Source organism: Prosthecobacter algae (genome assembly GCF_039542385.1).
Lineage (GTDB): Bacteria > Verrucomicrobiota > Verrucomicrobiia > Verrucomicrobiales > Verrucomicrobiaceae > Prosthecobacter > Prosthecobacter algae.
The window spans coordinates 1-57,671 of the sequence record NZ_BAABIA010000007.1 but is presented as its reverse complement, the minus strand read 5'-3'; the positions used below and the strand labels follow the sequence as shown (position 1 = coordinate 57,671).

At 60.0% G+C, this 57,671-nt stretch carries 48 protein-coding genes (1 of these 48 running past the window's edge); 33 read left to right on the top strand and 15 right to left on the bottom strand.

Features of this window, described 5'->3' with window-relative positions:
* Positions 1-314, top strand: the final stretch of a protein-coding gene (locus ABEB25_RS16700) for an AMP-binding protein (RefSeq protein ID WP_345737567.1). It extends 823 nt beyond the left edge of the window; only the last 314 of its 1,137 coding nucleotides appear in the window; the start codon falls outside the window, past its left edge; its stop codon occupies positions 312-314.
* A gap of 823 nt (positions 315-1,137) precedes the next feature.
* Here the strand turns inward: ABEB25_RS16700 and ABEB25_RS16695 are convergent.
* The gene (locus ABEB25_RS16695; RefSeq protein ID WP_345737566.1) at positions 1,138-1,641 is read right to left on the bottom strand and encodes a transposase; all 504 of its coding nucleotides are present in this window, start codon (positions 1,639-1,641) and stop codon (positions 1,138-1,140) included.
* Between the two features lie 574 nt (positions 1,642-2,215).
* Here ABEB25_RS16695 and ABEB25_RS16690 point away from each other — a divergent pair.
* Positions 2,216-2,554, top strand: a complete 339-nt coding sequence (locus ABEB25_RS16690; protein WP_345737805.1) for a transposase — start codon at positions 2,216-2,218, stop codon at positions 2,552-2,554.
* Positions 2,555-3,504: 950 nt separating this feature from the next.
* Here ABEB25_RS16690 and ABEB25_RS16685 read toward each other — a convergent pair.
* From ABEB25_RS16685 to ABEB25_RS16665, 5 genes are all read right to left on the bottom strand, one after another.
* Positions 3,505-4,155, bottom strand: a complete 651-nt coding sequence (locus tag ABEB25_RS16685; RefSeq protein WP_345737565.1) for a hypothetical protein — start codon at positions 4,153-4,155, stop codon at positions 3,505-3,507.
* A 903-nt stretch (positions 4,156-5,058) separates the two neighbouring features.
* Complete coding sequence (gene lpxD, locus ABEB25_RS16680; protein ID WP_345737564.1) at positions 5,059-6,108, bottom strand: UDP-3-O-(3-hydroxymyristoyl)glucosamine N-acyltransferase; 1,050 nt, start codon at positions 6,106-6,108, stop codon at positions 5,059-5,061.
* Positions 6,109-6,177: 69 nt separating this feature from the next.
* Positions 6,178-6,792, bottom strand: a complete 615-nt coding sequence (locus ABEB25_RS16675) for an OmpH/Skp family outer membrane protein (RefSeq protein ID WP_345737563.1) — start codon at positions 6,790-6,792, stop codon at positions 6,178-6,180.
* A gap of 56 nt (positions 6,793-6,848) precedes the next feature.
* Entirely contained in the window at positions 6,849-9,263 is a 2,415-nt protein-coding gene (gene bamA / locus ABEB25_RS16670; protein WP_345737562.1) for an outer membrane protein assembly factor BamA, read from the bottom strand.
* 206 nt (positions 9,264-9,469) lie between these two features.
* Positions 9,470-10,144: a hypothetical protein gene (locus tag ABEB25_RS16665; RefSeq protein WP_345737561.1), complete on the bottom strand. Its 675-nt coding sequence runs from the start codon at positions 10,142-10,144 to the stop codon at positions 9,470-9,472.
* Positions 10,145-10,273: 129 nt separating this feature from the next.
* On the opposite strand from ABEB25_RS16665, the gene xseB reads away from it, so the two are divergent.
* Both xseB and dxs read left to right on the top strand, forming a co-directional pair.
* Positions 10,274-10,615, top strand: a complete 342-nt coding sequence (gene xseB, locus ABEB25_RS16660; protein WP_345737560.1) for an exodeoxyribonuclease VII small subunit — start codon at positions 10,274-10,276, stop codon at positions 10,613-10,615.
* 6 nt (positions 10,616-10,621) lie between these two features.
* A complete protein-coding gene (gene dxs / locus ABEB25_RS16655) occupies positions 10,622-12,508 on the top strand; it encodes a 1-deoxy-D-xylulose-5-phosphate synthase (RefSeq protein ID WP_345737559.1) in 1,887 nt (628 codons plus the stop codon).
* A 666-nt stretch (positions 12,509-13,174) separates the two neighbouring features.
* Here the strand turns inward: dxs and ABEB25_RS16650 are convergent.
* Positions 13,175-13,822, bottom strand: a complete 648-nt coding sequence (locus ABEB25_RS16650; RefSeq protein WP_345737558.1) for a TVP38/TMEM64 family protein — start codon at positions 13,820-13,822, stop codon at positions 13,175-13,177.
* A 118-nt stretch (positions 13,823-13,940) separates the two neighbouring features.
* On the opposite strand from ABEB25_RS16650, the gene lipA reads away from it, so the two are divergent.
* The 8 genes from lipA to ABEB25_RS16610 all read left to right on the top strand — a co-directional run bounded on the left by lipA (position 13,941) and on the right by ABEB25_RS16610 (position 19,907).
* Positions 13,941-14,843, top strand: coding sequence for a lipoyl synthase (gene lipA, locus ABEB25_RS16645; protein ID WP_345737557.1), 903 nt, complete (start codon positions 13,941-13,943; stop codon positions 14,841-14,843).
* A gap of 264 nt (positions 14,844-15,107) precedes the next feature.
* The gene (locus ABEB25_RS16640) at positions 15,108-16,007 is read left to right on the top strand and encodes an ATP-grasp domain-containing protein (protein WP_345737556.1); all 900 of its coding nucleotides are present in this window, start codon (positions 15,108-15,110) and stop codon (positions 16,005-16,007) included.
* A gap of 163 nt (positions 16,008-16,170) precedes the next feature.
* Positions 16,171-16,356 (top strand): hypothetical protein, encoded by a 186-nt coding sequence (locus tag ABEB25_RS16635; RefSeq protein ID WP_345737555.1) that lies wholly within the window; start codon positions 16,171-16,173, stop codon positions 16,354-16,356.
* 118 nt (positions 16,357-16,474) lie between these two features.
* Positions 16,475-16,897 (top strand): SRPBCC domain-containing protein, encoded by a 423-nt coding sequence (locus ABEB25_RS16630; RefSeq protein ID WP_345737554.1) that lies wholly within the window; start codon positions 16,475-16,477, stop codon positions 16,895-16,897.
* 77 nt (positions 16,898-16,974) lie between these two features.
* Positions 16,975-17,547: a DUF4256 domain-containing protein gene (locus ABEB25_RS16625; RefSeq protein ID WP_345737553.1), complete on the top strand. Its 573-nt coding sequence runs from the start codon at positions 16,975-16,977 to the stop codon at positions 17,545-17,547.
* A 27-nt stretch (positions 17,548-17,574) separates the two neighbouring features.
* Positions 17,575-17,832 (top strand): DUF7683 domain-containing protein, encoded by a 258-nt coding sequence (locus ABEB25_RS16620; RefSeq protein WP_345737552.1) that lies wholly within the window; start codon positions 17,575-17,577, stop codon positions 17,830-17,832.
* A gap of 30 nt (positions 17,833-17,862) precedes the next feature.
* Positions 17,863-18,288 carry a hypothetical protein gene (locus tag ABEB25_RS16615; protein ID WP_345737551.1) on the top strand — a complete coding sequence of 142 codons (426 nt, stop codon included), beginning with the start codon at positions 17,863-17,865 and terminating at the stop codon, positions 18,286-18,288.
* A gap of 1,178 nt (positions 18,289-19,466) precedes the next feature.
* Entirely contained in the window at positions 19,467-19,907 is a 441-nt protein-coding gene (locus ABEB25_RS16610) for a hypothetical protein (protein WP_345737550.1), read from the top strand.
* A gap of 75 nt (positions 19,908-19,982) precedes the next feature.
* Here the strand turns inward: ABEB25_RS16610 and ABEB25_RS16605 are convergent, their stop codons facing one another.
* The gene (locus ABEB25_RS16605; RefSeq protein WP_345737549.1) at positions 19,983-20,861 is read right to left on the bottom strand and encodes a LysR family transcriptional regulator; all 879 of its coding nucleotides are present in this window, start codon (positions 20,859-20,861) and stop codon (positions 19,983-19,985) included.
* A gap of 180 nt (positions 20,862-21,041) precedes the next feature.
* Between ABEB25_RS16605 and ABEB25_RS16600 the strand changes: the two genes are divergently transcribed.
* The 10 genes from ABEB25_RS16600 to ABEB25_RS16555 all read left to right on the top strand — a co-directional run bounded on the left by ABEB25_RS16600 (position 21,042) and on the right by ABEB25_RS16555 (position 36,712).
* Entirely contained in the window at positions 21,042-22,529 is a 1,488-nt protein-coding gene (locus ABEB25_RS16600) for a proton-conducting transporter transmembrane domain-containing protein (protein WP_345737548.1), read from the top strand.
* 9 nt (positions 22,530-22,538) lie between these two features.
* Positions 22,539-25,040 (top strand): YbcC family protein, encoded by a 2,502-nt coding sequence (locus tag ABEB25_RS16595; RefSeq protein ID WP_345737547.1) that lies wholly within the window; start codon positions 22,539-22,541, stop codon positions 25,038-25,040.
* Between the two features lie 95 nt (positions 25,041-25,135).
* The gene (locus tag ABEB25_RS16590) at positions 25,136-25,420 is read left to right on the top strand and encodes a DUF2164 domain-containing protein (RefSeq protein ID WP_345737546.1); all 285 of its coding nucleotides are present in this window, start codon (positions 25,136-25,138) and stop codon (positions 25,418-25,420) included.
* Positions 25,421-25,531: 111 nt separating this feature from the next.
* Complete coding sequence (locus ABEB25_RS16585) at positions 25,532-27,517, top strand: prolyl oligopeptidase family serine peptidase (RefSeq protein WP_345737545.1); 1,986 nt, start codon at positions 25,532-25,534, stop codon at positions 27,515-27,517.
* A gap of 846 nt (positions 27,518-28,363) precedes the next feature.
* Positions 28,364-30,919: a DNA gyrase subunit B gene (locus tag ABEB25_RS16580; protein WP_345737544.1), complete on the top strand. Its 2,556-nt coding sequence runs from the start codon at positions 28,364-28,366 to the stop codon at positions 30,917-30,919.
* 69 nt (positions 30,920-30,988) lie between these two features.
* Positions 30,989-31,453 carry a four helix bundle protein gene (locus ABEB25_RS16575; RefSeq protein ID WP_345737543.1) on the top strand — a complete coding sequence of 155 codons (465 nt, stop codon included), beginning with the start codon at positions 30,989-30,991 and terminating at the stop codon, positions 31,451-31,453.
* Between the two features lie 60 nt (positions 31,454-31,513).
* Entirely contained in the window at positions 31,514-34,198 is a 2,685-nt protein-coding gene (gene gyrA, locus ABEB25_RS16570; protein ID WP_345737542.1) for a DNA gyrase subunit A, read from the top strand.
* A 37-nt stretch (positions 34,199-34,235) separates the two neighbouring features.
* Positions 34,236-34,880 carry a thiamine phosphate synthase gene (gene thiE / locus ABEB25_RS16565; RefSeq protein ID WP_345737541.1) on the top strand — a complete coding sequence of 215 codons (645 nt, stop codon included), beginning with the start codon at positions 34,236-34,238 and terminating at the stop codon, positions 34,878-34,880.
* A 4-nt stretch (positions 34,881-34,884) separates the two neighbouring features.
* On the top strand, positions 34,885-35,520 hold the full coding sequence (locus tag ABEB25_RS16560; protein WP_345737540.1) for a LolA family protein: 636 nt from the start codon (positions 34,885-34,887) through the stop codon (positions 35,518-35,520).
* Positions 35,521-35,638: 118 nt separating this feature from the next.
* Positions 35,639-36,712: a nucleoid-associated protein gene (locus ABEB25_RS16555; RefSeq protein ID WP_345737539.1), complete on the top strand. Its 1,074-nt coding sequence runs from the start codon at positions 35,639-35,641 to the stop codon at positions 36,710-36,712.
* Between the two features lie 825 nt (positions 36,713-37,537).
* On the opposite strand, the gene ABEB25_RS16550 is transcribed toward ABEB25_RS16555, so the two are convergent.
* The gene (locus ABEB25_RS16550) at positions 37,538-38,455 is read right to left on the bottom strand and encodes a sugar phosphate isomerase/epimerase family protein (RefSeq protein ID WP_345737538.1); all 918 of its coding nucleotides are present in this window, start codon (positions 38,453-38,455) and stop codon (positions 37,538-37,540) included.
* 150 nt (positions 38,456-38,605) lie between these two features.
* Between ABEB25_RS16550 and ABEB25_RS16545 the strand changes: the two genes are divergently transcribed.
* A complete protein-coding gene (locus ABEB25_RS16545) occupies positions 38,606-39,226 on the top strand; it encodes a hypothetical protein (protein ID WP_345737537.1) in 621 nt (206 codons plus the stop codon).
* 17 nt (positions 39,227-39,243) lie between these two features.
* On the opposite strand, the gene ABEB25_RS16540 is transcribed toward ABEB25_RS16545, so the two are convergent.
* Positions 39,244-39,864 (bottom strand): RNA polymerase sigma factor, encoded by a 621-nt coding sequence (locus ABEB25_RS16540; protein ID WP_345737536.1) that lies wholly within the window; start codon positions 39,862-39,864, stop codon positions 39,244-39,246.
* 147 nt (positions 39,865-40,011) lie between these two features.
* On the opposite strand from ABEB25_RS16540, the gene ABEB25_RS16535 reads away from it, so the two are divergent.
* From ABEB25_RS16535 to ABEB25_RS16505, 7 genes are all read left to right on the top strand, one after another.
* Complete coding sequence (locus ABEB25_RS16535) at positions 40,012-40,749, top strand: winged helix-turn-helix domain-containing protein (RefSeq protein ID WP_345737535.1); 738 nt, start codon at positions 40,012-40,014, stop codon at positions 40,747-40,749.
* A gap of 105 nt (positions 40,750-40,854) precedes the next feature.
* The gene (locus tag ABEB25_RS16530) at positions 40,855-42,429 is read left to right on the top strand and encodes a sensor histidine kinase (protein ID WP_345737534.1); all 1,575 of its coding nucleotides are present in this window, start codon (positions 40,855-40,857) and stop codon (positions 42,427-42,429) included.
* Between the two features lie 40 nt (positions 42,430-42,469).
* Positions 42,470-42,889 carry a c-type cytochrome domain-containing protein gene (locus ABEB25_RS16525; protein ID WP_345737533.1) on the top strand — a complete coding sequence of 140 codons (420 nt, stop codon included), beginning with the start codon at positions 42,470-42,472 and terminating at the stop codon, positions 42,887-42,889.
* 141 nt (positions 42,890-43,030) lie between these two features.
* A complete protein-coding gene (gene thiD / locus ABEB25_RS16520) occupies positions 43,031-43,837 on the top strand; it encodes a bifunctional hydroxymethylpyrimidine kinase/phosphomethylpyrimidine kinase (protein WP_345737532.1) in 807 nt (268 codons plus the stop codon).
* Positions 43,834-44,973 (top strand): S41 family peptidase, encoded by a 1,140-nt coding sequence (locus ABEB25_RS16515; RefSeq protein ID WP_345737531.1) that lies wholly within the window; start codon positions 43,834-43,836, stop codon positions 44,971-44,973. Before thiD ends, ABEB25_RS16515 begins: the two co-directional genes overlap by 4 nt.
* A gap of 2 nt (positions 44,974-44,975) precedes the next feature.
* Positions 44,976-45,176 (top strand): hypothetical protein, encoded by a 201-nt coding sequence (locus ABEB25_RS16510; protein ID WP_345737530.1) that lies wholly within the window; start codon positions 44,976-44,978, stop codon positions 45,174-45,176.
* A 122-nt stretch (positions 45,177-45,298) separates the two neighbouring features.
* Positions 45,299-46,303 (top strand): phosphoglycerate dehydrogenase, encoded by a 1,005-nt coding sequence (locus ABEB25_RS16505; RefSeq protein ID WP_345737529.1) that lies wholly within the window; start codon positions 45,299-45,301, stop codon positions 46,301-46,303.
* Between the two features lie 714 nt (positions 46,304-47,017).
* Here the strand turns inward: ABEB25_RS16505 and ABEB25_RS16500 are convergent.
* On the bottom strand, positions 47,018-48,070 hold the full coding sequence (locus tag ABEB25_RS16500) for a L,D-transpeptidase family protein (protein ID WP_345737528.1): 1,053 nt from the start codon (positions 48,068-48,070) through the stop codon (positions 47,018-47,020).
* Positions 48,071-48,256: 186 nt separating this feature from the next.
* Here ABEB25_RS16500 and polX point away from each other — a divergent pair, with 186 nt between their 5' ends.
* Entirely contained in the window at positions 48,257-49,996 is a 1,740-nt protein-coding gene (polX, locus tag ABEB25_RS16495) for a DNA polymerase/3'-5' exonuclease PolX (RefSeq protein ID WP_345737527.1), read from the top strand.
* Positions 49,997-50,113: 117 nt separating this feature from the next.
* Here polX and ABEB25_RS16490 read toward each other — a convergent pair whose 3' ends face one another.
* Together ABEB25_RS16490 and ABEB25_RS16485 are read right to left on the bottom strand one after the other, a co-directional pair.
* Positions 50,114-51,556, bottom strand: a complete 1,443-nt coding sequence (locus tag ABEB25_RS16490) for a DUF1501 domain-containing protein (RefSeq protein WP_345737526.1) — start codon at positions 51,554-51,556, stop codon at positions 50,114-50,116.
* Entirely contained in the window at positions 51,549-54,575 is a 3,027-nt protein-coding gene (locus ABEB25_RS16485) for a PSD1 and planctomycete cytochrome C domain-containing protein (RefSeq protein ID WP_345737525.1), read from the bottom strand. Before ABEB25_RS16485 ends, ABEB25_RS16490 begins: the two co-directional genes overlap by 8 nt.
* 606 nt (positions 54,576-55,181) lie before the next feature.
* On the opposite strand from ABEB25_RS16485, the gene ABEB25_RS16480 reads away from it, so the two are divergent.
* Together ABEB25_RS16480 and ABEB25_RS16475 are read left to right on the top strand one after the other, a co-directional pair.
* Complete coding sequence (locus ABEB25_RS16480; protein ID WP_345737524.1) at positions 55,182-55,637, top strand: RHS repeat-associated core domain-containing protein; 456 nt, start codon at positions 55,182-55,184, stop codon at positions 55,635-55,637.
* Positions 55,634-56,119, top strand: a complete 486-nt coding sequence (locus tag ABEB25_RS16475) for a hypothetical protein (protein WP_345737523.1) — start codon at positions 55,634-55,636, stop codon at positions 56,117-56,119. Before ABEB25_RS16480 ends, ABEB25_RS16475 begins: the two co-directional genes overlap by 4 nt.
* Positions 56,120-56,836: 717 nt before the next feature.
* Here ABEB25_RS16475 and ABEB25_RS16470 read toward each other — a convergent pair.
* Positions 56,837-57,472: a response regulator transcription factor gene (locus ABEB25_RS16470; RefSeq protein WP_345737521.1), complete on the bottom strand. Its 636-nt coding sequence runs from the start codon at positions 57,470-57,472 to the stop codon at positions 56,837-56,839.
* A partial coding sequence (locus ABEB25_RS16465; RefSeq protein WP_486360839.1) for an ATP-binding protein occupies positions 57,456-57,671 on the bottom strand: 216 nt, incomplete at its 5' end. The genes ABEB25_RS16465 and ABEB25_RS16470, both read right to left, overlap by 17 nt.

Sequence of the window (57,671 nt, the reverse complement as noted above, 5' to 3'; positions counted from 1 at the left end):
TGAAGATTTTGGGCGAGCTGGTACATCTCGCCCCCCTGCAGGAGCAGATCGAGACACTCGCCCGCCAACACGGCTGGCCCGCCCCCCCGGTCCTCCTCCCTCTCCCAGACCCCCGTGCCGAAACCCAACTCATCCTCGTGACCGAGTCCGGCCAACCCGACCCCGCCCCCCTCATCGCCGCCTTCCACACCGCCTCCCCTCCCTGGCTACGCATCAGCCGCACTCATCAAGTGGACGCCATTCCGCGAAGTGACCTGGGGAAGATGCGAATGGATGAACTCCGCCATCTTGTCGAAGCCTCTCCCAGCAAGTGAAGCGGGCACTCCTGCCTGCTCTGGGTTCCAAACAAGGCCGCATAGCGAAGCCCCCACGTGCGGTAGCTGCCCGCGCCAGCGGGTGGCCTGGGTCCCGAAGCCGCAGAGCGGCGACCGTCTATTAGACCGGCCTTTCAAGGCCAGTAACCGCGTCCCACCCCAAACACCCCTCGGTCAGTCGCAGAGCGACGACCGAACCCTCCTTGCCCCGACTCTTCTCGACCCTCTAAGTCCAAGCGTACCGAGAGGAGCGTGGGCATTCGCTTCGCGGCTTCGCAACTGCCCACATCCATTCTATGCGACGGAGCCGCCTAGATATCCCTTCAATGACCAAGACAGAGAACATCACATCCCCGCTCTTCTGCGTCCTTGTTCAGGCCCCTCCTCTCCAGCCTCCTAGATGAAGCCCAAAGGGCTTGCGTCATTGAGCCCAGGGTTCGCAGAACCCTGGGGGGGCATCGTCACGCCTCAACACCACATCACGATCAACCCTAACGGGGTTGTGTCTTCCGTCGAAGATTCCTCACGCCCCTATCCTGGACGGAACCTCGTTGAGGTTCACCCTTCATCATTTTGCATCGTCCGCCTATCCCAGGGTTGTTCCAACCCTGGGCTGAGATCCCCAAGCCCCTTGGGCTTGATGAACACGGCGGCCCAAAAACCTCCGCCATCACCCACGTCTCGTCTCTTCCCCCAAAGCCCAAAGGGCTTACGTCATTGAGCCCAGGGTTCGCAGAACCCTGGGGCAAACCACACGAGATCACCATCACACGATCAACCCCAACGGGGGTGCGTCCACAGTCGAAGGCCCCACAGGGCTCATTCAATCCCACACATACCGTTCATCCCACGCCTGCCCGTGCGCCGACAAAATGCGACGCAACTCTTCCTGGAAGGTGTGCTGTCGATGATGTTCTTCCTGCCCTTCGATGTACTGGATCACTGCAGGCACCTTGGATTCGGACACAGAAAAACATCCGTAACCTGCTTGCCAATGAAACTGTCGAAACAAACCGCCTCGAGTTTGAATCCAGGCCGTTGAAACCCGTTTCACCTCTTTGACAAAATCAGCGATGGTGATCGTCCGCGACAACGTCGTCAGCAGATGCACATGATCTTCCACCCCACCTATTTGGAGAGGCAGACAGTCGAGTGTTTTGGCACACCCTCCCAGATACGCATGCAGCTCACCTCGAAATGCCGCGTTCTGAAAAACAGGCTCACGACCCTGCGTCGAAAAAACAGTGTGAATCACAACTCGGGCTAACGATTGAGGCATAACCAAAAGATTGAAGTGGCTGTCAAAGCTCTCAAGTCCAACTTTCACGATCTCCCGCCTCCCTCAAAGCCCAAAGGGCTTGCGTCATTGAGCCCAGGGCCCAGGGTTCGCAGAACCCTGGGGGCATCGTCACGCCCCAACACCACATCACGATCAACCTCAACGAGGTTGTGTCCTACGTCGAATGGCCCCGTCGGCCCAACCCTGGACGGAACCTCGTTGAGGTTCACCCTTCATCATTTTGCATCGTCCGCCTAACCCAGGGTTGTTCCAACCCTGGGCTGAGATTCCCAAGCCCTTTGGGCTTGATGAACACGGCGGCCCAAAAAACCTCCGCCATCACCCACGTCTCGTCTCTTCCCCCAAAGCCCAAAGGGCTTGCGTCATTGAGCCCAGGGTTCGCAGAATCCTGGGGGCTCCGCCATCACCCACGTCTCGTCTCCTCACCTAAAGCCCAAAGGGCTTATGTCATTGAGCCCAGGGTTCGCAGAACCCTGGGTAGACCGACCTCCTCGCCAGCCCTTTTCCCGGCCAACCTCAACGAGGTTGCGTCCAATCCCCGAGAGCTCCACCAGTCTCCCAAGTAATGTTGCCATCATGAAAGGGCGATGGATGCCAGCCCCTGGCCTTGATCCTGACACCGGAAACTCTGGCCAATGTCGTGCATGCGCCTGCCATGATTGAAACGGTGGAGGCTAGTCATATGCTCATGGACAAAGCTTACGGCAGCGATGCGTTGCGCGATCCTCTTCAAAGCAAAGGCATGAAAGCCCGCATCCCGCTGCGCAGCAACTGGGTGACCCCGGCGGCTTACGACAAGGAGCTTTACAAGAAAAGGCACCGGGTGGAGAACTTCTTTGAGACGATTAAAAGGATACAGCATAACACCACGCGCTACGACAAAACAGATGTCTCCTTCAGGGCTTTGTCCTGCTCGGCATCTGCACTTTATCCCTCATAAACCAATTTTAAAACACGCCCTAGGCAACTTTCACATTCTATGCTTCAAACGCCTTTATATGGTGACGAGCGTCATCTAGCGTTTTGCGCGTTCTGCGGCGGTGGCACCGGTACACGTGACCACTGCCCATCCCGTGTTCTCCTTGATGAGCCATACCCTGACAACTTGCCGGTCGTTCCCGCCTGCCCCAATTGCAACGAACGATTTTCACCTGATGAACAGTATCTAGCTTGCTTGCTCTCGTGCGTCATTGCAGGCTCTACCGACCCCGCCAAAATTTCTCGCCCGAAGATTAAGAGGATATTGTCCGACACACCAGCTCTTCGCGCCCGAATTGAGCAGAGTCGGACACAGTCCGCCGAAGGGATTATCTTCAGTCCAGAGCATCATCGCGTCTACTCTGTCATAAAGAAGTTGGCGCAAGGACATGCACTCTACGAGTTGCACGAGCCTCATCCAGAGGAACCCGACGTAATTCAGATTACTCCGCTGGGCTTAATGTCCGACTCAGACCGAGACGCATTTGAGTCGCCGCACACTGAGGGTATTACAGTCTGGCCGGAGGTTGGTAGCCGCGCCATGCAGCACATGGTCGGTATAGACACTCCACCCGAGTATCCTTGGATAGTAGTCCAGCTCGGTATGTATCGTTATCACGCATCGGTGGAATCCGGCATTTCCATTCGCATCGTCATCAATGAATATCTTGCTTGCCATGCACTATGGAAATGAACGAACGCGGCTTAACTAGGGAATGGAGTCAGCCAGCAAATCTTGACCAAACATCCTGAAAACCAGGATCCCAGGACGCAGCCCTGATCAATCACCTCGCTCACGTGCAATCCCAATCTTGGTTCCTTTGTTCCAGCTATTCTTAAGGTCCTTTTATAAGCTGCCAGGCAACTTGTGACTCGTGAAGAATCTGGTGCGATGCGGCGTGCTGGTGCCGGTCAATCTGAGGTAGCATTGGGGGAACCAGTATCCGGTGGAGATGGTGCTGGAGTTGTGGGATAGGTGATGGCTTCCAGTTCCAGATTCAAGCGGTCTATTTCTTTGATAATCCCAGCCACTCTCTCATCATAAACTTTGGCTTCGCTCTCAGCTCGGAGCATTGATGGTTCTAACCTGCTCTTTTGATTGCCCACGTGGGTAAGGTAAAGCCCCGTGTAATTCGCTGCTGCCTGCTGTTTGGCTGCAAGGACAGTGGCAAAAGCAGCTAGCTGCGCTGATAATTTATTGAGTTCAAACTGAAGGCTCAGAGCTTTTGCTGAAATTGTTTGTGCATTGGATGATTTTTCCATTTCGCGCCTGGTGAGCCGAAGTTCTCGGCGTTGAAGCTGCAGTTCCTTGCGCTGGAGCAAGATGGCACAGATAACGCCACCGAAAGCAAGACCGCTGAACAGGCTGTTTACGGCACCGAACATGTCGCCAAAGGTTCCACGTCCATCATTAGTATCATAGAACAAATAAGGAGCCAACCCGAACACAATCCACATTCCCGGAATGGCCAGCAGCGGCCCTTTAAATTTGATAACTTCCTCCTTTATGGTGAGGTCTTTTTCGTCTTCCGGGACATCTTGGTTTTCGGGAGTGGTGGGCATGGTGGTGCGGGTGGGACTGATCTTGTATTTGGTTGGACGTGACTGCAATGCGGGGAAAACGGGTCAAATACGGAAAATGGGGGCAGACAGCGAATCTTAACATAAGATTCTGAAACGAAGATCTCAGACCTCAGCACTGATCAATCTCCTCGCCCAAGTCCAATCTTGGTTCCTCCATTCCAGCCGTGGAAGCCAGCCCTCTCTCACTAACCCCCACCTACCCGATTCGCCTCATCTACAAGTATCCATAAATATTGCTTACCAGTATTTACATCACCAGTACCAACTCTGAAACCGGAACAGCGGCAACTGAAAACAGACAACCCCCGCAATGCTCACCTTCCCCGACCCCAGACACGAAGCCTTCGCCTCTCCCTGTGCTTCAGGCCAGACTGCTCGTAATTTTTCATTCAGGATTTGGTCGCCTCACAGCGAATCCATTGCAAATCCCCCATTTTATAATATCATTAGATAATATCAAACATAGTGTTGCACTCCGATGCCTGCCGTCCAAAAACACCCCTTCAGAAGCCCCTTGCATCCCTTATGGTTTCTATGACTCAATCCTCCCCACAAATCCCCAAACTTCCCCAGATGGGGAAATGCATCCCCAAGAAATCCCCATCACAAAACGCTGAAAATCAACGGATAAGGCCTTGGAATCCCCAAATGGGGAGAAAATGATATTCATCCCCATCCGGTCACTGAGCTTCCGTTGTTAGAGTCTCTCGCATCGCCATAAAAACCATGGTTCGGTTTTCGGCAGCCCCGCCTCCTGGAGCGCAGACACCAGTCCCGCGACGGCGGAGATCTCGCGGTCTGACCATCCCGTGTGCTGGACACGCGATGAGCGACAGGCTGTGGCAACGCCCGCCTGGGCGTGGGCGGACACGGGGGCGCGGATCAGGCCTGGGCTTTTTCGAGGGCGGCGAGTTTCTTTTCGAGCTCGCGGATGCGCTCCATCATCTCGGGGATTTTGGCAGGTGCGGAGAGCATGCGGCGGCCTTCCATGAGGGGCTTGGCGGGGAAGCCAGTGTAGGCGCCGGGTTCAGTGATGTTTTTGGTGACGCCGGCTTTGGCGAGCAAGGTGACCTGATCACTGATCTCGAGATGGCCGGCGATGCCGACCTGACCGGCGATGGTGACGTGGCTGCCGATGTGGGTGCTGCCGGAGATGCCGACCTGGGAGACGACGATGCTGTGCTGGCCGATGACGACGTTGTGGGCGATCTGGACGAGGTTGTCGATCTTGGTGCCTTCGCCGATCCAGGTGCGGCCAAAGCGGGCGCGGTCAATGGTGGTGCAGGAGCCGATTTCGACGTCGTTATCAATCTGAACAATGCCGACCTGCTCGATCTTCTGATGGCGGCCCTGGCTGAACTGGTAGCCGAAGCCATCGGTGCCGATGGCGGTGCCGCTGTGGATGATGACGCGGTCGCCAAGGAGGGTCATTTCCCGGAGCGTGCAGTTCGGGTGCAGCACGCAGTCCATGCCGATGCGGGCCCCGTGGCCGATGAAGACGCCGGCGTGGACGATGGTGCCGTCGCCAATGACGACGTTTTCCTCAATGACGGCGCAGGGGCCGATGGAGACGCGTTCCGGGTTGAACTGGGCGGACTGGGCGACAACGGCGGAGGGATGAACGCCAGGGTGAAACTCCCGGGAGGGCGGCCCGAAGAAGCGGATGACGCTGGAGAAAGCGAGCGTGGGGTTTTCCACCCGAATGAGGGCGAGGCCGGGGAGGGGTTCGGCAAAGTCGAGACCGACGAGCGCGGCGGTAGCACGGGTGTGCCGGAGGGCGGAGAGGTAACGCTCGTTGCCGAGGAAGGTGACATCGCCGGGCTCAGCCTCGGAGATGGAATTCAATCCGGTGATGAGGCCCTCGGGCTCTCCCTGGAAGAGTTCACCACCGACCAGTTCAGCCAGGCGATGATGCGTGATGGAAGTGCTCATGCGGCGCGAGACAGAAAAAAGGGCACGCCGGAAATCGCTTCGGCGTGCCCTGAATTAAACGGACTTGGATCAGGGCTTCTTGGGCTCTTCGGCCTTGGTTTCGGCAGGCGCAGCGCTGGCAGCAGGGGCGTTTTTGTTGAGCTCAACGACGATCTGGTCGGTCACGTCAACGGCGTCCTTGTAATAGATGAGCACAGGCACAGTGGAGAGGCTCATGCCGGACTTGTCGAAGATGAAATCGTAGCCTTCGGTCTTGGCCTTGTCGCGGACGACGACGAGGATTTCGTCGTAGATGCCACGGCGGATCTGCACGTCTTCCTGCTTGAGCTGGGAGGAGCGGCGGTTCTGCTGCTCGCCGATTTCCTGCTCGAGGGTGCGCAGTTCTTTGGCCTTCTCATCAAACGAAGCCGCCTTTTTGGTGCGGGCATCCTGGGTCATGATCGGATCGCTGGCTTCCTTTTTCAGCTTCTGCATGTCCGTCATCAGATTCTTATAAACGGCCCAACGGTCGTTCATTTCCTTCTGAGCCTTGTCCACGTTGGACTTGAACTTTTCTGCCGCTTCCTTGGTCTTGTGGAACTCGGAAAAGGCTTTGGACATGTCCACGACGCCGAACTTGAGGTCGGCGGCGCTGGCGAGGGTGAGGCTGGTAGCAAGGAAGGCTAAGGTCAGAAGACGGATCATAGAGAAGGAATAAGATGGATCGAAGAGAGGTTTTGTTCAATGCGCCTGGGCGCAGATTAGAATTTGTAACCCATGTTGAACTGGAAGCGCGGGCTGTCGCCAGTGAAGTCGTCCTTCACGAGGGGCAGGCCGAGATCGAGGCGGATAGGGCCGACAGGGAGGAACATGCGCAGGCCGATGCCGATGTTGGAATAGACTTCGCCATCGCCAACGATAGGACCGCCGTTCTTCACGCCGCCAGTGGTGGCATTGGTGGCGGTGATGTCTGTGGAGACATAACCGACATCGTAGAACACGGCACCGCGGACTTTCTCGATGATCGGGAAGGAGTATTCGATGCTGGCGTAGAGGGAGACATTGCCGCCGATAGGCTCACCAGTGCTGTCCTTCGGACCGGCTTCACGATAGTCGTAACCGCGAAGGTTGTTGGCACCGCCGAGGAAGAGGCGCTCGAAGATTGGCACGTCGGAGCTGGAAGTGCCGGAGTTGCCCCAACCGTCTACAAAACGGGCCATACCTTCAAAGCTGAGGATGGTATCGCCTGGGAGGGAGAAGAACTGCTGGCCGCCGATGTTGCCGCCCCAGACTTCCACATCGCCACCGAGACCAGAGGCCATGAGGCCGGCTTCGAACTTGTGACCTTTGCGGGTGATGAAGACGCTGTCGCGGGTGTCATGCACGAAACCGAAGTCCACCTTGCTCTGGATGAACTCGCCGTCTTCGTTGCGGATGAGCTGGCTCGGGTCTTCGTCCTCCTGGACGTTCAGATCAATGCTCTGAAGGGTGTAGGTGGTTTCGAAGTAGGCGTTTTCGCCGATGGGCTTGCGCAGGCCGAGGGAGAGCCCGGCGTTGGTCTGCTCGTAACGGTCAGCCTGGGAGAGGTAGAACATGTTGCGGTAGAAGAGCTCGGTGGTGAAGGCGAGCTTCTGGCCGAGGAACCAAGGCTCCGTGAAGGAAAGGTTGAAGTCCTGGCGGCGTGGGCCGTAGCGGATGTTCATGTTGAAGCGCTGACCTGCGCCACGGAAGTCACCCCAATCGGAGATGTCGAAGTTGGTCTGGGTGACGTCGATGAAACCGACGATGCTGTCGATGGAGCTGAAGCCTGCGCCGAAGTTGACAGAGCCGGTGGGTTTCTCGGTGACGTTGACTTCGATGTCCTTGAAGCCGTCCACTTCAGTGGAGACTGGGCGGACGGTGAGGGGATTGGCCTCGCCTTTGGTTTCGAAGTAGTTCAAGTTTTCCAGACGGGTCTGGGCGGTTTCCATCTGGACGGTGTTCAACTCGTCGCCAGGGGAGAAGGGAAGTTCGCGGCGGATGACTTCATCCTTGGTCTTCATGTTGCCGCTGATGTTGACTTTGCGGATGAAGGACTTGGTGCCTTCATAGACGCTGTAGGTCACGTTCAGCTTGGCCGGGCCAGCATCGGAGAGGCGTGTTTCGACGCGGGCGTCGGCATAACCACGGGAGCCATAGTAGTCCTGGATCATCTTCTCGTCACCGCGAACGTCGCTGCCGGAGTAGGGGAAGCCTGCCTCGGTAAGGATGGCAGGGGTCAGTTCGTCCTGGGAGAAGATGGTGATGCCTTCGATGGCGACGGCGGCCACTTCATACTTGGTACCTTCGGTAATTTCAAAGACGAGGGCCACCTTGGTGTCGCTCTCGGCTTCGCGGCGGTAGCCGACCTTGACATAGACGTAGCCTTCGTCCTGGTAGGCCTGCTCGATCTTGCGCACGTCTTCGAGGACGGCCTGGTTGTCGAGCTTGCCAGCCTTGCCCCAGAGACGCCAGAAGGTCTTTTCCTTGGAGCTGAGCTTGGACTTCAGAGTGCGGGAGCTGATGTTGTCGTTGCCTTCAAAGCGGATGTCGCCGATGAGGCCGCGGCCGCCTTCTTCGATTTTGAAGAGGACGGTGGAGAAGCCTTCCTTGGTGGAAGGGGAGACGTCGTAGGTTACGAGGACATCGGAGAAGCCCTTCTTCTGGTACATTTCCAGGATCTTCTGCTGGGCGGCGCTGAGCTTGGCGTCATCCACAGGATCTCCCACCTTCACTTCGATCTCTTTGCGAAGCTTGTCATTGTCAAAGGCGGCGTTGCCGAGGAAGCCGAGTTCGCCAATGCCGCCACGACCGGAGATGGTGACGACGACTTTCACACCGCCAGCCACGTTCACGGCCTGGATGTCCACGTTTTCCACGGCACCGGTGGCGTAAAGGGTGCGCAGGTCGCGCTCCACGGATTCATCGGTGTAGGGTTCGCCTTCACGGGTGGACATCTGGGCGCGGACGCGGGCGGGATCCATGGTGGCGGCACCTTTAAAAACAACATCCACCTGACGGACGATCCGGCGGCCTGCAGCGGCTGGGGACTCCAGCGAAACCTGGGCGTGGCTGCCGACCGAGGCAAAGGTGACGAAGGCGGCGACCAGGAGCGGACGCAGGGCGTTTTGGGGAGAAGAGAGGACTCCGTGGATCATAGCGACGTGAGAGGTGTTCGGGAGAAGGACTGATGACCCCCGGCCTAAAGAGCAGGGAGTCGCGCAGTAATGCTGACCTTCACAAGGGGCGTCAAGGTGTAAAAACAGGTTTGCTCTCTTAGTTCCATAAAAGGTTTCATAAAAAAAGCCCGCCGAGTCCGGGGGGACAGCGGCGGGCCAGGAGAGAAAAAAGTGTGTTTAAGGGCTTAACGGAACAGTTCGCGGAAGAAGCCACGGGTCTCTTTGCGGGCGTTGTCAGTCCAGTTCCAGGTCTTGCGGGCGGCGCGTTTCACGGCGCGGGCGGCGCGTTCGCCTTCGTCTTCAGGAGTGCCAGCGGTGCTTGGGACGCGGGGGGACCAGTCCTGGAAGGAGACGGCACCAGTTTCAGCAGAGACGACGACGAAGCCGACCTCGTAGCCGGTTTCGTCCTTCAGGGCCATGCCCCATTCGGGGGTGCCGGTCTCGCTGTTGGTGGCGAGCTGGTAGTCAATGCTGACGAAGGTGGTCTGGGCGAGGGCGGCAGACTTGGCGGCGACGACGCGGGCATCGGCGCTGCGGTAGCGGAGTTTTTTGAAATCCAGCGGGCGGGTGGGCACACGGTCCAGGATGCGGGTGCCGGCACCAGCGGGGGAGGCCTTCCAAAAAGCGCCATCGAGTTTCACGGAAATGCGCAGCACGTCCTCGGGGCGGAAGGCATCGCGGGAGTAGGCGGTCCACTCGGCGGGCTCGGCGGTGGTGCCGGTGCCTTTGAGGAGGAGGATGCTTTCCGCCGTGGCGGTGCCGAAGCTCTGGGCGACGGCGACGGGGATCTCAGGATTGGCCTGGAGGCCGGAGAGGCCTGCAAGAAAAAGGAAAGATAGAGATGAAAGGATGGTTTTCATGGTCGTAGAATCATAGGAACGCTGGCAAAATGAATCAAGACAGGTTTCTTCAACTGAACATCTCTGTTTTTTCCTGCTTGCGGCTGCTGCCTGTGTCCTGATAATGCGCGCCCCCGAATCACCACCCAAATGAGCGCCGCCGCCCCCCACGAATCTTCCTTTGAACAGGCCATGGACCGCCTGGAGGAAATCGTGGCGCTGATGGAGGGGGACCGAATGCCGCTGGATGAAATGGTCTCCAGCTATGAGGAAGGCATGGGCCTGCTGAAGGTCTGCCGGCAGAGGATCGAGGTGGCGAGACGCCGGATCGAGATGATCACGGCCGATGCCGAGGGCAAGCCTGCGCTGGCCCCGTTTGATCCTGCTGCGGTGGCCGAAGTGCCGGAGGAAAAGGCCCGGCCTGCCGCTCCGGTCCGCAAAAAGAAGCCTGCCGAGGCTGAAGAAGACACTGACGACATCCGACTTTTCTGACACCACGTGGATACCACCCTGCCCGCCATCACTTGCCCTGCTGATCTCAAAGCCCTGCCGCTGGAAAAACTTCCAGAGTTGGCTGAAAAGATCCGTGCCACTCTGATCGAGACCCTGAGCCAGACGGGAGGCCACCTCGGTCCCAATCTGGGCGTGGTCGAGCTCACCCTCGCTCTCCATCGCGTGTTTGATACGCCGAAGGACAAATTTGTCTTTGATGTGGCCCACCAGGGTTACGTCCACAAGATGCTGACGGGCCGCTGGGACAAGATCCACACCATCCGCCAGTATGAGGGCCTCAACGGCTTCCTGCTGCGCAGTGAGAGCGAGCATGACTGCTATGGGGCTGGCCACGCGGGCACGGCCCTGGGGGCGGCGCTGGGCATGGCCACGGCGCGTGACCTGAAGGGGACGGATGACCATGTGGTCTGCGTCTCTGGCGATGCGGCCTTCACCTGCGGCCCAGTCTTCGAGGCGCTGAACAACATCTCCTCCCACACGAAGCGCCTGATCACGGTGCTGAATGACAATGAGTGGAGCATCGACAAAAACGTCGGTGCCATCGCCAAGTATTTTAACACCATCGCCACGCACCCGGGCTTTGCCAACCTGCATGACAAAGCGGCGAAGTTTGTGGAATTTGTCCTCGGTGGCGGTGCTCGCAAGCTGGCGGAACGCGTGGAAAATTCGGCCAAAGGTCTGCTGCTGCCGCAGAGCGAAGGCGCGCACAATCGCAGCACGCTGTTTGAGGAGTTCGGCATTCGTTATTACGGCCCCATCAATGGACATGATCTGCCTTTGCTGATCCAGACCTTTGAGTTCCTGAAGACGCAGAATGAGCCGGTGATCCTGCACATCCTGACGGAAAAGGGACGTGGGTACAAACCGGCCCTGGAAGATCCGGGCAAGTTCCACGGCCTGGGCAAGTACAACATCGAAACCGGTGAGGTGCAGGCCACGGACAAGCCGACGTATTCGCAGATCTATGCGCGCACGGTCACAGACTTTGCCAAGGAGGATCAAAAGATCGTGGCCATCACGGCGGCGATGCCTGGTGGCACGGGCCTGATGGCCTTCAAGAAGGAGATTCCGGAGCGCTACTTCGACGTGGGCATTGCCGAAGAGCACGCGGCTCTTTTTGCCTGTGGCATGGCGGTGCAGGGCCTGCGCCCTTTCCTAACCATTTATTCGACCTTCATGCAGCGTGCGGTGGACATGATCCTGCATGACATGGCCATCCAGCACCTGCCAGTGCGCCTGTGCATGGACCGTGGCGGCCTCAGCGGGGATGACGGCCCGACTCACCATGGCCTGTTCGACATCGCTTACCTGCGCGGCATTCCCGGCTTGGTGCACATGCAGCCGAAGGATGAAGATGAATTTGTGGACATGCTGTGGACGATGGCCAACTACGACAAGGGGCCGATCGCCATCCGCTACCCTCGTGGCAACGGTCCGGGCGTGAAGCCGAAGGCGAAGCCGCATCTCCTGGAAATCGGCAAGGCCGAAGTGGTGGCCGATGGCAGCGACGTGGCCCTCATCGCCCTGGGCGACATGTTTGCCACGGCTGAACTGGCGAAGAAGGAGCTGGAGGCCAAGGGATACTCCGTGGCCCTCATCAACCCGCGCTGGATCAAGCCACTGGACAATGCCGTGATCGAAACCTACGCCAAAAAGGTGAAGGTGGTGTGCACGCTGGAAGACCACGTGCTGATGAACGGCTTTGGCTGTGCGGTGATTGAGCAGCTCTCCACCGCTGGCATCACCACCCCGGTGGTGCGCATCGGCTGGCCGGATGAGTTTGTGGAGCACGGCACCCCGGCGATCCTGCGCCAGAAGCACGGCCTCACGGTGGAAAACACCGTGGCGAAAGTGCTGAGCAAGCTGGCCTGATCGGCCTTTTGTTCTGAGAATGTTTTGAAAACCGCTGCCGGAAAACGGTAGCGGTTTTTTTGTGGGTGGGTGAAGGCTCTCTCGACGGTGGAAAGGCCCCAAGGATCGGGACTTGCCCAGTCCTGGGGTTTGGAGGTGTTGGGGGGCTGAGCTTGGAGGAGCGGGGTGGACTTTTTTTGACAGGATTGACTATCCTGCAGGCGCGGGAAAGATTAACAAGAAGTGTGGTAAGGGGGTGAACGAGGGCGGGTGAGGTTTCGCCCCGACCACCCGCTGGCGCGGGCAGCTACGTACTGTGGCTGCGCCCGCCAGCGGGTGGGGTTTGGGGGAGTGAACGATGGTGCGGCCTGTGGGTGTTGCATCCATGGTTAGGCCAGATGGATGCCGTATCATTTACACGCCATCTTTTTGTCATTCTCTGGGAAACGGGCTGGAGGGTATGCGGAAGTTCAAAGGCCGGGACTTGGCAAGTCCCGCTCCTTGGGGTGTTGGGGAAGCTCGGAAATTGATGAGCGTGCGAAATCGCCAGAGGAATGGCGCAATTTAGGATTCTTTGTGGTAGTGTGGCTGCGCCCGCCAGGGTGTGGGAGGGCGGCAGGTTCTTTGAGGTGGATTGACCGAACGAGGCCGGGTGCGAGCTAAAGCTCGGGATTACTTTGACTTGGATTATCGGGCCTGCCAGCTTCGCCACATCACGCCCCAGAGCAGAATGGGCACTCCGGCGCTGAGGGCCAGGGCCCAGGCGGGGCTGGCGTGGCCCAGGTGACCGATGGCCGCGAAGGCAAAACCGAGGGGCAGGGAACCGCAGGCCAGGGACAGGACAAAGGTGCGCCAGGGCATGCGGGCGAGGCCCGCCAGGCAGGCCACGGCCTCCGGCAGCACCGGGGCCCAGCGGGAGAGGGCCACCACCCAGCCGCCGCGCCGGGCAAAGAAGGCCTCGCCTTTCGCCAGCCCCGCCTCCCCGGCGATCCAGCGTGCGGCGGGCCGCCCCAGGCCCCGGCACAGGGCATAGGCCAGCAGGCCGGATAAAAATGAGCCCGCCGCCGCGATGAGGCCGCCCCAGGCCCAGCCATACATCCAGCCTAGGGCGGACATGACGACGGTACCGGGGATGGGCAGCACGATGTCGCTCACCAGCAGGGCCATGCCCGCCGCCCAGGCCCAGTGCCCATACTGGCCCAGCCAGGTGCGGGTGCCCTCCAGGCTCAGCGCCTGGTCAAAGGCCGCGCCCCAGACCAGGAAGGGCCCGATGATGCCGATGAGGATGAGCAGAATGAGAGCCCAAAAAGCGCCTGGGCCGCGAGGTGACGTCATCCCACATGAAGGCCCGCATTTCCCAGGGATGCAAGGGGGCGCTGTGGGGCGGGCAGTTGGCTGCGGCCTCATTCATCATTTGCCATCTGGCCGTTTCGGGTCATTCGTATCGAAAGACATGTCCTGCAAAATTGACCCCGCTCTGCACACGGAAAAAAAGCCCGACTGGATCCGTGTGAAGCTGCCCCGCGACCCCGTTTTCTGGAGCACGAAATCGCTGATTTCTGATCTGAAACTGCACACCGTCTGCGAGGAAGCCCAGTGCCCGAACCGCTGGGAATGCTGGAGCCAGGGCACGGCCACCTTCATGATCGCTGGGGACCGCTGCACCCGCGCCTGCGGCTTTTGTGCCGTCAAGACCGCCAAGCCTTTCGCCCTTGAGGCCGATGAACCCCAGCGCGTGGCCCAGGCCACCAAACGCCTCGGTTTGAACCACGTCGTTATCACTGCGGTCGCCCGCGACGATGTGAAGGACGGCGGTGCCGAGCACTTTGCCCGCACCATCGAGGCTGTGCGCGAGGCCGTACCGCACATCACCATCGAGATCCTCGTTCCTGACTTCAATGAGAAGGAAGACTCGCTGGATGTGGTGATGCGTGCTCGCCCGCACATTTTCAATCACAACCTGGAAACCGTCGAGCGCCTGACCCCCCTCGTCCGCAGTCGCGCCCAGTATCATCGCAGCCTAAAGGTGCTGAAGCGCGCCAAGCAGATCTCGCTGGACCTGGGCACCAAGTGCGCCACCAAGAGCGGCCTCATGTTGGGCCTCGGCGAAACGGAAACAGAACTGTTCCAGGCCATGGATGACCTGCTGGAGCACGACGTCACCGTGCTGACCCTGGGCCAGTACCTGCGCCCCTCTCCGCAGCATCTCCCCGTCATCGAATACGTGCATCCGGACACCTTCGAGAACTACAAAGAGATCGCCCGCAAAAAAGGCTTCCGCCACGTCGCCAGCGCCCCGCTCGTCCGCAGTTCCTACCACGCCGCCGACTTCAAGCCGGAGCTGGATGTGGAGTAGAGGGGAGTATTCCTGCAGCTTGCGTCGGGGCGTTGAGGTGGCCGTTTTCTTGCCAGATTTCCTTTGTTAGGCGACGGATGCCCACGATTGGTTCCACAGGTTTTCCGAAGAGCGTTGTTCAACGAAAAATGGTGGACTTCATCAGTGCCCACAAGGCTGAGTGGTTTGAGTTCGGGTCTCTAATAGCAAGCTCTTACGGTGATGCTTTTGTAATCTTCTGGTCCTGTATCCAAGTTGTCAATTTTTGGCACCGCCCACAAAACCATGATCATCCTCAGTGAGTCATCCCCCCAGTTGCCGGATTCGGCCAGCTTGAGAGACCTTATTCGTTCTACTGAGGCGGCGCGTCTTGCGGGGTGGCTGGTGTATCACATTCCGGGGGATTTGCCACCGGGCGTCAGTGCGGATGATGCGCTGTGGCATGTCCCTGTTCAGCCGGAAATCGTCGTGGGCTTGTGGACCGGCTACATTCCACTGCCTGAACATTACGAGGAAATTTATCAGGCGGCCTATGCTAGAAACATTCGTCTAGTGAATGCGCCAGATCAGTTTCGGCGGGCAGAGGAGTTTGACCAATTTTATCCCTTTATCGAGGATCTGACCGCCAGGAGCGAATGTGTGGCCGATGTATCGCACTGTGAAGCTGCTGCCCAAAGAATTGGTTATCCCGTCTTTCTGAAGGGCACTGTACAATCCCTGAAATCGGATGGCATCGGGTCCTGCGTGGCGCATGCGCCGGAAGAACTGAAAGTGATCGCTGGCAAAATCATGTCTGGACACCGAAGATCTTTGGGCAAAGTGATCGTTCGTGAGCTGCTGGATTTAAGATGCAGCCGAGTGGGCCCGGGCGAATTTCCATTGGGGCGCGAATACCGGGTCTTTGTCTATGACCGCGAGATCGTAGGCCTGGGATATTATTGGGAAGGGGAGGATGATCTGGCGGAGTTGCAGCCCGATGAGCGCAAGCTTGTCGAGCATCTGGCTTTGGAGGCCGCAAGCCGCTTGGGCGTTCCGTACATCGCTGTGGACATCGGGCAAAAACAAAACGGTGACTGGATCGTCATCGAGGTGGGCGATGCGCAGTTTTCGGGCTTCAGCCAGATCCCCATTCAGGAGCTTTGGGCACGGTTGACAGCACGGATCGAAGGGAAGTCTCTCCCATGACTGATAAGAAACCTGAGTCCTTTGCACTTGCGCCGGAGCAAGGTTGGCCAGGGTTTGTCCGCAGTTCAGAGGTGGTTCGCCCACTTGTCTCTGATTTTGGGCTGTGCAGTTCGTCCGTTTCTGATAAGACTGGAAAACACTGTCCCTGATCCAATCACACGTTATGCCTGATCCCTCTGATTCTAATCCTCGGTCCTTGATGCTGGGGCTGGCCCTGGTGGGTTTGCTGGTCACGGGCCTGGCCGGGGGTGTGCATGCGTTTCTTTCAGGGTCGCCTTTTGGGCTTTGGGCCTCGGTGGGGGCCTTTGGTTTTCTGGCGCATCTGCTGGCGAAACAGAACCGGGTTTGATTCCCCTGAAGTCTGGGCTGGTCAGCGGGCGGAATTTGGGTTTTTATGATGGCTCTGATGCCGCCTTGCCGGGTCTTTTTAGATCCAGGAGGCTGCGTTGCTACGATCCCTTTCCGCCATGTCTTCGACGCATTCTTTGAACTCTGTGGTCAGCACCGGGCGTGTGCTGCCAGCCAGTCCCCAACAAGTGTTTGCCGCCTTTCAGCAGCCGGATCGGCTGGCGCAGTGGTGGGGGCCGGAGGGATTTACGAATACGTTTGAGCGGTTCGAATTTGAGCCGGACGGCCAGTGGGTCTTCATGATGCATGCGCCAAATGGGGCGAACTATCCGAATGAGAGTTTCTTCCGGGAGATCGTGCCGGATGAGAAGATTGTGATCGAGCATGTGGTGAAGCCGTGGTTTCGGCTGACGGTGACGCTGACCCCGCAGGGGGAGCAGACGCATCTGGCCTGGGACCAGGAGTTTGAAAGCCCGGAATTCGCCGAGCGGATGCGGTCGCTGAGTGACACGGCCAATGAACAGGTGCTGGACCGGCTGTAGGCGCTGCTGGCGAGTGAAAGCTGAGGTGGCCTAACCAAGTGTTTTGCAGCAACATCCCATCCATCGAAGGAAACATCATGAAAGGCACCGAGACAAAAAGGAAGCTGCCGGCGCAATTGCGTGAGGAGTTGCTGGCCACGCTGGAGGCCCGTTTTGAAAAGAACCTAAAGCGCCATCCGGGGCTGGAATGGGCCCAGGTGAAGGCCCGGCTGGAAGCGAAGGCGGAGAAGCTGTGGTCCCTGCATGAGATGGAAAGTACGGGCGGTGAACCGGATGTGGTGGGGCACGATGCGAAGACGGGGGAGTATGTCTTTTTCGATTGCTCGGCAGAGAGCCCCAAAGGCCGTGTGAGTTTGTGTTACGATCGCGAGGCGTTGGATTCACGGAAGGAGCACAAGCCCAAGGACAATGCGGTGGACGTGGCGGCGGCCATGGGCATCGAGCTTTTGACTGAGGAGGAGTATCGGGATCTGCAGAAGCTGGGCAGCTTCGATATGAAGACCTCGAGCTGGGTGCAGGCCCCGGCGGACATCCGCAAGCTGGGCGGTGCCCTCTTCGGCGACCGCCGCTTTGGCCGCGTCTTCATCTACCACAACGGCGCGCAATCTTATTACAGCGCGCGCGGCTTTCGTGGTTCGCTGAGGGTGTGAGGGGGAAGTCGCAACCTATCCTTTGATATGAAGCCTGCTGTTTTGAGAAGCCTTGTGGCCTATGATTTAAAGACCGAGCGTGTCCATCATGAGCAGGAGTTGGTGGATCTGGATGTGGCGGCGGCGGGTCGGTTGCTTGGGAGTTCTGCGGAGGATCCAGAGCTGTATGATGTGTATCGGGTGCAGGTGGCCGAGGCTGGCTTTTTCTCTTCCTGGCTGCCTTCATCCTATCTCTTCGATTTTGATCTCTTCGACTATTTTCTGGAAACCCGGCAGGAAGCGTGAAGGTTGGGATCTTCTGACATTAACCTCACCATGACTCCGCCCGCTTTTCAACGACGAACGAGGTATTTGTTAGGCCTGACGGTGTGCTGGGTGTTCTTTGCGCTTTTGAAGGTGTATGATCGTTACGATGGCATCACTTCGATCATCGGTGCGCCGATTGTGGCCACGGTGCTGACGGTGCTGGTGTTTCCGGCGGTGGTGCTGCTGGGGCAGGGGCTGCGATTTCGCGCCCTGGGGCGGCGCTGGTATGGGAACCCGAAGGTGGCCGTGCTGCTGCTGACGGTCTGCCTGGTGCTGCTGCTCTATGGGGAGTCCATGGGGCTGACCCACACGGTCTATGATGAGGTGGATGAGGAGACGTTTTCGCGGCTTCCTGCGATGGTGGGCATCCCTGCTTTCCTGGGGTTCCTTTTTGCGGTGACGTATTGGCCGGGACGGCAGGTGGCGGAAAAGTAGAAAGACGGAAAGTGGAAAGCTGAAATGATGAGGAGGGGTGGGCTTGAAGCTTGGCGAATTCGTGTCAGCTTTGGGCCACGCGATGCCATCTGATTACGAATGTAAAAAATGCCGACTCAACTTCACGGTTGGGTGGTTTCATTATCATGACATGAGTTCCGGGTATGGTGCAGAGACGATGCTTGTGTGTAACGATTGCGGGACGGTTCACCGGATGGAGCATCCAATCACTGATGCGATGCCAGAGATGCTGAGTGTGCAGGCAGGCCCTCTTGTGGCTCAGGCGGGAGATTCGCCAGCTTGTGGGCCTAACTATCACAAATGGCGAGGGCGAGTGCCGACGAAAGGACTGGAAACGCATGAGCTCAGTTGCCTGCACTGCAAAGCAGCGAACTCGCTTCGTCATGACTGGCCTGAACTTGGCGCTCCTTGCCCAGCATGCGGGGAAGTGATTGAAAATTCTGGAAGCTTTTGGATAACTTAGCGGGCGACCATGGGAGAGGCGCATGACTGGCGAGCGAGCATGAAAGACACCCTTCATCTTCGATGTGTGATCCAGGAGAATGCGCGGGGCATCAATCAGATGCACGAACGCATTCATGAGACCTTTGCATGAAGGGGCGAGGGGCGTGAGGCCTGGGAGGCGTGGAGCTGTGCCTGTGCGGAATTTAGGCGGGAGTATGAGGCGCTGGCTTTTCCGGGCGGCTTTGAATCGGGATTGAAGCGATTGGAGGCGGGGGAGGAGAGGTCCATCGAGGAGGCTCTGGCTTTTGTGGAGGTGAGACCGTATTTCTTTCGTTCGCAATATATGCATCAGAAACTGGTGCCGCGTCTCAAACGGGCGGTGTTGTCGTCACGGCAGGCGGAGAGGTTTCAGGCGGTGATGGAGCGGCTGCGGCGGCAGGGGTGGGGCTAGATCGGTCTAACCAAAGGTGAGGCGTGGTTGTGGGATGGTTTGTACGGATCGAGTACAAAGCGTCTTGAAGCGAAGCTGAGGTGTGAGTTCGTCACCTTCATGGAATAGAGTGGCGGCTGCGCCGCATCATTTTTCGGCTTGCGGAGAGGTGCGAAGCCGCGAAGCGAATCTCTGCGCCCCCCTCGGTCGGTGGTGCTGGAAGAAAAAGATACTTCTCATTCTCTTTTTTAAGTTTTAGAAGATTGGGTAATTCCTGATTCCTATGGAAACCGATCCCGAAATGATTCCCCCTGTGAGCAAAGGCCGTGATCTGGCGCGGGTGGGGGCATGGCTGCAGGTGGGGCTGGTCATCGGGATGGTGATGACGGTCGGTGGCATGGTGAGGGCCTTCAGGCTCGTGGGGGCTGCGGAGGTGGCGGATCCGGCGAAATTGAGTGCGGCGATCGGTGAGGTGCTGATCTATATCATGGTGGGGGTGGTGATGTCTCTGGTGGGTGCTGTGCTGATGCTGGTGGCGGTTTATTCATCGGGCTACCGCGCGCAGTGGCTGTTTTGGATGCTGCTGGGACTGGGGGTGGTGTATGCGCTGGCTTTTCCGGTGGGCACCGTGGTGGGCGCGGTTTTGATCATCACGGCGCTGGCTAAAAACCAGGAGTTGCTGGCAGAGCCGAGAAAGCCGCAGGTGCGCCAGCGGCTTGGGTGAAGGTGGGGTGGCTTTCTTGTGCGTGTGGTTGTCGCGTCGCTGCTGCGTTAGGCTGTGCAGGAGCCTACTTTGATTTTACTTTTTCTTGGTCAGCAGCTCCCGCAGGATCATGTTTGGAAATCGCCTGCTGGGGGTGATGGCGTAGAAGGTTTCTTTGATTTGGGGAAAGTGGTGCCTTTCCACCAAGGTGCCGTTTTCCAGCTCGTCTTTGACCACGACAGGGGGCACTAGGGTGACGCCTTGGGTTTCACGGGCCATCAGTCGCAGCATAGCCATATCATCCACTTCCGCAGCGATGATGGGGCGAATCCCTGTTTGATCCATCAGCACATCAAAGGCTGTGCGGATGCTGCTTTCGAGGCTGGGGAGCACGATGGGGGTTGTTTTTAAATCGTCGGGAAAACGAAAGGGTTTCATCCTCCGGGTTTTGTGGCCGACGAGGCTGACCGACTGCTGATCCAGGAGATGGCTGTGCCAACCGGTTTCTGCGTCGCGACGCACGGGCGTGTTGGAAAGGACGACGTCTAAGGTGTGATTCTGGAGCTGCACCAAGAGTTCCCGCAACGTGCCGGAATGGATGATCAATTCCACTTCCTCGCGCCCGATCAAAGGGCGAAGAAAGGTGAGCTGGAAATTGCGCGAGAGATTGGCCACGGCGCCCACTCGCAGGAAGCTGCGGCTGCGGCTGGCGCGGTTTTGAAGGAGGTCGGCGAGCTCCTCGCCGCTGCGGAAGATGGAGTCTGCATACTCCAGGGCGATGCGGCCAGACTCCGTCAGCACTAGGGCTTTGTGTTTACGCTCAAAGAGGGGCTGGCCGAGATTTTCCTCCAGGCTGCGCAACTGCACGCTGAGTGCGGACTGAGAGATTTTCAAATGCTGGGCCGCCTTCGTCAGGCTGCCCTCGGTGGCAATGGCGCGGAAGTAACGAAGGTGGTGGTAGTTTAAGAAAGACATGAATTCATACTTTTAGCAAAACGAACGATAAATGCAAAAACATGAATTGGAGCGAAGTGAGATTTTGCGAGAGAGCTTGGCCGTCACTTCACCTCACCTTATCTTATGCAGCACCTTGCCCTATCGTTTCCTCACTTGGTCCAATGTCCTGAATGGTTTGCGCTGATTTTACTTTTTATCATGGCAGCGTTCCTTGTTCTGATGCGGGAGGGACGACAGGCTGCGGAAGGGGCGGCGTTGCTGGCAAGGATTTATTTTGCAGGGGCTGTGGTATTCGTGGGCATGGTGCTGCTGGCAGGTCCGATGCGGATTGAAATCGCAGCCTACGGCCCTGCGAAGCTGGCGCTGCTGATGGATCCCCTTTCAGTCACCCTGTTGGCACTCGTCAGTTTTCTGGGGATGGTGGTGACGCGCTTCTCCATCCATTATCTGGATGGAGATCCCGGGCAGGCGAGGTTTTCACGCTGGCTTGTTCTAACTCTGAGCTGTGTGCTGATGTTGGCAGTGTCGAGCAACCTTCTCATGTTCACTTTGGCATGGATCGGGACGAGCCTGTGCTTGCATCAGTTACTTGTATTCTACGATGAGAGGCCAGGGGCTTTGCTGACTGCACGGAAGAAGTTTTATCTCAGTCGGCTGGCGGATCTATGCATGCTGGGTGCGCTGGTGCTTGTCTGGCAGGGGTATGGCACCTGGGAGTTTCATGAACTATTTGCCAATCCTGTGGGGCCACACCCGGGTGCCGTCGCCGGGTTGTTTGTGGCTGCGGCTATGCTGAAGTCTGCCCAGTTTCCCTTTCACTCCTGGTTGCCAGACACGCTGGAGACACCGACACCCGTCTCTGCACTGATGCATGCGGGCATCATCAATGCGGGAGGTTTTCTCATCGTGCGGTTAAGCCCGCTGATCATCCAGTCACCTGCGGCGCTGAATCTGCTCGCTTTCACGGGTGCCGTGACGGCTCTGCTGGGCTCGGTGGTCATGATGACACAGACGAGCATTAAAAAGTCGCTCGCATGGTCAACCGTGGCGCAAATGGGCTTCATGATGTTGCAGTGTGGACTGGGGGCCTTTGTCCTGGCGATCATGCATCTGGTGGCGCACTCGCTTTATAAAGCCCATGCGTTTCTCAGCAGTGGAAGTGTGGTTGGCATGGTCAAGTCCGCCTGGACTCCGGTGGGCAGGCCTGCTGCACATCCCTGGGTCATTCTCGGTTCGCTGGCTGCGGCTGGCGTCATCGGGGCAGGGGTGGCCATTTCACCGGGGCTGAAGGTGGAGACGGACCCTGGGCGGTTGCTGCTGGTGGTTGTCTTTATCATGGCCTTGGCCCATCTGCTGTGGACTCTCTGGAGCAGCAGCCTGAGGCGGGTGCTGGTGGTCCGGGGATTGTCCCTGGCGATGGCGGCCATGGTGGCTTGCTTCGCCATCCACGGAGTGTTTGAGAAGTGGCTCCATACGACTGTGCCCGCCTATATGCCGCCGCGTGGGGCTCTGGAATATGGGATGATGGTCCTCATGGCCCTGTTCTTCCTGGCGGTGCTCCTCCTCCAGACACAACTGCCCGCCTGGGGCACGCACCCGGCCATGGCGCGTCTCTATGTGCATGCCAGCAACGGATTTTACCTGGGGGCACTTTTCAATCGGCTCATTCAAAAAATCATCGCCTAACTCCTCTTCATGAACACCACGCTCAATCCTATGACGACCTCTTCTAAAACTCTCTGTTCATCCAGCCTAACCACCGCCGGCAAGTTGGTCTGGCTCAACCAGGCGCGCAGGGCCTGCAAGCGCATTCCACCTTTGTGGCCGCTGCAAAGCTTCGTGGCGGTGAACCCGTTTGTCGGCCTCACGGATCGGCCCTTTGTCGAAGTGTGTGAGCTGATGCATCGGGTGACCAAGGGTGGCATGCTGATGAGTGTGGAATACTTCCGCGAGCAATTTGCCAGTGGGAGAATCTCCTCACGTGATGTGGAGGAGGCTGTGGCGCGTTCGGATTCGGAGCTGACGACGGCACAACTTCTCGCCTGGTTGAAGGAACCGGAGATGGATCCGGAGGTTGGCATCCCAACTTTGGCTGATATCGCCACGGCATGCGTGAAGAAAAACTGGAGTGACCTCGTCACGGAGGAAGTATCCAAGTGGTGTGCTTCCTATTGTGACGAAGGCCAGGCGGCCTGGCGCATGCCCTGGAAGAACCAACCTCTCTACACGGCTTGGAAAAAGGCCTACACAATTGATGCCACGCCGAAGTTGATCGGCTTTGGTGAGATTCATCAAGTCCTCGGCGAGCTGCCGGACAAGGCCTGTGAGGCCATCCCTGTGATGCTCGATACTCTGGCGATCCATGCTGATAAAGTGGAGGACTATCTGCATCGGCTGCTGATGACGCTGCCTGGGTGGAGTAGTTACTTGCAGTATCAATCAGGCAAGCAGGTGATGTGTGAGAATGCTTTGTTAGACCTGCTGGCCATCCGGCTGGTCTTTGAGGTGGCCTTGCTGAAGCAATTCAAATCCCGTGACATCCATGAAAAATGGTTTCATGCCCTGACTGGGGTGAAGCCTGGGGCGGGGTGGATGACCCAGAAGCAACTGCTGTGGCATTCGGCCCTGGAGATCGGCTTTCAACGGCAGCTTTGTGGCCAACTAAAAAAGGCAGCCCAGGACGGGATGCCGCCAGGAAAGGTCCGCCCCGCCGTCCAGGCGGTCTTCTGCATTGATGTGCGCTCTGAGGTCATGCGCAGGTCATTGGAATCCGTCTCTGCCGAAGTGGAGACCTTGGGTTTTGCGGGTTTCTTTGGGATGCCTATCGAGCACGTGCCCCTGGGGCATCGGCATGGGGAATCCCGGCTGCCAGTGCTGATCGCGCCAAAATATCGCGTGAGGGAGCAGTCAGTGTGCGCGACGCCTGAGGAGGATCGCCTGGTTCGCCTCAAGCAACAGATGGCCAGACGGACCTCACATTCGTGGAATGCGTTTAGAACGTCTGCGGTGAGCAGTTTCAGCTTTGTGGAGGCTGCGGGAGTCAGCTATGCGTGGCACTTGCTGAGGGACAGTTTTCAATGGGGCCCCCGGCAGGACAAGACGAAAGGGAGCTGCTGCACGGAGTTGGCCCTACATTCGCCCAAAAGTCTGCCGGACCATCCTCGGGATGCTTCCTTCAAGGCGGGGGGGATCCCCTGGGATGATCAGGTGCAGCTCGCAAAGGCCGCACTGAAAAACATGGGGCTGACGGAGAACTTTGCCAGGTTGGTGGTGCTTTGTGGTCATGGCAGCAATACGACCAACAATCCGTATGCAGCGGGGCTGGATTGCGGTGCGTGCGGAGGTCATGCAGGGGATGTGAATGCACGCGTTGCGACGATTATCCTGAACCAAGCTCCCATTCGCAGGGCTTTGGAAAAAGAAGGCCTTTTCATTCCTTGCGACACTTACTTCGTCGCGGCTCTCCACGATACGACCACGGATGAAGTTAGGCTGTATGACACGGAGAAGGTTCCGCCCTCCCATGAGGTGGATGTGCAGCAACTCCGGCTTTGGTTGGCGGATGCGGCACGGCACTGCCGCGGTGAACGCGCCCCTAGTCTAGGCATCCATGAGAAGGAGGGCATTCATGTTGAAAACCTCATCATCGACCGCAGCCGCGACTGGTCTCAGGTGCGGCCTGAATGGGGCCTGGTAAACAATGCGGCCTTCATCGTGGCTCCGCGTGCCCGCACACAGGCGCTGAATCTCCAAGGCCGGGTCTTCCTGCACAATTATGACCCCAAAAGCGACAGCACAGGTAGCACGCTCGAACTCATCATGACAGCGCCCATGATCGTCACGAGCTGGATTAACCTCCAATACTACGCCAGCACGGTGAACCATCGTCTCTGGGGGAGCGGCAGTAAGGTGACCCACAATGTGGTGGGCACCTTTGGGGTTCAGCAAGGGAATGGGGGTGATTTGCAATCGGGGCTGCCCCTGCAAAGCCTGCACAATGGGGAAGCCTGGATGCATGAGCCGCTGCGTCTCAGCGTCTTCATTGAAGCACCCCGCGCTAACATTGAGCATGTCCTAGCCAAACACGAGAATGTGCGGCAGCTCGTCGACCACGGCTGGCTTCATCTCTATGCCCTGGAAGACGAGGGAAGAATGATTTCCCGCCGGGACCAGAATGGTGACTGGGAAAGGGTCTGAAGTCGGCTGTGCAGGCTGAATGGAAAGGGCGAGGGACGCATTCGTTTTCATTCGGCTTGCCACCCCCAGCCGCGAGTGGAAAGGACGCAGTGACCATGGACACAGACTTTTTCAAAGACAAGAAGCGCGAGGTTGTCGCGTCGCTGCAGCGTTATGCCTCGCAGGAGCTGGACTGTGAGCTGGGGGACATCCAGGCGGGGCATCTGCTGGAGTACATCCTGAAGGAGATCGGCCCCTTTGCCTACAATCAGGGGGTGGAGGATGCGAAGGCGTACTTTGCCAGCAAGGTGGAGGACCTGGCGGGGACGTGCTTTGAGGAAGGGCTGACGTACTGGCACAAGGGCGCGCCGGGAAGCCGACAGGTGCGGCGGAAGCCGTGAGGGGGTGAATGATAGCGCTTGTGGCAGATTTTCAGTAGGCAAGTGCCGGTGGGAAGGAGTCTCTATTTTTTCGTGATTGTCGGGGGCGTGGGGATTCGTTATGCAAGGTCCATGCATCGTCCGCTGCTACTTGTTTTTTCCTTGGCCACCCTGGCTTCCGCTCAACTCCGCCCGGATGGGGCCACGGCCTCGTTCCGGGGCAGCCTGCCGCCAAAACCGGTGGCGGCGCTTTCCGCCGAGCAGGAGGCAGGGATCGAAAAGGAGCTGGCCGAGGTGACGCAGGCCTTCCAGGCGGTGAAAAAGCATGAGCGCGCGGCGGATGCGGACATCTTTCTAAAGGCGGTGAGCTATGCGCTGGATTTTGATGAGTGGTATGACAAGAAGGCCGAGGACGGCATCAAAAAGGCGACGGCGTTGCTGACGGAGGCGAAGACGCGCATCGCCGCGCTGAAGGCGGGCAAGACACCGTGGATGGACGGCAGCGGGCAGAAGGTGCTGGGCTTTTACTCGGCCATCGATGGCAGTGCGCAGCCCTATGGGGTGGAGGTGCCGGAGGGGCTGGAATATGGCCCGGGCAAGAAGGCGGTGCCGATGTGGATCTGGCTGCATGGTCGCGGGGATACGGCCACGGATCTGCACTTTGTTTATAGCCGCCTGAATGCGAAGAAACCGGGCCAGTTTCAGCCGAAGGGCACGATTGTGATCCATCCTTTTGGCCGTTACTGCAATGGCTGGAAGAGTGCGGGGGAGACGGATGTGTTTGAGGCGCGGGATGATGCGAAGGCCCGCTTTAACGTGGATGCGAACCGCATCGCGCTGACGGGCTTTAGCATGGGCGGGGCGGGGGCCTGGCACATGGGGGCGCACTTTGCGGACCAGTGGGCCTGCGTGCATCCGGGGGCGGGCTTTGCGGATGTGAAGCGCTACCAGAAATTGACGCCGGACAAGTACCCGGCCTGGTATGAGCAGAAGCTGTGGGGCGTGTACGATGTGCCGGACTACGCGCGCAATTTTTGCAATGTGCCCCTGGTGGTGTACAGCGGTGAGAACGACACCCAGCGCGATGCAGCGGCCTACATGGAGGGCATCCTGAAAAACGAGGGGCTGACGATCCCGCACCTGATCGGCCCGGGCATGGGCCACAAGTATCACCCGGAGGTGATCAAGGAAGTGCAGGCAAAGATCGAGGCGGCGGTGGCGAAGGGCAGGGACCCGATGCCGAAGAAGGTCACTTTCCAGACGAAAACACTGGGGTATAACAAGATGTTTTGGGTGGAAATCCTGGCGCAGGAGAAGCCGTGGGAGGATACGCGCGTCGATGCAGAAATAGGCGACGATGGGACCCTGCGCGCGACCACCAAGAATGTGGCGTCTTTTTCACTCAGCCCGGATGCGAAGGTCGCGGGCTATGAAATCGACGGGCAAAAGCTGAAGGGTGGACGGACCTTTCTCCGGAATGCCCAGGGGGAATGGAGAACGCAATCCAACAAGGAGAGCAAAGAAAGCACGGTGTGGCTGAAGCAAGCGGGCCAGAGCGGGCCCATCGAGGAACCGCTGAAGCGGCCTTTCCTGGTGGTGCTGCCTGAGGGCGACTCTGCCTCGCCGGAAATCACGACGTGGGTGAATGCGGAGTCCAGCCACTTCCTCACTCGCTGGCGCAGCCTGATGCGCGGCGATGTGCGGGTGAAGAAGGCGGCGGCGGTGACTCCTGATGACATGCTGCGTTACACACTGGTGCTGTGGGGCGATGCGGTCTCCAATCCCCTGGTGGCGAAAGTGCTGCAGGCTGGCAGCACGAAGAAGCTGCCCTTTTCCTGGACCCCGGATCAACTGGTGCTGGGCTCCCACTCCGTGGATGGTCGCACGCATGTGCCGGTGATGATCCGCCCGAATCCCCTGGAACCTCGGGGCAGTGTGATCCTGAATTCGGGCCTGACCTTCCGGGAAGCGCATGACCGGACGAACTCGCTGCAGAACCCGAAGCTGCCGGACTGGGCCATTTTGGACATCACCCAGGCCCCGAATGCGGAGAGCGCGGGGAAGGTGGTGGCGGCAGATTTCTTTGATGAGTTCTGGCAGGTGAAGGCGGCCAAGTAGGGGCGGAGGCTTTGGGGGCTTGGTTGGGCACGCAAAGACGCAAAAAATTCAGGTCCTTAGCGTCTTTACATGAGTCCTCCTGGTGATAGCGCTGGCGGAAGGGCTTTATCTCTTACCAAACCTCTTTTTGCCATTGTCTGGGAGGGCTTAGAAAGGGGGCGGGTTTGTTCGGTCTGCTGGTGTCTAGCCTTTAGGCGATCTGGAGAAGGTCCGGCAGGTCATTGAGTCGCCTAAAGGCTAGACACCAGCAGAGCTGGCGAGGGCGGAGTGGTAGGCCGACCCAAAGTTTGAGCCCAAGGAGCGGGACTTGGCGTGTCTCGTGGTTTGAGGGGCTGGGGAAGCTCGGGGTATGAGGGGGAGGGAGTGGGATGCTGCGCATCCAGTGCTTTACGATGCGGAGAGGAGTCTCCGCGCTCCCCTCGGGGTCGTCGGGGAAGCTCGGATGCGGGAGAGCTTTCGAAAGCGCCAGAGGACTGGCGCACTCCAGGACGCTTTGCGGCTTCGGGGTGGGAAAACGGTTTCCCGCGAGACGCGTGAAACGGCAGGCGGGACGCCCGCGCTCCATGCTGCGGACGGGGGAGAAAAAGGGGGCGGCGGGGAGCGGTTGTGCAGGTGTGTTTTTCTGCGTGTGGAACGTGGGTGGGGAAAAACTTGTGGAACGCCCGATTTCAGGGGGCTGGGCCGGGTTTTTTGCAGGGCGAAAATGGGGCGGTGAAAAATCGTGTTTTTTTCGTCAAAATTCCTTGGCAGGAGGGGGCAGCTTGCTACCCTGAAAATCTCCCCATCGAGCACGTTTCTGAAGCGGGTTTTTGGACAGACTCAGGCGATGGAACAACGACCACTTTTATGCCAGACGAAATCATTGAATCCATTGATTCAAACTCCACCGCTGTAGCTGCTGACCAGGCCTACGGTGCCGACCAGATCCAGAAGCTCGAAGGGCTGGAAGCTGTCCGCCTCCGCCCTGGCATGTACATTGGCGATCCGGATGAGCGCGGCCTGCACCACTGCGTGTTCGAAGTCGTGGACAACTCGATCGACGAGCACCTCGCGGGCTATTGCAAAAACATCTGGATCAGCATCCACACGGATGGCTCCATCAGCCTGCAGGACGATGGCCGCGGCATCCCGGTGGAAATGCACCCGAAGGCGGGCATCCCGACGGTGGAGCTGGTGCTCACCAGCCTGCACGCGGGCGGCAAATTCGGCGACGGTGCGTATGAGTTTTCCGGTGGTCTCCACGGCGTGGGTGCCAAGTGCGTGAACGCCCTTTCGGACTGGTTTAAGTGCGAAGTTTTCCGCGATGGCAAGATCTACGCGATCGGCTTTGAGCGTGGCAAAACGACGGAGCCGCTGACGGTCCTGGGCGATCTGGACGATCCGAAAACGACGGGCACGAAGATCTCCTTTTACCCGGATGCGACGATCTTTACCCTGACGACGGTGTTTGTGTTTGAGCGCTTGCTGGTGCGCCTACGCGAGCTCGCTTTCCTGAACCCTGGGATCCGCATCACGCTGACCGATGAGCGCGGTGAGACGGAGCGCCAGGAAGTGCTGTTTTACCAGGAAGGCGTGAAGCAGTTCGTGCGTGAACTGGGCGCGGACAAGGACAAGATCCACCCGGATGCCATCGCGCTGGCCGGTCGCCGTGAAGTGGTCATTGATGACAAGAACAAGTTCATCCTGGTGGACTGCGTGTTGCAGTGGAACAAGGGGCTGAACGAGCAGACGCTGTGCTTTGCCAACGCCATTCCGAACCCGGACGGCGGCACGCATTACAGCGGCCTGAAGGCGGCCCTGACCCGTGCGGTGAAGGCCTACATCAACACCAATCCGAAGAGCTTCAAGGACAAGCTGCCGGACATCGAGAGCGATGACTGCCGCGAAGGCCTGATCTGCGTGCTGAGCGTGAAGCTGCCGAACCCGCGCTTCAACTCCCAGACGAAGGTGAAACTGGTGAACGGCGAGGTGGAAGGCGTGGTCAGTTCCATCGTTTATGAAGGGCTGATGCGCTTCTTTGACGAGACGCCGGAAATCGCCGTCACGGTGATCAACAACATCATCATCGCGGCGAAGTCCCGCGAGGCGGCCCGCAAGGCCCGTGAAGCCATCCGTAAGGATGCGATGAGCAGCGGTGGCCTGCCCGGGAAACTGGCAGACTGCTCCGAACGCGACCCGTCGAAGACCGAGCTGTTTATTGTCGAGGGTGACTCTGCCGGTGGCTCTGCCAAAATGGGCCGCAATCGTCACAATCAGGCCATCCTGCCGCTGCGAGGCAAGCTGATCAACACGGAGAAGGCCCGCCTGGAGAAGGTGCTACAGAACAAAGAAGTGCAGACCATGATCACTGCCATCGGCACCGGCATCGGTGGCGACAGCGAGGTGGAAGGCTCCTTCAACATTGAGAAGCTGCGCTACCACAAAATCGTTATCATGACCGATGCCGACGTGGACGGCTCCCACATCCGCACGCTGCTGCTGACGTTCTTCTTCCGCCAGATGCCGGAGCTGGTGAAAGGCGGCCACATCTACGTGGCGCAGCCGCCGCTTTACCAAGTGACGCGCAAGAAGCGCGAGGAGTACGTGCAGGACGATGCGGAGATGGACGCGATGCTGCTGGAAATGGGCTCGGGCGAAATCAGCCTGCGCAACATTTCCGATGGCAGCACGGTGGCGGATGAGCGCCTGCAGGCCATCCTTGAGCAGCTCGTTCCAGTGGCCAAATTTGCCGACATCATCCGCCGTCACGGTGGTGATTTCGAGGCCTACCTTCAGGCCCGTGATGAGGTCTCCGGCAACCTGCCGCACTACCTCGTTTCAATCCGCGAAGGCAACGAGGCAAAGATTCTCTATTTCCTTGGCAATGAGCAGCTCGCTGCCTTTGCCCGCGAGAACAATGACCTGCATCTCTTCGGCAAGCCTGAGGTGGATCCGGATGGCAACGGCGCCGCCGCACCGAAGGCGCATCGCCGCGCCCGCCTCATCGAAATTCACGAGGCTCACGGCATGAAAAAACGCTTCCAGCAGCTCGACGAACTGGGCCTGCATGTGGATCATTTCAGCAGCCAGGACAAGCCTCTCTTTGAGGTCATCGAAGGCGACGGCGACCACGCCAAAGTCCACCCGGTTTTCAGCATCCCCGGCATCCTCGACAAGGTGATGGAGATCGGCAAACGCGGCATGGAAATCAAGCGCTTCAAAGGTCTGGGCGAAATGAACGCCAAGCAGCTTTTCGAGACCACGATGGACCCGACCAAGCGCACGCTTTTGCAGATCAAGCTCGATGAATCCAACGCCCAGGAAGCCGAACGCATCTTCACCATTCTCATGGGCGATGTGGTGGAGCCCCGGAAGCATTTCATCGAAGAGAATGCGCTGAATGTGCGGAATTTGGATGTGTAAGGGAAGTCAAGAGTCAACGGTCAAGGCTGGTCAAGCGGCCAGCCATCGGTGACTCAAAACTTGATTAGCATGGCCACTGTCGATCTCACAGAACTTCGTGTTTACCAACTCGCGATGCGGGTTGGGAGCGATGTGTGGTCGATTGTAAACGGCTGGCCCTGGTTCAGCAAACAGGCCCTTGGATTGCAGTGGGTTCGTGCGGCGGATTCCATCGCTGCCAATATCAGCGAGGGCTATGGTCGTTTCTCCTTCAAGGAGAACGCCCGGTTTTGCTATTACGCCCGAGGTTCCCTTCGCGAAACGGAGACTTGGCTGGCCAAGTCTTTTGAGCGGGCATTGGTCCCTCAGCCCTTTGACCTGGACCTGCCCATGAAGCTCGACGCTTTGCGCCGGCAACTCGACAACTACATTCACTCACTCGGACGGTCTTCTGCCTCCACACTCAGCGAAGATCCTCCTCACGATGGTTCTTCGTTCATTGAACTTCCTCCTCTGGAAGAATTTTTAGCCCAATTCGATTCGTCAGCCTCCTAACTTTTCTACCGGCCTTGACCTTTTGACGGTCTTGACGCCTTGACTCCAGCCTTTCCCGCCATGCAAGAATCCAACACCCGTCCCATCTCAGTCGCTGACGAGGTCAAGAACTCCTTTCTTGATTACTCGATGTCAGTCATCATCTCCCGTGCGCTGCCGGATGTGCGGGATGGGCTGAAGCCTTCCCAGCGCCGCATTCTCTATGCGATGCATGAGCTGGGCCTGTATCCGCCGAAGAAGCAGATGAAGTGCGCGAAGATTTGCGGTGACACTTCCGGTAACTATCACCCGCACGGTGAGGCCGTCATCTACCCGACTCTGGTTCACATGGGCCAGCCGTGGGCGATGCGCGAGACGCTGATCGATCCGCAGGGGAACTTCGGCTCGGTGGAAGGTGATCCGCCGGCTGCCATGCGATACACGGAAGCCCGCATGACGCCCCTGGGCGGCACGCTGATGTCCGACATGGAGAAGGACACCGTGGACTTCGTCCCAAACTACGATGAACGTCTGACGGAGCCGACGGTGTTTCCGGCCGCGTTTCCCAACCTTTTGGTTAACGGTGGCACCGGCATTGCCGTGGGCATGGCGACGAACATGCCGCCGCACAATCTGGGCGAAATCGTGGACGGTGTCTGCGCGCAGATTGACAATCCGGCCATCACGAACAGCGGGCTTGCGCAGTTCATCAAGGGCCCTGACTTCCCGACGGGGTGTGTGATTCACGGCCTGGACGGCATCCGCGAATACATGGAAACCGGCCACGGCAGCGTGCGTGTGCGCGGCCAGGCGGAGATCGTGGAGCACAACGGCCGCGAACAGATCATCATCACGGAAATTCCGTACAACGTGAACCGCGCGGAGCTGGTGAAGCGCATCGCGGAGCTGGCCAATGAGAAGATCATCAGCGACATCACCTCCGTCCGTGATGAGTCCGATGAAAACACCCGCGTGGTGGTGGAGCTGAAGCGCGACGCCCGCCCGCAGGTGGTGCTGAACAACCTGTACAAATTCACCGCTCTCGAGAGCAGCTTCAGCATTCACATGCTGGCCATTGATGGCGGCCGCCCGCGCGTGCTGAGCATCAAGGACGCCATCGCCTGCTACATCGAGCATCGCCGCGAGGTCATCATCCGCCGCACCCGCTTCCTCCTGCGCAAGGCAGAGCAGCAGGCGGAAAAGCTGGAGGCTTACTTGCTGGCCCTGGGCCATCTGGATGACTTCATCAAGATCATCCGCGACAGCCGCAACCGCGACGAAGCGCGTGCCGGGCTGAAGGCGTACCAGTTCAGCGTGACGACGGCCCGGAACCTGGGCATCCTCATCCGTAGCCAGCCGAGCATCCAGGGAGACAGCTACGTCTTCACGGATACGCAGGTGGATCAGATCCTGGAACTGCGCCTCTACCAGCTCACGGGCATGGAGCGCGACAAGATCAAGGCCGACTATGACGAGCTGCTGGCCACCATCACGGACCTGATGGACATCCTGGCGAAAGAGCACCGCGTGCTGACCATCATCAAGGACGAGCTGCAGGCCATCAAGGCCAAGCACGGCACCCCGCGCTACACCCGCATTGATGCGGCTGGTGGCGGCATCGAGACGATCGACCTCATCCCGAACGATGCGAACATCGTCACGCTAACCCACTTTGGTTACGTGAAGCGCACGCTGACCACCGAGTATCGCCTGCAGGCACGCGGCGGCAAAGGTTTGAAAGGCATGGAGGCCCGCGAGGCCGCCACCAAGGAGGACAAGAATGACTTCGTGGAGACGCTATTCAGCGCGAACATGCATGACTTCTTGTTATTCTTCACGAACACCGGACGTGTCTATGTGGAGCGTGTTTATCAGCTCCCAGAGGCCCCGCGCACAGGCCGTGGCCGCAGCATCAAAAACGTGCTGAACCTGCGCCCTGAAGAGAAGATCAACAGCGTGCTGCGTCTGGAAGCCCAGGGCGTAGAAGATGATGCGATGTGGAGCCCGGAGAAATTTGTGCTCTTCGCGACCAAGGACGGCACGGTGAAAAAGACGGCGCTGGAAGCCTTCAAAAACTACCGCAAGGACGGCATCATCGCGATCAACATCGAGGAAGGGAACGACCTCGTGGACGTGGTGCTGACGAATGGCAGTAGTGAGATCTGCTTTGCTACCCGCGAAGGCATGTGCCTGCGCTGCGTGGAGACCGACATCCGCGCCATGGGCCGTGGGGCAGCCGGCGTGCGCGGCATTCGCCTGGATGAAGGCGACTACCTGGTGGCGCTGACGGCGGTGGAGCCGGACACCCAGCTCCTCGTTGTTTCTGAAAAAGGCCTGGGCAAACGCACGCCGTTTGAAGACTACCGCCTCATCAACCGTGGCGGCAAGGGCGTGAAGACGATCAACATCACGGAGAAGACCGGCAAGGTGGTGGCCGCCATCGCGGTGCATGACGATGATGAACTGATGCTGATCACCAGCAAAGGGCAGAACGTGCGCATCCGTGTGGGCGGGGACAAAGGCATCCGCGAAACGGGCCGTGTGGCCCAGGGCGTGAAGCTGATGGACCTCAAAAAAGACGAGACCATCCAGGACGTGGCCACCGTGATCGCCGATGAAGAGGATGAATCCGCCACTGGCGAAGAGGGCGAAACCGCCATCGTCACCGAAGGTGGAGACAGCCCTGCTGCGGGCAGCGAGGCCCCGGCTGAAGACGCGGCTGAAGACGCGGCTGAAACCCCTGAGGCGGACTCCACCGAGTCTTAATCACGAGTGCTGCTGAGACCCGCTGCCCCCATTCCGCATGTCATCTCCTGCCTCATCTTTCCCACGGCTGCAATCTGCGCGGCTGTATGGGATTGTGGATCTCGGCTACTGCGCCCCGGCGCAGGTGGAGGCGATGACGGCGGCGCTGTGTGAGGGCGGGGTGGATCTTTTGCAACTGCGGGCGAAAAAGCTCACACTGCCAGAGATCGAAAAACTGGCGCGGCTGATGCACCCCATCACCCGCGACCATGGCGTGCCGCTGATCATCAATGACCACCTCGAAATCGCCGCCAGCATTGGCAGCGAGGGCGTGCATGTGGGCCAGGATGATGAGGCGGTGGCCAGGGCGCGTGCGGCCGTGGGGCCGGGCGTATTTGTGGGCAAGTCCACCCACAGTCTGGCCCAGGCCGTGGCGGCCCAAGCGGAGGCGGCGGATTACATCGGCTTTGGCCCGTTGTATGCCACAGGAACAAAGCCGGACTACGTACCCATCGGCCTGCAGGACATCACGGAGGTGCATCAGCAGGTGTCGTTGCCCATCTTCTGCATCGGCGGAGTGAATGCGGAACGGCTGCCGGAAATCCTCACCGCAGGCGCGCGCCGTGTGGTGGTGGTGTCGGCTTTTTTGCTGGCCCCGGATGTGCAGTCGTATGTACGACAGATCAAATCTTCACTGCCCTGATTTTATGGCCCTCGCCCCTGTGCTTCGCATCGCCTTTCTGCTGGCTGTTTCAGTCCTGACCGTCCAGGCCCAGGCACCGAAGCCGCTGCCGCCCGTGCTTCTGCAATGGGCCGAGGCGCAAAAGGACATGCCAGACATGGTGGTGGCCTTTCGCCAGACGCGCACGACTCCGGCCCTGAAGCAGCCGGTGAGCACACCGGGCAAGTTCTGGCGGTTCAAGGATGGGGCTTTCCGCTGGGAACTGGGCCAGCCTGCGGCCACGATTTTGGTGCGGGATGGCACGGAGTTTCGTGTGCGTGAAGGTGCAGACGGTGCCTGGCAGGCCCTGGATGAAAAGGATGCGCGCTACCGCATGTGGTCGCGCTTTCTCAGCGGGCAGGAAGCCTCGCCTGAGGAGCTGCAGCAGCACTTCCTGGTGGATGCGGCGGAGCAGACGGCGGAGGTGACGGCGATCACGCTGCGGCCCAAGGCCCCCTTCATCCGGCGGCACCTGCGGCAGCTCGATCTGCAGATTTCCCCCAAGACCTTTCGCCTGCTGCAACTGCGCGTGCTCCAGGGCGATGGTGCGAGCCTGACGATGGCTTTTTCAGACCCGGAATCGGTTTCCGCCGCTGAGAAGACGAAGCTGCTGGCGCGGTAAGTGCCGAGGGCGAGCGGGTGTTTTTTGCCCACCTTTCCGGCCTGCTGGCGGAGGTGACGAAAATGGAGATCACGAATTGCTTTGCGAAAGGCATTTCCTTTTTAGACTCGGACCCCCCATGTCCGTTAAGATCCGTCTCAATACTGCCTCTGCCACCCACGTCGTCCTTGCCAAGGTCGGGAATCCCCAGCGGGAGGAGCCGCTGGAGACTTCGAAGGAAGTGTTCCCGATTTCTGAGGAGGACCAGCCCTCGCTGACGGCCATTTTTCTGAAGCCGTTTAAGAACCTGATGGCGCATCGGTTCACGCATCATTCCTCGCTGGACCAGCATGAGATGAATACCTGCGTGAAGGCCATCTTTGAAACGAAGGACGGCCTGTACCAGCGCGGGGTGGAGATCGCCAAGCGCCTGTATTCGAAGTCGAACCACCCGAACATCAAGGCCGGTGACCTGTGCATCGCGCACATCAAGGAGGCGCAAGTGGAGGGCGAATTTGTGCAGGGGCTGTGCATCCTGAAATCCGAGAGCGTGGTGCCGTTTTTGAGCATCTCCACGAAGGATGGCGACCTGCAAATTTCGACGGAGCAGGGGATCAACCCGGACAAGATCGACAAGGGCTGCTTGATCTTGGACTACTGGTCGAAGAAGGGCTACTACGTGCTGACTTTTGACCGCAGCGGCTCGGATTCGCGCTTCTGGGTGCGTGACTTTTTGGGGGTGGAGGCGGTGCCGGATGCGGCCTTCCTGACGAATGCGTACACGAAGATGGCGGTGGAGTTTCTGGAGGAGGAAAAGCCTGCGGATGACACGCCGCCCTGGGAGACCTGCAATGCGGCGCGCGGTGCACTGGAGTACTTCGAAGAGCGTGAGAAATTCGACCTGCAGGAGTTCGAGGATGAAGTGCTGAAGACGCCTGAGGCGAAGACGAAATTCCACGAACAGCGTGCCCGCCTGGAGGAGGAGCAGGGGCAGCCGCTGGAGACTTCGTTTGAGATTTCCAAGAAGGATGTGTCGAAGGCGAAGAAGCGCATCAGCGCCGTGCTGAAGCTGGACACGGGGGTGGAAATCCATGTGAAGTCCACGCTCTCGACGGAGAATGAGCCGGTGCTGGAGCGCGGCTACGATGACAACAAGGGAATGAAGTACATCAAGGTGTTCTTCAACAAGGACCTCTCGGCGAACCCAGTGTGATTCTTTGTTGCGTTGTTGGTTAGGTTTTGAGGGTGGAGACGGTTTTCGTCTTCACCCTTTTTTGTGGGGATGGAGTGGTGGAGGGAAAGGCCCAAGGAGCGGGACTTGCTAAGTCCCGTGGTTTGAGGTGTTGGGGGTGGACGGGGATCGGGGGAAGTGAGCGGGCTTTTTTACAGGATTAACAAGATGGCAGGATTAACAGGAAGTGTGGCAAGGGGGCGGACGGGGGTTTTAGATGGAGCGCACGCGTCTCGCGTGCTGTGTTCGGCGTCCCGCCGAAGACCATGAACCGAGGTGGCTGCTGTGGGGTGCCAGGCATGGGCTGCGGGGTGGGAGAACGGTTTCCCGCGAGACGCGTGAAACGGCAGGCGAGACGCCCGCGCTCCATGGCGGATGGGGGCGTGAGAGCTTATCGAAAGCGCCAGAGGACTGGCGCAGTCCAGGACGCTTTGCGGCGGTGTGGCTGCGCCCGCCAGGGCGTGGGGTTTTGGGGGCTGCGGAGGCGAATGAGCTTTCGATAAGCTCTGCGGTCATGATGGGTTGCCCAAGGAGCGGGACTTGCCAAGTCCCGTGGTTTGAGGTGTTGGGGGTGGACGGGGATCGGGGGTGGAATGGGGGCCGTTTTTACAGGATTAACAGGATGGCAGGATTAACAGGAAGTGTGGCAAGGGGCGGACGGGGGCGTGAGAGCTTATCGAAAGCGCCAGAGGACTGGCGCAGTACAGGACGCTTTGCGGGAGGGTGAGCTTTTAAAACAAAACACCCCCGGCTGGTCTCTGGGGATGCCAGAGGGGGCCGGGGGTGTGGAGTCGAAAGTGGCGGGGATTAGCCGAGGTTGGCACCCAGCTTTTTCAGCATGGCTTCGAGCTGACGGCCATACTTGATGTAGCTGTCGTACTGCTCCTTGGCCTTCTGCTCGGGGGAGAGGTCATCGGCGGCGCCGGCTCCGTGGAAGACGACGGCGACGTGCGGCTCGATGCTGATGTAGCCGTTGTAGCCGGTTTCGACGAGGTCCTTCATGATGCGCTCGGTCTGGCCTTCGCCTTCACCGGGGTAGGTGTACACGGCGTCGTTTTTGGCGGTGTCCCAGATGCCGTCTTTGACGTGGACGTGGGCCATGAAGGGCTTGATGGCCTGGTACATGGCCCAGGCGTCCTGCTTGTGGCCGGGGCGGTCGCGGTCATCAATGAAGACGGGGTTGCCAGTGTCGAAGACCCACTTCATGCCGGGGACGGCTTCGGCCATGCGCTGGACGTAGGTGGGGCTCATGCCGCCCCAGTTCATGCAGTTTTCGTGGACGACGGTGAGGCCAGCATCGGCAAAGCGCTTGTTGATTTCCTGCATGCGCTTGATGCGCTCCGGGGCGAACTGCTCTTCGAGGTCCTTGCCGGAGTCGTCCTTGCAGACGGCGTAGGACATGACGCGGATGAGCTTGGCGCCCAGCTTCTGCATGCGTGGGATGGCGCGGCTGATTTCGGCCTCGGTGATGCTGAAGTCGTCGGTGATCTTTTTGGCCCAGTTGCCGATGAGGGAACCGAAGCCGCTGATCTTCATGTTCTTTTCGGCCAGGTGGGCGACGACTTTGTCGAACAGGGCATCGGGGATCTCATGCAGGTTGCCTTTGACGCCATCGAACTCGACGGCGCGGCACTCAATGCTGTCCCAGCCGAGTTCCTGGTGGGCCTGGATCTGCACGTCGAGGGACGCGCCTGCTTCATCTGCGATGCCGGTAAGTTTGATCATGGTCGGTAAAAGGGGGTATCGGTTGCGAGAACCTCTCCTTTAAAGGAAGAACGCGCCGCTGGCAAGCGGGGCTGACAGTACGGAAGTGGCCTGGAGGCGTGGTTTGGTGATGGGGGGTACGAAATTTGTCTCTGGGTCTTTGAGGTCTTTTTGAAGCTCGAAATCTATGTTATCGAAATTTCACTCAGGATCAGTATGGAAAACCCGCACTTATATTTGATGGGGTTTGCCCCCGGCTCGCGCATTCCCAAATTTGTCACTGTGACAGATGACCAGGGGAGGGAGGTTCCTGATGCAGAGCCGCCAACACAGAAACCGGATAAGGTGCGAGTCCATCTCCCTGCTGGTGTTGAAGTGATGGATCGAATGCTGACGTCGGGCAGGGAGCTTATTTTAAGCCGACGCGCATTCGAAACATTGGCAGAACTGCGTTTGCCCGCCGACCTCGTGGTGATTCCTTGTGAATGGACCGGGCCTGGGGCCCAAATGATTCAGAGGGACTATGTTTATTGCTACGCAGACTCTTCACACGAAGTGCTTGATCCACAGTTTGGCCGGGCAAAAAGGGTCGGCAAGCACATCTTGAGCGTGTTTGACTGGGCTTTGAAATGGGAGGTCATTCCTGAACTCGATTTGTTTCAGGGAGAGACGGGCAAATGGTTTGTTAAAGATGGTTTTGTAAACGCTGTTTTTAACCATCACCTCACCGGGTTTGGGTTTACCAGGGTGCCTGTTTATTCGTCTGAAACCGCAAACCCATCCGAAGAATAACTCGCGTGGCTTTCTGACTACGCCACGTGGCGGCGGTGGCGGGGGAGGTGGTCGGTCCAGTCTTGGAAGGAGGTGTGCATGGCTTCGCGGACGAGGCGGCGGAGCTTTTTGCGGGCGCGGTGGAGGGCCACGCGTTGGGTGCCGGAGGGCTGGGGGGCGTGCTGCTCGCCTAGGAGGTGGGGCTGGAGCTGCTGCCAGGTGGGGGCGGGGGTCTGCTGGCGCAGGCGGGTGAGGGCGAGGGTGAGGCAGCCGCTGAGCCAGGCGTGGTCGTGCAGGCTGGCGGGGGTGTCGTGGTGGGCGGGCTCGGGCACGTGCTCGTCGTCCAGGGAAAGGGTGGTCTGGGGGCCGCCCCGGCGCTGGCGGGTGCTGCCGCGCCAGCGGTTGATGAGGATGCAGCGGAGGCGGATGGTGAGGAAGCGGACCTGGGTGGCGGGGGGCTGGCGGGAAAGGAGGGCGAGGATGCCCCGGCGGACGAGGCTGAGGAAGAGATCCTGCACGGCATCCTGGGCGGTCTGGGGATCGCAGCCGCGCTGGCGGGCGATGTGGTAGAGGTGCTGCCAGTGGGTGCGGCAGAAGTCATCGCAGAGGGGGGAGTTTTCAGCCGACCGGGGCAGGGGTGGGTGGGGGTGGGCGGACATCGCGAGGGCAGGTGAACGGGTGAAGTGAGTGGGTGCATTGAGTATTCGGCTGGCTTGTAAAGCTGGTGTGTGGATGGACCTGTAAATTTGTTAAGATCGTGTAAATGTGTTCTCACTTAAGGGATTGCACCTTTACAATTGGGGACGATGTCTTCTGATAAACATGCCTTTACCGATGGTCTGACCCACGTTCTGGTGATCGATGACGACCGCAAATTGTGCGGTCTGATCCGCGATTACCTGGAGCCGCTGGGCTATGCGGTGGGGATGGAGCACACGGGGCCGGAGGGGGCGGAGCGGGCGATCGCGGAGCCGTGGCATGCGGTGATTTTGGATCTGATGCTGCCGGGCTGCGATGGCTATGAGGTGCTGCGCCGGGTGCGGGCGAAGTCGGCGGTGCCCATCCTGATGCTGACGGCGCGGGGGGATGAGGCGGACCGGATCGTGGGCCTGGAGATCGGCGCGGATGATTATCTGCCGAAGACTTTTTCCAGCCGGGAGCTGCTGGCGCGACTGCGGGCGGTGACGCGGCGGGCGTCTTTGACGCAGACGGCGGTGGCGGTGGAGCCAGTGGCGAAGGAGCTGATCTCCGGGCCGCTGCGGCTGAACCTGGATGTGCGGGTGGCGACGCTGGAGGACCGGGTGCTGAACCTGACGCCGGTGGAGTTTGACATCCTTTCGGCGCTGATGAAGTCGCGCGGTAGGATCCGGTCGCGCGAGGCGCTAATCGAGTCGCTGAGGGACCGGGAGTATGAGGTTTTTGACCGCAGCATTGACGTCCACATTGCGGCCCTGAGACGAAAGTTGCGCGACGATGCGCATGAGCCCCGGTTTATCCGGACGGTGCGCAGTGCGGGCTACCTTTTCATCCATGCCACGGGCTGAGGAAGGGAGGAGGGATGGCCCCGCAGGTCCGTCCAGAATGCAGACCCACAAACCACCATCCCCACGCCCTACACGCCCCTTTTTCCCATGCCAGGCTTTGAATTTATGAAACTGCGCTCTGTGAATCTGTACACCCGCATCCTGCTGTGGCTGCTGGTGAATGTGGTGGTGCTGGGGGTGGTGTTTGTGCTGGTGCTGAAGTGGCAGTTTGCGGAGGGGTTGCAGGGGGCGCTGGGGGGCATCGCGGGGGACAGGCTGCAAGTCATCGGCCAGGCGGTGTATGAGGATCTGGGCAACCAGCCGCGCGGGCAGTGGGATGAGGTTTTGAAGTCACGCGGCAGGCCATATGGGGCGAAGGTGACGCTGGTGACGATCCCGGAACGGGTGATGATGGGGGATGTGATCACGGTGCCGACGGATCTGAAAAAGATCATCCGGGAGATGAATCCGCCGGAGAGGCGTGGGGACCAGGGCCGCCCGCCGCCGCCTGGGCAGGGCCGGCCACCGCCGCCGCTGGATGATCTGGAGGCCTTTTTGCTGGGCGATCCGCTGCCGGAGGAGGGCCGCCGGCCACCGCCGCCGGACCGCGATGGGCCGCCGGGGGGACAGGGTGCGGAGGATGAACGGCGGCGGGAGAACATCCCGGCGCGGTTTGGCACCTTTCTGGTCCAGGCGGGTGATCCGGCGCTGTATTATGCGGGGGTGCGACTGCCGCCACCGCCGGGATGGAAGCGGGAGGAGGGGCACCTGCTGCTGCTGATCAGCACGGACTCGATGACGGGTGGCGGGTTGTTTTTTGATACGCGACCGTGGCTGCTGAGCATCTTTGGGGCGGTGGCCATTTCGGCCCTGCTGTGGCTGCCGTTTGTGCGCAGCATCACGGGCAGCATCCGGGCGAATTTGCATGTGACGGAGCAGATCGCGAAAGGGCGCTTTGATGTACGGGTGCCGGAGGACCGGGGCGACGAGATCGGCCGGCTGGCGCATGGGGTGAACCAGATGGCGCTGCAACTGGAGGGGCTGCTGCGCGGGCAGAAGCGCTTCCTCGGCGATGTGGCGCATGAGCTGTGCGGGCCCATCGCGCGGATGGAGATGAGCCTGGGCATCCTGGAGCCGCGCCTGGATGGTGCGGAGGCTTATCGGCTGTCGGATGTGCGGGATGAGCTGCGGCAGATTTCGGCCCTGGTGGATGAGCTGCTGTCGTTTTCCAAGGCCGCGCTGGGGCAAAAGGCGAAGGCACCGGAGGCGGTGATGCTGCAGCCACTGGTGGAATGCATGCTGCAACTGGAGGGCGTGCCCGCCAGCCAGTACCGGGTGCAGATGCCTGCGGGGCTGGCGGTGATGGCGGCACCGGAGATGCTGCGCCGGGCGGTTGGCAATGTGGTGCGCAATGGGCTGCTGCATGCGCCGGGATCTGTGCTGGAGGTGACGGCGACGGTGGCGAAAAAAGTGGTGACGCTGCAGATCGCGGATGCGGGGCCGGGCGTGCCGGAGGCGAGCCTGCCACGGTTGTTCGAGCCCTTTTACCGGGTGGATGTGGCAAGGGCGCGGGAGACGGGCGGCACGGGACTGGGCCTTTCCATCGTGAAGACGTGTGTGGAGTCCTGCGGCGGGAATGTGAGTGCGCGGAACCGGGAATCCGGCGGGCTGATTGTCTCAATTGAGCTTGCTTGTGCTTGACCAAAAGAGCCACTGCGACCTAAATTATAAATACCACCCCATGAAAAACAAGCTCACCCTTGCGGCCTTTGCCGCTGCCTTTGCCGTCTCCACCGCCTCCGCCCAGGATGGAGGAGTGGATTTTGAAAAGCAGATCCTGCCGATCCTGAAGCAGAAGTGCTTCAAGTGCCATGAGAAGGAAAAGGAAGACAATGGCAAGATCAAGAAGCCGAAGGGCGGTCTGCGCCTGGACAATGCCGAAGCCATCATGAAGGGCGGCAAAGAGTATCCGGCTGAAAACGTGGTGGCCGGCAAGCCGGACGCCAGCTGGATGCTGAAGACGATGGCGCTGCCTGAGTCTGACGAATTTGCTATGCCCCCAGAAGGCAAGGGCGACCGCGTGACCGCTGAAGAGCAGGCGCTGGTGAAGAAGTGGATCGAGTCCGGCGCTGCCTTTGGTGCCTGGAAGGGCGTGGAATAATCTTCCTCTGCTGACACGACTGTTTTTAATGACGGCCGGGCTGTGTGCCCGGCCGTTTTTTTTTGTATTCTTCCAGGGTGGGTTCTCTCCCTTGACCTTCCTTGACTCATTGACCAAGCTTGACGTTTCCTTTCCTCCTCCATGTCCCCGCTACCCATCCTCACCATCGCCGGTTCTGACTCTTCCTGTGGGGCTGGGGTGCAGGCGGATCTGAAGGCCATCTCGGCCCTGGGCGGGTATGCGCTGAATGCGCTGACGAGCGTGGTTTCGGAGACACCGGGGAGGGTTTCGCGGGTGCAGCTTTTGGAGGCGGCGATGGTGGCGGACCAGATCCGGGTATTGTTCGAGGGCTTTCCCATCGCTGCGGCGAAGACAGGGATGCTGGGCGGGCGGGCACAGGTGGAGGCGGTGGTGCAGACCTGGCGTGTGCTGGCCCCGGCGGGCACGCCGCTGGTGGTGGACCCGGTGATGGTGGCCACGGGCGGGGGCAAGCTGCTGGAGGATGACGCCATCGAGGCGGTGGCCACCCAACTGCTGCCGCTGGCGACGGTGATCACCCCGAACATGGATGAGGCCGGGGTGCTGTGGGGGCGGCCAGTGACGACGCGGGAGGAGATGGTGGACTGCGCGCTGGCCCTGGCGGCCCGGTTTGGCACGGCGGTGCTGCTGAAGGGCGGGCACCTGGCGGGGGCGGCGGCGGATGTGCTGTGTGTGAAGGGTGAGCTGACCTGGCATGAGGCGGCGCGCACGCCTGGGGTGCAGACGCATGGCACGGGCTGCACGTATTCGGCCAGCATCGCCACGGGGCTGGGGCAGGGTTTGCCATTGCAGGAAGCGGTGGCCCGGGCGAAGCGTTACGTCAGCGCGGCGATTGCGGAGTTCTATGCCTGGGAAGGCGGGACCGGCAGCGTGCATGCGCTGAATCACCTGAAGAATTCCGCCTTATGAAAACGATGCTCGCATGGTCCCTGCTGGCCGGGTCTGCCCTGGCGGCGGAGGTGGCAAAGCCGCAGCCGGGTGCCGTGGCGGAAGATGCAGCGGCGAAGGTGGAGGAGGTGTCGCAGACGGCGGTGCAGGCGGCCTTTCAGATCCTGCGCAGCGAGTACATCCGCGGCGGTGACCTGACCTATGATGAGCTGAACCGGGCGGCCTTTCAGGGGCTGCTGGAGCGGCTGGATCTGGGGGCGGAGCTGATCCGCAAGGCGGAGGCGGAGCGCCCGGTGCTGCGGCGCGGGGTGCTGGCGGAGATGCTGACGCCGGAGATCGCCTACCTGCGGCCGCTGGCCTTTGCGGAGGAGGAGGCGGGGCAGATGGAGCTGCACCTGAAAAAACAGGTGGAGGCGAAGGTGCCCTACCTGATTCTGGACCTGCGCAGCGCAGTGCCGCCGGGGGACTTTGCCGTGGCGGCGGCGATGCTGGAGCTGTTCGTGCCGCGTGCAGAACTGATGTTCAAGCTGAAGCAGGTGGGGCGCGAGGATGCGCAGCTTTTCATCGCCAATCGCGGACCCGTTTGGACGCAGCCGCTGGTTGTGCTGGTGGATGCGGAAACCTGCAACCTGGGGGAGACGATGGCGGCGGTGCTGCGGGAGCGGAAGCAGGCGCTCATTATCGGTAGCAAGACGCGAGGTGCCACGGTGCGCTATGAGACGCTGCCGCTGGATGCGGAGTGGGTGCTGCGCTTTGCGCGGGCGGAGATGCTGCTGGCGGGGGACCGGTCGCTCTTCCGCGAGGGGGTAATGCCAGACTTTTTGTTAGACCTGCCGGTGGCGGTGAAGCGGCAGTTCTTTGATGCTGCGGGGCCGGTGAAGGAGAGCCTGTTTGACCACAGCCGCGTGCGCTACAATGAGGCTGCGCTGATCGCACGGAAGAATCCGGAGCTGGACTCCTACATCCGCCGCAGCGCGGGCGAGGAGCTGGCCGATGACCGCCCTGCGCTTCGCGACACGGTGCTGCAGCGTGCGGTGGACATGCTGGGTGCGCGCACTCACCTGCAAGGCAGCCCGCTGAAATGGCCCGCTGCCAAAAAACGAACCGAACCTGCTGCACCTGCCGAGGTGAAGAAGGCACAACCTGTGAAACCCTGAACATGATTCCTGAGACTGTAGAAACGACGGTGACGATCCGCAGCCCGCACTGCCCGCGCACGTGGCACGCCACGCTGCCGAATGGACGCGAGGTGCTGGCCTTTCGCCCGGAGGAGGCGGAGCCCATCCTGCTGGAGCCCGGCACCCCCGTGCCCGCCCGCCTCACGGTGGCGGATTTTTCCCGCGCGCTGCTGCTGGTGTGAGAGGGGAGGGGAGAGGAGAAAAACAGAAAGATGAAAGTAGAAAGCAGAGGGGGGCAGTGCTCATTGCGAGGTCAAGGAGGTCAAGGGCGCTTTGCGGTGATGGGGTGATCCGGGGATGGAGAATGCCTCTTGCCGAGACGGGCAATCCGCCCATGCTGAAGGTCTTTACCATGCGCGTTCTGCTCACTACCACCAGCTACCAAGACACTCCCGGCGACCATCATGCTTTGCTCGAATCCCAGGGGTATGAGATTCATCGCGAACGCGGCCCTCTGCCGGAAAGCAAGATGCTGGAATTGGCAGGTCAGTTTGATGCCTTTCTGTGCGGCGATGACGAGATCACCACGGCGGTGCTGGACAAGGCGCAGCCCCGGCTGCGGGTGATCAGCAAATACGGCATCGGGCTGGACAAGATCAATGTCGAGGAATGCACGGCGCGGAAGCTGCCGGTGCTCTTCACTCCGGGCGTGAATCACACGACGGTGGCGGAGCACACCTTTTGCCTGCTGCTGGCCCTGGTGCGCAATCTGGTGGACAGCGCCAACTCGGTGCGCGCCGGGCAGTGGAAGCGGGTGACGGGCAATGAGATCTGGAACAAGAAGATCGGCATCGTGGGCCTGGGCCGCATCGGCCAGGAAGTGGCGAAGCGGGCGATCGCCTTTGGCATGGAAGTGCATGGTATGGACATCTACTGGCCGGAAGCCTTTGCGAAGGAAAACAACGTGACCCGCCATGAGACCATCGAGAGCCTGATCGCAGCGGTGGATGTGCTGAGCCTGCATGCAAACCTCAGCGAAAGCACCCGTCATCTGGTGCGTGCGGACCGCATTGCCCTGGCCAAGCCGGGCCTGCTGGTGGTGAACACTTCCCGCGCGGAGCTGGTACACATGCCGGACATGATCGCCGCGCTGGATGCCGGCACGATCGGTGGTTACGGAACCGACGTGCTGGACGAGGAGCCACCACCGGCGGACCACGCGCTGCTGAAGCACCCGAAGGCACTCATCACACCGCACATCGGCTCCCGCACTTATGAAAGCGTGCCGCGCCAGGCGATGCGCGCGACGCTGAATCTGGTGAACTACCTGAAGGGCGAGAAGGACGTGATCCAGGCAAACAAGTTTTAATGGCGGTCTGAAAGGACCGTTTCGAAGACCCTCAGGCGCGCCGGTGCCTGGGGGTTTTTAGTTTTGGGGGACGGAGGTTTTTAGACAGGATTAACAGGAAGTGCGGCAAAGGGTCCTGGATGGGGGTGGTTTGTTGGGTCTGTTGGTGTTTAGCCTTTAGGCCGACTCAATGACCTGCCGGACCTTCTCCAGATCGCCTAAAGGCTACACACCAGCAGAGCTGGCGAGAGCGGAGTGGTAGACCGACCCAAAGTTTGAGTCCAAGGAGTGGGACTTGCTGAGTCTCGTGGTTTGGAGGTGCTGGTGGCGGACGTGGACCCGAGCGCGGTGGCGGACTTTTTTAACAGGATTGACAAAATTTCAGGATTAACAGGAAGGGTGCTTTGGGGTGCGTTGCATGCATATTACCCTTTTTGTTAGTCGGTATAATCATCCATCTTATATCACATCTTTTTCCATTGTTTGGGTGAGAGGATGCGTGAGATGTGCGCAGGTTCAGTGGCCGGGACTTGGCAAGTCCCGCTCCTTGGGGGCGTTGGGGAAGGTTGGGGTATGAGACCTTTCGGCACGGGCCACCTGCTGGCGCAGGCAGCTACAGCGCGTAGCTGCGCCCGCCAGGGCATGGGGTTTGGAGGCGTGCTTTTGAGAGGGCACCAAACACAAAAAAGCACCCGTTTCGGGGTGCTTTTTGAAAGGGTTACGCCAGGGGGGGCTTTAACTGTGGGCGTTGCGACCGAGCAAGCGGGTGAGGGTGCTGGTGGCAGAAGAGACTTTTTCCACGCGGTCCTTTTTGCCTTTGCCTTTGGCGATGGGCTCTGGGGCGATGGGGCCGATCTGGTGAACTCCATCCGTTTTGACACCGGACTTTTTGTTGGTGACGGAAACCTTGACCTTGGCTTCAGGCTGCGGAGCAATGACCGGGGCGGGGGCGACTTCGGCGGGCTTGGCTTTGCGGGACCACGGCAGGAAGGAGAAGAGAGAGGACTTGGGCTCTTCGACCAGAGGGATTGGGGCTGCGGGCACAGGAGCGGCGGCGGCAGCGGCCAGGGCGGCGGTTTTTTCGGGAGTCTGCGGGCCCGTCGGTGCGGGGGCCACGGCGATCTGCGGTGTGGCGGCTGGAGGTGTCACAGGGGCAGGGGCGGCGGCAGGTTCAGCCACAGGCTCGACTTTAGGCTCGTCGGCTTTTTTACCGTGAGGGAGGTGATCTTTGGTGACGACGACCTTGGCACCGATGCCGACGCCATCGAAGACTTCCACCACGTCTTTCATGCCCATGCGGATGCAGCCGTAGCTGGCAGGCTGGCCCAGGCGGTTTTCCTCGGTGGTGCCGTGGATGTAAATATAACGGCGCATCGCATTGCGGTTGCTGCTTTCCAGACCGCGCAGCCAGAGGATGCGGGAGACGATGGGGTCACGCCCGGGGGCGTTAGGCTTCAGGACTTCGCCATTCCAGGAACGGCTTTTGAGCACGGCACCAGCGGGCAGGCCCTTGCCGATCTTGGCAATGATCTCATGCTTGCCCACGGGGGTGCGGTAGCTGTTGGGTTGATCGCCCAGGCCGAATTTCGAGGTGGAGACCACGTACTGCTTTTTCAGGACGCCCTGTTCATAGAGGCCCATGCGTTGGTCCTTGACGCTGACGATGACTTCCGACTTAGGCGCGGAGGTGCAGTGACTCAGCAGCATGCCCGCCGCGAGCGCCAGACCCAGCCTGGCGATCCCTGGCCGGGCGCACGTGCTACGCGGGAGAGAGGTGATGAGGTGCATTGATATAAACTTAATAGAAGTTAAAGAATCTGCAATCTCCAATTAAGGAGAACTTGAAGCGTTAGGCGATTCTTTCAAACACTGGCATGGGGCATAAGGTGCCATGCAATCTGCCTGCCAAGTGTGCATAAAATTACGCCTGCGCGGTGCATTTGTCTTTTGAATCTTTCTCTGCATGCTCAGGGGATGACCCGCGAAACCGCTGCCCAGATTCTCGAACGAATTGCACTTCTCCTAGAACTTAAAGGGGAAAATCCGTTCAAAATCCGTGCGTACAAAACAGGTGCGGAAGTGGTCGAAAGTTATCCGGGTGACATCATGCAACTTGCAATAGATGGCAAGCTGGCGGGCGTGAAGGGCATCGGCGAGGCCCTGCGGGACAAGCTGCATGAGATGGCCACGACGGGGAAGCTGGAGTTTTTTGACAAGCTGCGGGCAGAATTTCCAGAGGGGTTGTTTGAGCTTTTCGAGGTGCAGGGCCTGGGGCCGAAGAAAATCGCGGCGCTGTATTCGCAACTCGGCGTCGGCTCGATTGCAGATCTGAAAGTGGCCTGTGAAGATGGGACGGCGGCGAAGATCAGCGGTTTTGGTGAGAAGACGGTGGTGAAGATTTTGGAGAGCATTGCCTTCCGGGATGCGCATGCTTCGGAATTCCGAGTGGACCAGGTGTATGCGGTGGCGCAGACGATGCTGGAGGCGCTGCGGGATCACCCGGCGGTGTCGCGGGCGGAGGTTTGCGGCAGTTTCCGCCGGGGTAAGGAAACTCTCCATGACCTGGACTTTCTGTGCGCGACGAAGAAGCCAGAAGAGGTGATCGCAGATTTTGTTAGGCTGCCGATGGTGGAGAAGGTAATCGCCCAGGGCGGGACGAAGGCCAGCATTTACACCGCAGGCGGCCTGCAGTGCGACCTGCGGGCGGTGAGCAGCGCGGAGTATCCTTTTGCGCTGAACTATTTCACCGGCAGCAAGGAGCACAATGTGGTGATGCGACAGCGGGCGCTGGATAAGGGGTGGTCGCTGAATGAATACGGATTCACGGTGGTGGAGGGCAAAGAGGCACCGCCGATCCCGGAGGAGATCTACAATGAGGCGGAGATCTACCGAGCGCTGGGGCTGGACTTCATTGAGCCGGAGCTGCGTGAAAATTCAGGCGAGTTTGAGGCGGCGGAGCATGGCCAGTTGCCACGCCTGATCGAGCTGGAAAATCTGCGTGGGGTGTTTCACAATCACACGACGGCCAGCGATGGTACGGCCAGCCTGCGGGAGATGGCGGAGGCGGCGCGGGACCTGGGGATGCAGTACCTGGGCATCGCGGACCACAGCAAGTCGAGCTTCCAGGCCAATGGCCTGAATGAGGTGCGGCTGCGGGCGCAGATCGCGGAGATTCATGCGCTGAATGAGGAATTTGAAGGGCACTTCCGCCTGTTCTCTGGCACGGAGGTGGACATCCTGAAGGATGGCTCGCTGGACTTCAGCGATGAGCTTTTATCGGAGCTGGACTACTGTGTGGCCAGTGTGCACAACGTCTTTAATCTCCCTGAGGCGGAGATGACGAAGCGCATCATCCGCGCGATTGAAAATCCGCATGTGACCATGCTGGGCCATGTGACGGGGCGGCTGCTTTTGCAGCGCCCCTCCTATGCGGTGAACATCCCGGCCATCATTGATGCGGCGGCGGCCACGGGCACGATCATCGAGCTGAATGCGAGCGCTTGGCGGCTGGACATGGACTGGCGCTGGTGGCGGCTGGCGAAGGAAAAGGGGGTGAAGTGCAGCATCAATCCCGATGCGCACAGCACGCGTGGCTTGCAGGATGTTTTGTTCGGTGTGCGTGCGGCCCGCAAGGGCTGGCTGACGCGGAAGGACGTGATCAACTGCCTGCCGTTGAGCGAGGTGGAGCAGGCGCTGCGGAAGGGGAAGGCCTAACTGGAGATGTTGTGGTGAATCGGATCGCCTAGTCCATCGGGATGGCAGACTCGCGACTCTCTGTTCGAAGCTTTGGCTAGGCTTAGTGTTTCGGGCAGTGATGGAAAGCTTTGGCAATCACGCCAGCACACCCTTCACCACGTTCGCCTGCTCCACGCCGGTGAGGCGGAAGTCGAGGCCTTGGGAGCGGAAGGTGAAGCGTTCATGCTCGATGCCGAGGAGGTGCATGACGGTAGCGTGGAGATCGCGAACATGGACGGGGTTTTCGGCGACGTTGTAGCTGAAGTCGTCGGTCGAACCATAGGTTAGGCCGGGCTTTACGCCGCCGCCGGCCATCCACATGGTGAAGCAGCGTGGGTGGTGGTCGCGCCCGGCTTCGGGGCTGTCCCACTTGCCCTGGCCGGCGACGCCGCGGCCGAATTCGCCGCCCCAGATGACGAGTGTGTCATCAAGGAGGCCGCGTTGCTTCAAGTCTTTGATGAGGGCGGCGCTGGGCTGGTCGGTATCGCGGCAACGGGCGGTGCACCAGCTTGGCAGGCGGCTGTGGTGGTCCCAGTCGGGATGGAAGAGCTGGATGAAACGCACCCCGCGCTCGGCGAGGCGGCGGGCGAGGATGCAGTTGGCCGCGTAGCTGCCGACACGGCGGGAGTCGGGACCGTAGAGGTCGAAGACGGAGTCGGGCTCGTCGCTGAGATCGGTGAGTTCTGGCACGCTGGCCTGCATGCGGTAGGCCATTTCATACTGGCGGATGCGGGTGGTGATTTCGGCATCGTTGGTTTGGGCAAAGCGCATCTGGTTGAGCTCGGCGAGGCCATCAAGCATGCCCCGGCGCAGGTGGCGCGGGAGGCCGTCGGGATCGCGCAGGTAGAGCACGGGGTCCTTGGAGTTGCGCAGCTTCACGCCCTGGTAGCGGGACGGGAGGAAGCCGCTGCCCCAGTAGTGGTCATAGAGCGGCTGGTCGCTGGGGCGCTGCATTTTGGAGATGAGCACGAGGTAGTCGGGCAGGTTCTGGTTCAGGCTGCCGAGGCCGTAGCTGACCCAGGCGCCCATGCTGGGCTTGCCGGGGATCTGGTTGCCCGTGAGGAACTGCGTCATGGCCGGGGCGTGATTGATCTGGTCCGTGGTCATGGACTTGATGAAGCAGAGGTCATCCGCGACCTCGCCCAGATGGGGAAGCCATTCGCTGACGGTGGCCCCGCTTTTGCCGTGGCGCGAAAACTTGGTGATGCCGGGCAGGATGAGCTGCTTTTGGTTCGCCGTCATGGTGGTGAGGCGCTGCCCCTGGCGAACTGATTCGGGAAGCTCGGTGCCCGCCCATTTCATGAGGCCGGGCTTGTGATCGTAAAGCTCAAGCTGGGAGGGACCACCGGACTGGGTGAGGAAGATGACGCGCTTGGCCTTGGGCGCAAAGTGGGGCAGGCCCGGCAGTCCCAAGGCCGGGGCCTGGCTGGCGGCGGAGGCCTGGCCTAACAAAGAGGAGAGAGCCATGGAGCCGACCGAGACGCCGGTGCACTGGCCTAGGAAATAACGGCGGGTGGTGTGCAGGGGGGAGTCACTCATGGGTGATGGCTTCGTCGAGGTTGAGGACCAGGCTGGCAATTAGGGTGTGGGCAGCGAGGTCGGGGAGGGGCGCGGTTTTGGCGGGAGGAACGGGGAGGGCGGCGAGGTAACTTTTGGCGTCCTGGGGATGGGCACGGTAGTGGGTGAGGGCGCGGTCGAGCTCGCGGGAGAGGACGGTGATTTCCTGCGGGGTGGCCTTGCGGGAAAGGGCGTGCTGGCAGAGGAGGTGGAGGCGGAATTCGATGGGCTGGTTTTGACGAATCATTTGTTGGGCCAGGGCGGCGGCGGCCTCCATCATGGTCGCATCATTGAGCAGGGTGAGGGCCTGCAAGGGGGTGTTGGTGCGGCTGACGCCGACCTCGCAGACCCGGCGCTGGGCGCTGTCGAACAGGAAGGTGGGAGCGATGCTGCGGCGCCAGAAGGCGTAGAGGGTGCGGCGGTACTGCGCGGCCCCTTCGCTGGGCTCATAGGTGAAGCGGCCCATGAAGTTTTCCTCCCACACGCCCTCGGGCTGGTAGGGGCGCACAGGCGGGCCGCCGAGGGCGGGATTCAGCAAACCGGCGGCGGTGAGGGCCGCATCGCGCAGCATCCAGCTAGGTAGGCGGAAGCGGGGGCCGCGGGCGAGCAGGCGGTTCTGCGGATCGCGGGCCAGCAGGTCGGCACTGGCGGCGGAGTTCTGACGGTAGGTGGCGCTGGTGACGATGCGTTTGAGCAGATGCTTCACATCCCAGCCGTGCTCCATGAAGTCGACGGCCAGCCAGTCGAGCAATTCGGGATGGGTGGGGCGCTCGCCTTGAAGGCCGAAGTCATCGGGGGTGCGGACGAGGCCTGCGCCGAAGCACATCTGCCACACCTGATTCACAAAGACGCGGGCGGTGAGGGGATTGTCACGGGAGGTGATCCAGCGGGCGAGGCCTAACCGATTGCGTGGCTGGCCCTCGGGCCAGGGGGCGATGGCGGGCGGGACATTGTGGGTGACTTTGTCGCCGTGTTTGTCCCACACGCCGCGCAGGAGGATGTGGGTGTCGCGGGGCTCTTTGCGCTCGGCCAGGACCATGACGTTGAGCTTGCCAGCGGCATTCTTGGTTTCCTTGAGCTGGGCATTGGCGCGGTCCATGGAGGCCTTGGCGAGCTGATACGGGGTATGGTCTTCGAGGAATTGCGCGAACAAACGATCACGCAAGGTTTTGTCGAGGGCTGTGAGGTCGGTGGCCTTGACGGCGGCGAGTTGTTCCAGCGGGGCGGTGGCCAGTTCGTTAACGGCGGGGCCGGGTTGGTCGGTGGCGGAAAGGCGGAAGCGGCCGATGTTGGCGTCTCCATTCGTGGAGCGGTGCAGCAGGGTGAAGATGAGCTCTTCCTCAGCCTCCAGCACCAGCGGGGTGGCGAGGGCAAAGACAGCGGTGTGGGGCTGAGTCTGCGGTGCGCCCAGGGTGGTCCAGCCATTGCGTGGATCGTCATCCAGGGTGCCTTTCACCGCGCCATATTCGCGGGAGACTCCTTTGCCGCCTTCATGGTCGGCCACCGCGCTGCGCACGGGGATGTCACGGATCTGCGAGCTGCCGCGACGACGCACCTGGACTTTGATATCGGTGAGGATGAATTCGCCGCTGGCCCCGCGTGAAAGGCCTCCCTGAGTATGGCTGGCGTGGGGCAGCACCTCCAGCTTCAGCCCGGTGATGCGGGGCAAGGAGATGCCGGTGATGAGGCGGTAATCATCCTGCTTTGGGTTAGGTCCGGAGGCCTGGATGCTGCCATCGGACTCTTGCTTCAGCACGGTACCCTCCTGGGACTCGAGCCTGCCGCGCAGCAGATGCCAGGCGATGAAGCCCTGACGGACCTCTGCATGGCGGGCGGTGAGCCATTGGTTGAAGGGCTTTTCAGCCTCGGCGCGGGCCTGTTTTTCCAGGGGCTGGCGCTGAGCCGCGAGGGCTTCGGCCTCGGCGACGGCACGCGGGGCGAGGGGGGACTGGTAGCTGAGGTAAGGCTTGGCTTTGGTCCCGGCGGAGCCGTCCTCATCCACGCTGTTGAAAAAGGCGGCGAGGCTGTAGTAGTCGGCATGGGTAATGGGATCGAACTTGTGCGTGTGGCACTGGGTGCAGCCGAGGGTGAGGCCCAGCCAGACGGTGCCGGTGGTGTTCACGCGGTCGATGACGTAGTCCACGCGGGACTCTTCCTTGTCGCGGCCACCCTCGCCATTGGTCATGTGGTTGCGGTGAAAACACGTCGCTACTTTTTGTTCGGCGGTGGCATTGGGTAAGAGGTCACCGGCGAATTGCTCAAGCGTGAACTGGTCGAAGGGTTTGTTGTCATTGAAGGACTGGATGACGTAGTCGCGCCAGGGCCAGTTGGTGCGATTGGCATCGGCCTGAAAGCCATCGGTATCGGCATAACGGGCGGCATCCAGCCAGGTCATGGCCATGCGCTCGCCAAAGTGGGGCGAGGCGAGCAGACGATCCACCTGGGCCTCATAGGACGTTTTGGAAAAGGCCGCCACTTCCGCCGGGGTGGGGGGCAGGCCGGTGAGGTCAAAGGAGAGGCGGCGGGCGAGGGTGTGAACGGGGGCCGCGGGGGCGAGGGTGAGCCCGGCTTTGGACAATCGTGCTGAGACGAAGTGATCCACGGGATGGCCCTGAACGGCCGTTTTAACGGGCTTTTCAAAGGCCCAATGTTTGCCCCACACAGCGCCTTCGGCGATCCAGCGGCGGATGACCTCTGCCTGGGCGGAGGTAAGGCGGGGCTTGTGCGATTTCGGCGGTGGCATCAGCTCGTCCGGGTCCTGGGTGAGGATGCGGGCGAGGAGGTCGCTGGCCTCGGGGTTGCCCGGTTTCATCACGGCAAGCGCGCCCTCATGGGTGTCCAAGCGGAGATCAGCCTTGCGGTGGGCTTCGTCCTGGCCGTGGCAGCTCAGGCAGTTGTCCGAGAGGATGGGCAGGACATCGCGGCTGAAACTGAGCGGCTCTTCGCCTGGGGCGAGAAGTGGCAGCAGGGCGGCGATGGTGAGGAGAAAACGAACCGGCATGGACGATACCATGGCATAGAGTACGCATCCGGCCATGCAGGGTGCAGGCATTGCCTTTGGACTATTCGGGCATGATTGGCCCGTTTTTTGGACAGGAAGACAGGATTTTCAGGATTCACAGGAAGGGGAGGGGAGATATTTCAACCACAGAAGGGGCAGATGGCACGGAAGGAAGACGTTTTGATGGTGGAAGAACCCAAGGAGCGGGACTTGCCAAGTCCCGTGGTTTGGGAAGTGCCGATGCGGCAAAGAAGTGCTGCTTTATGTTGAATCCATGGTTAGGTCTGATGGAGACGCATCTTTTGCCGGACATCTTTTTGCCTTTCTCTGGGGGGCGGAGTGGGAGGGCATGAGGAGGTTCAGGGGCCGGCACTTGGCAAGTCCCGCTCCTTGGGGGTATGGAAGCTCCATGCCGGGGAGGGGCGGAGAAGCTTGGTAAAATCATGTGGGGGAGAATCATGCTGGACTGTTTTTAAAAGCGGAGGGATGGCGGGCTCTGGGGGCATGGCGAGGGTGCGGACGAGGATGTGGCTGCTGGGTCAGGTGAGCCTTCGAAAAAGGCTTGGGTCGTGGCCGTGATTCGGTTAGAAGGAGTGACTGCGCTTCATGAACTGGATGCTTTTCCTGATCTGTCTTTGGCTGGCTTTCTTGGGCGGCCTGGAAGGGCGGGCCTGGGGCATGGCGTTGCCTGGGCGGGATGCCTTCATCCATGCGTACGAAGAGCGGGGTGTCGTCGTGAGGGGGCTGGGCGCTGGTCCTTCGGAAGAAGCGGCTTCAGTCGCCCGGGGGTGGATGACAGGCCATGGCTACGGTGCCAGGAAGCCGCAAGGTTTCAGTGCGGAAATTGGCTACCTGGAACGGATGCAGGACGGCCCCAACCTCTACGCCTACGTGAAGCAGAACCCTTGGAGCAAATTTGATCCGCTGGGATTGGAAAAAAACAAGGCTGGAACTGATATTACTCGAGATAAAAATCATGTGTCACCAGTTTTGAATGTCATTTCAACTGGACACTGGGAGACTGATTCCGAGCGTATAGGTAGAGAATTCAAGGGACTATGAAAAATGAAAGCCGCCTTAGAATTGACCCATTTGCTGTTGATCAGCTTGTTGGGCAGCCTCATCCGCCGATTTTTTTCACCTCTGAAAATGACCGCCTGGAATTTGCGGATCGTGTGTATGAGAATGGATGCAGATTATTCGATTGCCTGACAAATGCCGGTTTTGTAGGCTCTAAAAGCGGGTTGGAAGATGAGGAAATCGATTTTTATATGAGTCATGATGCAAGCAGCTTTCGGATGCTGTCTTTCATCGTGAAAAGCGAGCGTATGCTTGTTCATGACTTGGTTCCAATGGTTATGGAGTTCCTGAATAGCATTGGTGAATCTTATTCGATCCATGTCACCTGTGACATTGCTGACAGCACCGAGCTATTTTTTATCTTTGTCACCACTTTCGAAGCCATTGCTGCTTTTGAAACCTCTGAGATGGCCAAGAAACTCGGATTTGATCACCATTCCCCACTCATTGGTCCAATTAGTTAGGAAAGAACAATGCCACCCCATAGCAGGCACTTCCCCCCCCTGCCAGCCTCCAGGGCATCCTCTCTGGCGAAGGGGTCTTGGGTCGTGGGCATAGTGGGTCTTCAAGCCATCCACCGCGTTGCGGCGGAGCCAGTCTAACAAGGTGTTAGATCATCTATTGGCTGATGCCCTTTTCGATGGCTTCATTTTTCACCCGCCCTCTTTTTACCATTCTCCAGAAGGTGCCTGTGAGGACATGCGCAGATTCAGAGGCCGGGACTTGGCAAGTCCCGCTCCTTGGGGGGCGGGGAAAGCTCTGAGGATGTGGGGGCGGACGGAGGTTTCCAGCGTCCCTTCAGGACGCGGTCTTAATTGGCATCGTTTGTTAGGTTGGGGTCCGGTGGTTCCCGGTGGCTGCGCCACCTTCACCACCGGCTACGTTCCGGGCTCCCGCTGGGAGCATTGGGGCTTGGGGGGGACGGGTGGGCTGCGGGATGGGAGAACGGTTTCCCGCGAGGACGCAGGAAACAGCAGGCGGGACGCCCGCGCTCCATGCTGCGAACGAGTGCGGGTGAGCTTTTCGAAAGCGCCAGAGGACTGGCGCAGTCCAGGACGCTTTGCGGCTTCTTGACGTCTTTGACCTTTGACTTCTTGACCTCCGAACTGAGCACTGAACACTCGGCCCCTTTCTCCCCCCTCTGCTTTCCCATTTCCTCTTTCTGCTTTTTCCCCTCCCTCCTACCTCCGCAGCAGGCCGCGATCAAGGGCGGTCATGACGGCTTGGGTGCGGTCTTGGACGTCGAGCTTGCTGAGGATGCGGGCGACGTAGGTCTTGACGGTCTCGGTGGAGACGGCCATTTCGGCGGCGATGAGTTTGTTGGGCCAGCCTTTGGCCATGTGTTGGAGGACGACTTGCTCACGAGCGGAGAGGGTGACGTGGCTGCGGCGTTCCTGGAGCTTGCCGAGGACGGGCTGGGGGAAGTAGCGGCGGCCGGAGGCGAGGGTGCGGATGGCGTGGATGAGATCGGGCCGGGAGGCGGTCTTGGGCAGGTAACCACGGACGCCGGCGGTGACGGCGCGGTGGATGTCTTCTTCGGTCTCTTCGACGGAGAAGAGGAGGAGGCGGGCGGCATCGTAGCGTTTGACGATTTCACGGGCGGCATCGGTGCCGTGCATGTCGGGGAGGTGGCCGTCGAGGACGACGACATCGGGCCGGTGCTGGGTGTAGAGGTCGATGGCGTCCTGGCCGCAGGTGCCTTCGGCGATGACGCCGATGCCTTCCTCGAGATTGAGGGCGGCGGTGAGGCCGATGCGGGTGAAGAAGTGGTCGTCCACGATCATGACGCGGATGGTGTTTTCAGTGGGTGGCTGCATGGGACGAGAGGCTGAGGGGCAGGCGCAGGGAGATGCGGGTGCCGGTTTGCGGATGGGTGGTGATCTCGAGGTGGGCGCGGATTTTGGCGGCGCGTTCTTTGAGACCGGCGAGGCCGTAGTGGCCGGGGGGCGGGTGGCTGAGGAGGCGGGGATCGAAGCCAGTGCCGTCGTCCTGGATGAGCAGGTGCAGGTGGGGGGC

Coding starts and splice junctions, on each gene's coding strand:
- ABEB25_RS16685 (WP_345737565.1), bottom strand. CDS start 4,155: ATGCCCACCACTCCCGAAAACCAAGATGTCCCGGAAGACGAAAAAGAC.
- lpxD (WP_345737564.1), bottom strand. CDS start 6,108: ATGAGCACTTCCATCACGCATCATCGCCTGGCTGAACTGGTCGGTGGT.
- ABEB25_RS16675 (WP_345737563.1), bottom strand. CDS start 6,792: ATGATCCGTCTTCTGACCTTAGCCTTCCTTGCTACCAGCCTCACCCTC.
- bamA (WP_345737562.1), bottom strand. CDS start 9,263: ATGATCCACGGAGTCCTCTCTTCTCCCCAAAACGCCCTGCGTCCGCTC.
- ABEB25_RS16665 (WP_345737561.1), bottom strand. CDS start 10,144: ATGAAAACCATCCTTTCATCTCTATCTTTCCTTTTTCTTGCAGGCCTC.
- xseB (WP_345737560.1), top strand. CDS start 10,274: ATGAGCGCCGCCGCCCCCCACGAATCTTCCTTTGAACAGGCCATGGAC.
- ABEB25_RS16650 (WP_345737558.1), bottom strand. CDS start 13,822: ATGACGTCACCTCGCGGCCCAGGCGCTTTTTGGGCTCTCATTCTGCTC.
- lipA (WP_345737557.1), top strand. CDS start 13,941: ATGTCCTGCAAAATTGACCCCGCTCTGCACACGGAAAAAAAGCCCGAC.
- ABEB25_RS16640 (WP_345737556.1), top strand. CDS start 15,108: ATGATCATCCTCAGTGAGTCATCCCCCCAGTTGCCGGATTCGGCCAGC.
- ABEB25_RS16635 (WP_345737555.1), top strand. CDS start 16,171: ATGCCTGATCCCTCTGATTCTAATCCTCGGTCCTTGATGCTGGGGCTG.
- ABEB25_RS16630 (WP_345737554.1), top strand. CDS start 16,475: ATGTCTTCGACGCATTCTTTGAACTCTGTGGTCAGCACCGGGCGTGTG.
- ABEB25_RS16625 (WP_345737553.1), top strand. CDS start 16,975: ATGAAAGGCACCGAGACAAAAAGGAAGCTGCCGGCGCAATTGCGTGAG.
- ABEB25_RS16620 (WP_345737552.1), top strand. CDS start 17,575: ATGAAGCCTGCTGTTTTGAGAAGCCTTGTGGCCTATGATTTAAAGACC.
- ABEB25_RS16615 (WP_345737551.1), top strand. CDS start 17,863: ATGACTCCGCCCGCTTTTCAACGACGAACGAGGTATTTGTTAGGCCTG.
- ABEB25_RS16610 (WP_345737550.1), top strand. CDS start 19,467: ATGGAAACCGATCCCGAAATGATTCCCCCTGTGAGCAAAGGCCGTGAT.
- ABEB25_RS16605 (WP_345737549.1), bottom strand. CDS start 20,861: ATGTCTTTCTTAAACTACCACCACCTTCGTTACTTCCGCGCCATTGCC.
- ABEB25_RS16600 (WP_345737548.1), top strand. CDS start 21,042: ATGGCAGCGTTCCTTGTTCTGATGCGGGAGGGACGACAGGCTGCGGAA.
- ABEB25_RS16595 (WP_345737547.1), top strand. CDS start 22,539: ATGAACACCACGCTCAATCCTATGACGACCTCTTCTAAAACTCTCTGT.
- ABEB25_RS16590 (WP_345737546.1), top strand. CDS start 25,136: ATGGACACAGACTTTTTCAAAGACAAGAAGCGCGAGGTTGTCGCGTCG.
- ABEB25_RS16585 (WP_345737545.1), top strand. CDS start 25,532: ATGCATCGTCCGCTGCTACTTGTTTTTTCCTTGGCCACCCTGGCTTCC.
- ABEB25_RS16580 (WP_345737544.1), top strand. CDS start 28,364: ATGCCAGACGAAATCATTGAATCCATTGATTCAAACTCCACCGCTGTA.
- ABEB25_RS16575 (WP_345737543.1), top strand. CDS start 30,989: ATGGCCACTGTCGATCTCACAGAACTTCGTGTTTACCAACTCGCGATG.
- gyrA (WP_345737542.1), top strand. CDS start 31,514: ATGCAAGAATCCAACACCCGTCCCATCTCAGTCGCTGACGAGGTCAAG.
- thiE (WP_345737541.1), top strand. CDS start 34,236: ATGTCATCTCCTGCCTCATCTTTCCCACGGCTGCAATCTGCGCGGCTG.
- ABEB25_RS16560 (WP_345737540.1), top strand. CDS start 34,885: ATGGCCCTCGCCCCTGTGCTTCGCATCGCCTTTCTGCTGGCTGTTTCA.
- ABEB25_RS16555 (WP_345737539.1), top strand. CDS start 35,639: ATGTCCGTTAAGATCCGTCTCAATACTGCCTCTGCCACCCACGTCGTC.
- ABEB25_RS16550 (WP_345737538.1), bottom strand. CDS start 38,455: ATGATCAAACTTACCGGCATCGCAGATGAAGCAGGCGCGTCCCTCGAC.
- ABEB25_RS16540 (WP_345737536.1), bottom strand. CDS start 39,864: ATGTCCGCCCACCCCCACCCACCCCTGCCCCGGTCGGCTGAAAACTCC.
- ABEB25_RS16535 (WP_345737535.1), top strand. CDS start 40,012: ATGTCTTCTGATAAACATGCCTTTACCGATGGTCTGACCCACGTTCTG.
- ABEB25_RS16530 (WP_345737534.1), top strand. CDS start 40,855: ATGAAACTGCGCTCTGTGAATCTGTACACCCGCATCCTGCTGTGGCTG.
- ABEB25_RS16525 (WP_345737533.1), top strand. CDS start 42,470: ATGAAAAACAAGCTCACCCTTGCGGCCTTTGCCGCTGCCTTTGCCGTC.
- thiD (WP_345737532.1), top strand. CDS start 43,031: ATGTCCCCGCTACCCATCCTCACCATCGCCGGTTCTGACTCTTCCTGT.
- ABEB25_RS16515 (WP_345737531.1), top strand. CDS start 43,834: ATGAAAACGATGCTCGCATGGTCCCTGCTGGCCGGGTCTGCCCTGGCG.
- ABEB25_RS16510 (WP_345737530.1), top strand. CDS start 44,976: ATGATTCCTGAGACTGTAGAAACGACGGTGACGATCCGCAGCCCGCAC.
- ABEB25_RS16505 (WP_345737529.1), top strand. CDS start 45,299: ATGCCTCTTGCCGAGACGGGCAATCCGCCCATGCTGAAGGTCTTTACC.
- ABEB25_RS16500 (WP_345737528.1), bottom strand. CDS start 48,070: ATGCACCTCATCACCTCTCTCCCGCGTAGCACGTGCGCCCGGCCAGGG.
- polX (WP_345737527.1), top strand. CDS start 48,257: ATGACCCGCGAAACCGCTGCCCAGATTCTCGAACGAATTGCACTTCTC.
- ABEB25_RS16490 (WP_345737526.1), bottom strand. CDS start 51,556: ATGAGTGACTCCCCCCTGCACACCACCCGCCGTTATTTCCTAGGCCAG.
- ABEB25_RS16485 (WP_345737525.1), bottom strand. CDS start 54,575: ATGCCGGTTCGTTTTCTCCTCACCATCGCCGCCCTGCTGCCACTTCTC.
- ABEB25_RS16480 (WP_345737524.1), top strand. CDS start 55,182: ATGAACTGGATGCTTTTCCTGATCTGTCTTTGGCTGGCTTTCTTGGGC.
- ABEB25_RS16475 (WP_345737523.1), top strand. CDS start 55,634: ATGAAAAATGAAAGCCGCCTTAGAATTGACCCATTTGCTGTTGATCAG.
- ABEB25_RS16470 (WP_345737521.1), bottom strand. CDS start 57,472: ATGCAGCCACCCACTGAAAACACCATCCGCGTCATGATCGTGGACGAC.